Source organism: Algoriphagus ornithinivorans (assembly GCF_900115305.1).
Lineage (GTDB): Bacteria > Bacteroidota > Bacteroidia > Cytophagales > Cyclobacteriaceae > Algoriphagus > Algoriphagus ornithinivorans.
This window is the reverse complement of sequence record NZ_FOVW01000004.1, coordinates 230,687-288,357: the sequence shown is the minus strand read 5'-3', so window position 1 is coordinate 288,357 and position 57,671 is coordinate 230,687. Positions and strand designations below refer to the sequence as shown.

Annotated in this window: 50 protein-coding genes (2 of these 50 running past the window's edge); 21 read left to right on the top strand and 29 right to left on the bottom strand. The window is 40.6% G+C overall.

Annotated features, from left to right (window positions below):
- From BM073_RS07610 to BM073_RS07600, 3 genes are all read left to right on the top strand, one after another.
- Nucleotides 1-2,022, top strand: partial view of a VCBS repeat-containing protein gene (locus BM073_RS07610; RefSeq protein WP_091652763.1) — the 3' portion only. 1,257 nt of this gene lie to the left of the window's left edge; only the last 2,022 of its 3,279 coding nucleotides appear in the window; the start codon falls outside the window, past its left edge; its stop codon occupies nt 2,020-2,022.
- Nucleotides 2,023-2,151: 129 nt separating this feature from the next.
- Nucleotides 2,152-3,495: a vanadium-dependent haloperoxidase gene (locus BM073_RS07605; RefSeq protein WP_091652760.1), complete on the top strand. Its 1,344-nt coding sequence runs from the start codon at nt 2,152-2,154 to the stop codon at nt 3,493-3,495.
- A 51-nt stretch (nt 3,496-3,546) separates the two neighbouring features.
- The gene (locus BM073_RS07600; RefSeq protein WP_091652757.1) at nt 3,547-4,671 is read left to right on the top strand and encodes a sugar phosphate isomerase/epimerase family protein; all 1,125 of its coding nucleotides are present in this window, start codon (nt 3,547-3,549) and stop codon (nt 4,669-4,671) included.
- Nucleotides 4,672-4,706: 35 nt separating this feature from the next.
- Here the strand turns inward: BM073_RS07600 and rnhA are convergent, their stop codons facing one another.
- The 4 genes from rnhA to aroQ form a co-directional block, all read right to left on the bottom strand.
- Nucleotides 4,707-5,162, bottom strand: a complete 456-nt coding sequence (gene rnhA, locus BM073_RS07595; protein ID WP_091652754.1) for a ribonuclease HI — start codon at nt 5,160-5,162, stop codon at nt 4,707-4,709.
- Between the two features lie 31 nt (nt 5,163-5,193).
- Nucleotides 5,194-5,775 (bottom strand): MarC family protein, encoded by a 582-nt coding sequence (locus BM073_RS07590; RefSeq protein ID WP_091652751.1) that lies wholly within the window; start codon nt 5,773-5,775, stop codon nt 5,194-5,196.
- Nucleotides 5,776-5,875: 100 nt separating this feature from the next.
- Nucleotides 5,876-6,931, bottom strand: coding sequence for an aminotransferase class V-fold PLP-dependent enzyme (locus tag BM073_RS07585; RefSeq protein WP_091652749.1), 1,056 nt, complete (start codon nt 6,929-6,931; stop codon nt 5,876-5,878).
- Nucleotides 6,932-6,945: 14 nt separating this feature from the next.
- Nucleotides 6,946-7,359 (bottom strand): type II 3-dehydroquinate dehydratase, encoded by a 414-nt coding sequence (gene aroQ, locus BM073_RS07580; protein ID WP_091652746.1) that lies wholly within the window; start codon nt 7,357-7,359, stop codon nt 6,946-6,948.
- Between the two features lie 140 nt (nt 7,360-7,499).
- Between aroQ and rlmN the strand changes: the two genes are divergently transcribed.
- From rlmN to BM073_RS07565, 3 genes are all read left to right on the top strand, one after another.
- Nucleotides 7,500-8,567: a dual-specificity RNA methyltransferase RlmN gene (rlmN, locus tag BM073_RS07575; RefSeq protein WP_091652743.1), complete on the top strand. Its 1,068-nt coding sequence runs from the start codon at nt 7,500-7,502 to the stop codon at nt 8,565-8,567.
- A gap of 72 nt (nt 8,568-8,639) precedes the next feature.
- Complete coding sequence (locus BM073_RS07570) at nt 8,640-11,315, top strand: TonB-dependent receptor plug domain-containing protein (protein ID WP_091652740.1); 2,676 nt, start codon at nt 8,640-8,642, stop codon at nt 11,313-11,315.
- A gap of 55 nt (nt 11,316-11,370) precedes the next feature.
- Nucleotides 11,371-11,847 (top strand): outer membrane beta-barrel protein, encoded by a 477-nt coding sequence (locus BM073_RS07565; protein WP_091652738.1) that lies wholly within the window; start codon nt 11,371-11,373, stop codon nt 11,845-11,847.
- Here BM073_RS07565 and BM073_RS07560 read toward each other — a convergent pair whose 3' ends face one another.
- Genes BM073_RS07560 through BM073_RS07545 form a run of 4 tightly spaced genes read right to left on the bottom strand, consistent with a single transcriptional unit; the run spans nt 11,848 to nt 15,833 of the window.
- Nucleotides 11,848-12,783: a rhomboid family protein gene (locus BM073_RS07560; protein ID WP_091652735.1), complete on the bottom strand. Its 936-nt coding sequence runs from the start codon at nt 12,781-12,783 to the stop codon at nt 11,848-11,850.
- A gap of 2 nt (nt 12,784-12,785) precedes the next feature.
- On the bottom strand, nt 12,786-13,577 hold the full coding sequence (locus tag BM073_RS07555; protein WP_091652732.1) for a rhomboid family intramembrane serine protease: 792 nt from the start codon (nt 13,575-13,577) through the stop codon (nt 12,786-12,788).
- Nucleotides 13,570-15,432, bottom strand: coding sequence for a DNA mismatch repair endonuclease MutL (mutL, locus tag BM073_RS07550; RefSeq protein ID WP_091652730.1), 1,863 nt, complete (start codon nt 15,430-15,432; stop codon nt 13,570-13,572). Before mutL ends, BM073_RS07555 begins: the two co-directional genes overlap by 8 nt.
- Nucleotides 15,429-15,833 carry a hypothetical protein gene (locus tag BM073_RS07545; RefSeq protein ID WP_091652727.1) on the bottom strand — a complete coding sequence of 135 codons (405 nt, stop codon included), beginning with the start codon at nt 15,831-15,833 and terminating at the stop codon, nt 15,429-15,431. Before BM073_RS07545 ends, mutL begins: the two co-directional genes overlap by 4 nt.
- 374 nt (nt 15,834-16,207) lie before the next feature.
- On the opposite strand from BM073_RS07545, the gene BM073_RS07540 reads away from it, so the two are divergent.
- Nucleotides 16,208-19,162: a serine hydrolase domain-containing protein gene (locus BM073_RS07540; RefSeq protein ID WP_091652724.1), complete on the top strand. Its 2,955-nt coding sequence runs from the start codon at nt 16,208-16,210 to the stop codon at nt 19,160-19,162.
- A gap of 42 nt (nt 19,163-19,204) precedes the next feature.
- Here BM073_RS07540 and BM073_RS07535 read toward each other — a convergent pair whose 3' ends face one another.
- On the bottom strand, nt 19,205-20,524 hold the full coding sequence (locus BM073_RS07535) for a M24 family metallopeptidase (RefSeq protein ID WP_091652721.1): 1,320 nt from the start codon (nt 20,522-20,524) through the stop codon (nt 19,205-19,207).
- A gap of 337 nt (nt 20,525-20,861) precedes the next feature.
- Between BM073_RS07535 and bshA the strand changes: the two genes are divergently transcribed.
- The 5 genes from bshA to BM073_RS07510 all read left to right on the top strand — a co-directional run bounded on the left by bshA (nt 20,862) and on the right by BM073_RS07510 (nt 26,560).
- Entirely contained in the window at nt 20,862-21,998 is a 1,137-nt protein-coding gene (gene bshA, locus BM073_RS07530) for an N-acetyl-alpha-D-glucosaminyl L-malate synthase BshA (protein ID WP_091652719.1), read from the top strand.
- 103 nt (nt 21,999-22,101) lie between these two features.
- On the top strand, nt 22,102-22,725 hold the full coding sequence (locus tag BM073_RS07525; protein WP_091652716.1) for a sterol desaturase family protein: 624 nt from the start codon (nt 22,102-22,104) through the stop codon (nt 22,723-22,725).
- Nucleotides 22,726-22,769: 44 nt separating this feature from the next.
- Nucleotides 22,770-23,600, top strand: a complete 831-nt coding sequence (locus BM073_RS07520) for an NAD(P)-binding domain-containing protein (protein WP_091652714.1) — start codon at nt 22,770-22,772, stop codon at nt 23,598-23,600.
- A gap of 12 nt (nt 23,601-23,612) precedes the next feature.
- Complete coding sequence (locus tag BM073_RS07515; RefSeq protein WP_091652710.1) at nt 23,613-24,404, top strand: sterol desaturase family protein; 792 nt, start codon at nt 23,613-23,615, stop codon at nt 24,402-24,404.
- Nucleotides 24,405-24,448: 44 nt separating this feature from the next.
- On the top strand, nt 24,449-26,560 hold the full coding sequence (locus tag BM073_RS07510) for a BamB-related PQQ repeat family beta-propellar protein (RefSeq protein WP_091652704.1): 2,112 nt from the start codon (nt 24,449-24,451) through the stop codon (nt 26,558-26,560).
- Nucleotides 26,561-26,562: 2 nt separating this feature from the next.
- Here BM073_RS07510 and BM073_RS07505 read toward each other — a convergent pair whose 3' ends face one another.
- Entirely contained in the window at nt 26,563-27,057 is a 495-nt protein-coding gene (locus BM073_RS07505; RefSeq protein WP_091652697.1) for an acyl-CoA thioesterase, read from the bottom strand.
- Between the two features lie 207 nt (nt 27,058-27,264).
- Here BM073_RS07505 and BM073_RS07500 point away from each other — a divergent pair, with 207 nt between their 5' ends.
- Nucleotides 27,265-30,291, top strand: a complete 3,027-nt coding sequence (locus BM073_RS07500) for a VPS10 domain-containing protein (protein WP_245756383.1) — start codon at nt 27,265-27,267, stop codon at nt 30,289-30,291.
- A gap of 330 nt (nt 30,292-30,621) precedes the next feature.
- The gene (locus tag BM073_RS07495; RefSeq protein ID WP_091653054.1) at nt 30,622-31,767 is read left to right on the top strand and encodes an acyl-CoA dehydrogenase family protein; all 1,146 of its coding nucleotides are present in this window, start codon (nt 30,622-30,624) and stop codon (nt 31,765-31,767) included.
- 222 nt (nt 31,768-31,989) lie between these two features.
- Here BM073_RS07495 and xerD read toward each other — a convergent pair whose 3' ends face one another.
- Together xerD and BM073_RS07485 are read right to left on the bottom strand one after the other, a co-directional pair.
- Nucleotides 31,990-32,895 carry a site-specific tyrosine recombinase XerD gene (xerD, locus tag BM073_RS07490; protein ID WP_091652682.1) on the bottom strand — a complete coding sequence of 302 codons (906 nt, stop codon included), beginning with the start codon at nt 32,893-32,895 and terminating at the stop codon, nt 31,990-31,992.
- A gap of 195 nt (nt 32,896-33,090) precedes the next feature.
- Nucleotides 33,091-33,576: a peptide deformylase gene (locus BM073_RS07485; protein WP_091652677.1), complete on the bottom strand. Its 486-nt coding sequence runs from the start codon at nt 33,574-33,576 to the stop codon at nt 33,091-33,093.
- A gap of 226 nt (nt 33,577-33,802) precedes the next feature.
- Between BM073_RS07485 and BM073_RS07480 the strand changes: the two genes are divergently transcribed.
- Nucleotides 33,803-34,924, top strand: coding sequence for a DUF4221 family protein (locus BM073_RS07480; RefSeq protein ID WP_091652674.1), 1,122 nt, complete (start codon nt 33,803-33,805; stop codon nt 34,922-34,924).
- A 3-nt stretch (nt 34,925-34,927) separates the two neighbouring features.
- Here BM073_RS07480 and BM073_RS07475 read toward each other — a convergent pair whose 3' ends face one another.
- Both BM073_RS07475 and BM073_RS07470 read right to left on the bottom strand, forming a co-directional pair.
- Complete coding sequence (locus BM073_RS07475; protein WP_091652671.1) at nt 34,928-35,218, bottom strand: type II toxin-antitoxin system RelE/ParE family toxin; 291 nt, start codon at nt 35,216-35,218, stop codon at nt 34,928-34,930.
- Nucleotides 35,209-35,436, bottom strand: coding sequence for a hypothetical protein (locus tag BM073_RS07470; RefSeq protein ID WP_091652668.1), 228 nt, complete (start codon nt 35,434-35,436; stop codon nt 35,209-35,211). Before BM073_RS07470 ends, BM073_RS07475 begins: the two co-directional genes overlap by 10 nt.
- 398 nt (nt 35,437-35,834) lie before the next feature.
- Between BM073_RS07470 and BM073_RS07465 the strand changes: the two genes are divergently transcribed.
- Nucleotides 35,835-37,763: an ABC-F family ATP-binding cassette domain-containing protein gene (locus BM073_RS07465; protein WP_091652665.1), complete on the top strand. Its 1,929-nt coding sequence runs from the start codon at nt 35,835-35,837 to the stop codon at nt 37,761-37,763.
- A gap of 316 nt (nt 37,764-38,079) precedes the next feature.
- Here the strand turns inward: BM073_RS07465 and BM073_RS07460 are convergent, their stop codons facing one another.
- The gene (locus BM073_RS07460) at nt 38,080-38,796 is read right to left on the bottom strand and encodes a DNA alkylation repair protein (protein ID WP_091652662.1); all 717 of its coding nucleotides are present in this window, start codon (nt 38,794-38,796) and stop codon (nt 38,080-38,082) included.
- Nucleotides 38,797-38,880: 84 nt separating this feature from the next.
- Between BM073_RS07460 and BM073_RS07455 the strand changes: the two genes are divergently transcribed.
- From BM073_RS07455 to BM073_RS07445, 3 genes are all read left to right on the top strand, one after another.
- Nucleotides 38,881-40,881 (top strand): tetratricopeptide repeat-containing sensor histidine kinase, encoded by a 2,001-nt coding sequence (locus BM073_RS07455; protein WP_091652661.1) that lies wholly within the window; start codon nt 38,881-38,883, stop codon nt 40,879-40,881.
- Nucleotides 40,871-41,509, top strand: coding sequence for a response regulator (locus tag BM073_RS07450; RefSeq protein WP_091652660.1), 639 nt, complete (start codon nt 40,871-40,873; stop codon nt 41,507-41,509). The genes BM073_RS07455 and BM073_RS07450 overlap by 11 nt, the downstream gene beginning before the upstream one ends.
- 93 nt (nt 41,510-41,602) lie before the next feature.
- Nucleotides 41,603-41,878 (top strand): hypothetical protein, encoded by a 276-nt coding sequence (locus tag BM073_RS07445; protein WP_091652659.1) that lies wholly within the window; start codon nt 41,603-41,605, stop codon nt 41,876-41,878.
- 6 nt (nt 41,879-41,884) lie between these two features.
- Here BM073_RS07445 and BM073_RS07440 read toward each other — a convergent pair whose 3' ends face one another.
- The 7 genes from BM073_RS07440 to BM073_RS07410 form a co-directional block, all read right to left on the bottom strand.
- Entirely contained in the window at nt 41,885-42,754 is an 870-nt protein-coding gene (locus BM073_RS07440) for a nucleoside phosphorylase (RefSeq protein WP_091652658.1), read from the bottom strand.
- A complete protein-coding gene (gene trhO / locus BM073_RS07435; RefSeq protein WP_091652656.1) occupies nt 42,732-43,736 on the bottom strand; it encodes an oxygen-dependent tRNA uridine(34) hydroxylase TrhO in 1,005 nt (334 codons plus the stop codon). The genes BM073_RS07440 and trhO overlap by 23 nt, the downstream gene beginning before the upstream one ends.
- Nucleotides 43,737-43,893: 157 nt before the next feature.
- A complete protein-coding gene (locus tag BM073_RS07430; RefSeq protein WP_091652653.1) occupies nt 43,894-44,529 on the bottom strand; it encodes an acetyltransferase in 636 nt (211 codons plus the stop codon).
- A gap of 55 nt (nt 44,530-44,584) precedes the next feature.
- Nucleotides 44,585-45,880: a DUF2851 family protein gene (locus BM073_RS07425; RefSeq protein ID WP_091652650.1), complete on the bottom strand. Its 1,296-nt coding sequence runs from the start codon at nt 45,878-45,880 to the stop codon at nt 44,585-44,587.
- 81 nt (nt 45,881-45,961) lie between these two features.
- Nucleotides 45,962-46,780, bottom strand: a complete 819-nt coding sequence (gene pyrF / locus BM073_RS07420; RefSeq protein WP_091652647.1) for an orotidine-5'-phosphate decarboxylase — start codon at nt 46,778-46,780, stop codon at nt 45,962-45,964.
- Between the two features lie 57 nt (nt 46,781-46,837).
- The gene (locus tag BM073_RS07415; protein WP_091652644.1) at nt 46,838-47,728 is read right to left on the bottom strand and encodes a lysylphosphatidylglycerol synthase transmembrane domain-containing protein; all 891 of its coding nucleotides are present in this window, start codon (nt 47,726-47,728) and stop codon (nt 46,838-46,840) included.
- 167 nt (nt 47,729-47,895) lie between these two features.
- Nucleotides 47,896-48,855, bottom strand: coding sequence for a glycosyltransferase (locus BM073_RS07410; protein WP_091652643.1), 960 nt, complete (start codon nt 48,853-48,855; stop codon nt 47,896-47,898).
- Nucleotides 48,856-48,972: 117 nt separating this feature from the next.
- Here BM073_RS07410 and BM073_RS07405 point away from each other — a divergent pair, with 117 nt between their 5' ends.
- Nucleotides 48,973-50,628, top strand: coding sequence for an ArnT family glycosyltransferase (locus BM073_RS07405; RefSeq protein WP_091652640.1), 1,656 nt, complete (start codon nt 48,973-48,975; stop codon nt 50,626-50,628).
- Here BM073_RS07405 and BM073_RS07400 read toward each other — a convergent pair.
- From BM073_RS07400 to BM073_RS07370, 7 genes are all read right to left on the bottom strand, one after another.
- Nucleotides 50,622-52,130 carry an ArnT family glycosyltransferase gene (locus BM073_RS07400; protein WP_091652637.1) on the bottom strand — a complete coding sequence of 503 codons (1,509 nt, stop codon included), beginning with the start codon at nt 52,128-52,130 and terminating at the stop codon, nt 50,622-50,624. The two genes, BM073_RS07405 and BM073_RS07400, sit on opposite strands and share 7 nt — an antisense overlap.
- A gap of 66 nt (nt 52,131-52,196) precedes the next feature.
- Nucleotides 52,197-52,502 (bottom strand): ribosome hibernation-promoting factor, HPF/YfiA family, encoded by a 306-nt coding sequence (hpf, locus tag BM073_RS07395; RefSeq protein WP_091653053.1) that lies wholly within the window; start codon nt 52,500-52,502, stop codon nt 52,197-52,199.
- Between the two features lie 36 nt (nt 52,503-52,538).
- Entirely contained in the window at nt 52,539-53,423 is an 885-nt protein-coding gene (locus BM073_RS07390) for a tyrosine-type recombinase/integrase (RefSeq protein ID WP_091652635.1), read from the bottom strand.
- 137 nt (nt 53,424-53,560) lie between these two features.
- Nucleotides 53,561-53,755: a 30S ribosomal protein S21 gene (gene rpsU, locus BM073_RS07385; RefSeq protein ID WP_091652632.1), complete on the bottom strand. Its 195-nt coding sequence runs from the start codon at nt 53,753-53,755 to the stop codon at nt 53,561-53,563.
- 155 nt (nt 53,756-53,910) lie between these two features.
- Nucleotides 53,911-54,156, bottom strand: a complete 246-nt coding sequence (gene atpC, locus BM073_RS07380; protein WP_091652630.1) for an ATP synthase F1 subunit epsilon — start codon at nt 54,154-54,156, stop codon at nt 53,911-53,913.
- Between the two features lie 80 nt (nt 54,157-54,236).
- Complete coding sequence (atpD, locus tag BM073_RS07375) at nt 54,237-55,739, bottom strand: F0F1 ATP synthase subunit beta (RefSeq protein ID WP_091652627.1); 1,503 nt, start codon at nt 55,737-55,739, stop codon at nt 54,237-54,239.
- 147 nt (nt 55,740-55,886) lie between these two features.
- A complete protein-coding gene (locus tag BM073_RS07370) occupies nt 55,887-56,369 on the bottom strand; it encodes a C40 family peptidase (RefSeq protein WP_317042648.1) in 483 nt (160 codons plus the stop codon).
- A gap of 174 nt (nt 56,370-56,543) precedes the next feature.
- Here BM073_RS07370 and BM073_RS07365 point away from each other — a divergent pair, with 174 nt between their 5' ends.
- Nucleotides 56,544-57,671, top strand: the 5' portion of a protein-coding gene (locus BM073_RS07365) for an MBL fold metallo-hydrolase (protein ID WP_091652624.1). It continues 207 nt past the right edge of the window; only the first 1,128 of its 1,335 coding nucleotides appear in the window; its start codon is at nt 56,544-56,546; the stop codon falls past the right edge of the window.

Below are 57,671 nucleotides of genomic sequence, written 5' to 3'. Positions count from 1 at the left end.
GATCCAAATCTGAAAATGGACGAGCTTAGGAAGCGGCAAATTGAAATGTTACCTTCTGTCCAGCTCCCAAATTATACTTTTCATAATCAAGGTAATTTGAAATTCAAGCCTAAAGCAAAGGAATTTGGTTTGGATCAGGCCTCCTATTCCAATGGAAGCACCTATGCTGACTTGGATAATGATGGAGACTTGGATTTGATCGTCAACAACCTTAATCAACCTGCTTTTATCTACCGCAACAAGTCAGAAAGTTTCGGCCATAATTACATCAGTGTAGAATTAAAAAGTGCTGGAAATAATCCATTTGCGATCGGAGCTGAGGTAAAGGTTATTACTCCTGAAAAAAAATATCGGCAACTTTTGAGCACTTCCAGAGGGTTTCAATCAGGAACTTCTACGAATTTAATCTTTGGATTAGGCAAGGTGGACAAAATTGATGCTATCCAGGTCAGATGGCCGGACGGAACTTTTGAGCAATTCGAAGGGCTTTCTAGCAATCAGAAGCACTTACTAATCAAAGGAGGAGGAAAAGAATTTATTCCTGAGGGGAGAATATCTGAAGCCAACAACTCTAACTTTTCTATCTCCTGGAGTCATCAGGAGAAAAATGAATTGGACGAAACCAAAAGAGAATACCTAATCCCAAGAAGTTTTGCAGCTGAAGGTCCTGCATCTGCTAGCGCTGATATTAACGGAGATGGACTTACAGATATTTTTCTGGGTGGAGCCAAAGATCAGGCAGGTGCATTTTTTCTCCAAAAGGAAGATGGCAGCTTTGAACCCATTGAAAGCAAGTCATTTTCGCAGCTTGCTAAAGCCGAGGATGTGGTAGCCGCTTTTGAAGACTTCAATGGAGACGGATATTTGGATTTATATGTAGGAAGTGGGGGGAATGAATACGAAGCTGATAACCTCTTTATCTTTGACCGCATACTTTACGGGAATGGAAAAGGAAATTTTGCCTTCTTTCCAAATGCACTTCCTCCAATTGGACAAAATACCTCCTCACTGGCCATTCATGATATCAATGGAGATGGCTTTCCCGATATTTTTGTTGGCGCATCGGTTCTAACCGGAGATTATGGAGCTAGTCCATACAGCTATCTTTTGATCAACAACGGACGCGGTCAATTCCGTGACCAAACTCGAGAATGGTTTGGAGTTGGTAAAGATTTGGGAATGATTCAGGATGCTACTTGGAGTGATTTGGATGGAGATGGAGCCAAAGAGTTGATACTGTCAGGAGATTGGCAAGGAATTCGGGTTTTCAAGAATAATGGCAAGCAATTGGTAGAGATTTTTCCAGGTGGTTTAGAAAAGTCTGCTGGATGGGTCAATGAGATAATTGTGGAAGATATCAACGGAGACGGTCTCAAGGATTTATTGGTGGGCAACCTTGGACTTAATTCCAAGCTAAAAGCAAGTCATGAAAAGCCAGTTGTTTTTTATCATCATGATTTTGATGGAAATGGACAAGCAGATCCATTGATATTTCATTATATGGGAGAAAAACTGGTTCCTTTTGCTACGAGGGATGATTTGATCAAGCAAATTCCCGGGGTGAAAAGAATGCATTCTTCCTATCAAGAATATGCCAAGATTTCCAAGCCAGAAGATCTTTTTGGAAAAGATATAATTGGAAAACTCAGCCCTAAATATGCCTATGAGTTTAGATCCGGGGTTTATTTTCAAAAAGAAGATGGGACGTTTGAGTTTGAAGCCTTCCCATGGCAAGCACAACTTAGCCCCATCAAAGACATGAAATGGAATGCTGCAGCTCAAACACTTTGGATAGTTGGAAATGATTCAGGATTCAGAGTAGATCTGGGGAAAAACACCTCCAGTTCCAATTTAAAATTACAATGGACAGAGGGAGGATGGAAAGTGAGCAAAGAGGAAAACAAGGTTCCTTCTCAGGCCGAACTGAGACGAATAGAGCAAATCAAATCCCTGACTAACAGCTACATTATCGGAATCAGCAATAATGGCCCGGTATATTTTCTAGGGAATTCTGAAAATTGACAAAAATCATTTGAGAGAGCTGAATTTTAACATACTTTTGGCTTCACCCTAGCGGAGAACCAGTCCAAAAACTTGAGTCTCCCAGCACTATTCAGTAAATTTAAGATTCATTAAAAGACAGTAATTCAAATGATTAGATTAAAAGGGCTGCTCTTTTCGCTACTACTCTTGACGATTTTCTCTTGTCAGGAACCAGTGGATTACAGCGATGCAATTACCGACGGCCATTACTTAAGTGAAGCACAGGACAGGATTACGGAAGTAATTATTCATGATATATTTTCTCCTCCTGTAGCAGCACGAATTTATTCCTATTCTTCCCTTGCAGCCTATGAAGTTGCAGCGGCAGTGGATCCAGGCTATAAGTCTCTTATGGGACAATTAAACGGCTCAGAAGCTATTAATATTCAAGTTCCTGAGAACATTTACCCACCTCTTGCTTCTTTGGCAGCCTATTACAAAATGGGAACGGCTTTGATCTTTTCAGAAGAAATGGTTCAAAACCACAAGGAGAAAGCTTTTACAGAATTAAAAGAAAAAGGCATTCCGGATGATGTATTTGAAGCATCAGTGAAGTTCGGAGAAGAAATCGCTGATCATATCAAAGCCTATTCATCCAAGGATAATTATCATCAAAGTAGATCCTTCCCGAAGTATACCGTAACCGGACAACCGGGAACCTGGGAACCAACTCCACCAGCTTATATGGAAGGTATTGAGCCCCATTGGAATAAAATCAGAACGTTCGTAATTGACTCTGCTGCCCAATTTAAGGTTTCCCCTCCCCCAGCCTATTCTACAGACCCGAATTCTGAATTTTACCAATTGGCAAAAGGGGTTTATGATGCGGTAGTCAACGCTTCCAAAGAGGAATTGGACATCGCCATGTTCTGGGATTGTAATCCCTACAAGATGAATGTGAAAGGACATGTGATGTTTGCAGAGAAAAAAATCACACCTGGTGGACACTGGATGAGTATCGCTGCTATTGCGGCAAAAACTGCCAATGCAGACTGGAAAAAAACCGCTGAGGCATTAGCATTAACTGGAATTTCCCTGCACGATGCCTTTGTTGCTTGTTGGGATGAGAAGTACCGTAGCAAATTAGTAAGACCCGAAACCTACATCAATCAATTTATAGATCAGGAATGGGTTCCTTACTTACAAACGCCTCCTTTTCCTGAGCATACCAGTGGCCATAGCGTAGCATCAACCTCTGCTGCTTTTACACTAACTCAGATATTTGGTGAAGACTTCCATTTTGTGGATAGTTCAGAAGTTAACTATGGACTTCCAATAAGAGAGTTTGACTCTTTCATGGAAGCATCAGCGGAAGCGGCTATTTCAAGGTTTTATGGAGGTATCCACTACATGCCAGCCATTAATGAGGGTGTTTGGCAAGGAAGAAAAGTTGGAGAGCTCATTTGGTCCAGAATTAGTACCAAGCCTGAAAATTTGGCGGAAAACAAGTAATTTAAGCAGCCCTTAGGGGCTGTTTTTTTTTAACCCAAAACCTATTAACCCATGGCGAATCCAATTTGGATTATGACTTCAGCTTTTGATCAGCTTAACTTAGAACAGACTATAGAAAAAGCCAATGAAATTGGAGTTCAAGGACTGGACTTATGTGTTTTCAGAAGAGATGGAACCCGGGATGACTTCGTGGCTACTCATTTGGATTATGAGAATTTCGGTGTAGATGAGGCAAAAAAATTAATCGATCAATTTAATGCTGCTTCTTTAAGACTTTCCTTAGGTGCTTTTGAAAATCTAATCGGTGGAGATCCTGCGCAAAGAGTCAAAAACCAAAATCATCTTTTGAGATTGATCCGAATGGCTTATTTGCTAGGGGGAGATGAAAATGATGTCAAAGTTGGAACCTTCGTGGGCTACAACCATGAGTTGGGAAATGAAGACGGAGGATTTGAAAAAAATCTTTTGGAATACAAGCGCATTTTCAAACCCATCATCCAATATGCCGCTGATTTAGGAGTAAGTATTCTGTATGAAAACTGTCCAATGGAAGGCTGGAGAAGTTCTGGGCATTTTGGCACTTTCAATAATTTACCGGGAGTCTTAGCCGCCAGAAAACTGATGTATCAACTGATTCCGGAAAAGAATCACGGTGAGATTTACGACCCTTCCCATGATATTTGGCAACATACAGATCCTGTAGAAGTCATCAAGCATACAGATATGACTCGCCTTCAGAGAATCCATGTCAAATCGACTCGAAATAATCCAGATCCATTCTGGGGAAACATGTATCCCATGCATCAAATCCCTGCCGAATGGGCCAAATCTGCCGGAATTCCTGCAAGCACCAATCCATGGGATAGACATCATTATGAAGCCACCCTCCCGGGTTTTGGATTTGGAGATGATTTGGACTGGAGAGCATTTGTGAATATTCTAAAAGAAAAAGGATTCACAGGGCCATTTGAAATCGAAAATGAGGCAGTATTGTCCAAGCAAACAGGAAAAATGGGCGCTATCGTCCAGGGTTGCAAAGCAGCGGTGCAAAACCTAGCTCCTCTGCTTTACGAATTGACTGACGAGGGTTGGGTATACCCTGAAAGAGAGCATATCACACTAAAACAAGTTCATAGAAAGGATATTCCTTTAGTGACAATAGATCAAATATCTTAATTAAAAAGGGGCTGAAAAATTTCAGCCCCTTCTTTTTAACTCTTACTTTCTTCATATCCCACATCCACTTTCAGACCTGTTCCTTCAGCTGCAGCTACAGCCAATTGGTCGCAGCGTTCGTTTTCAGGATTACCTGCATGTCCTTTTACCCAAACGAATTTAGGCTTGTATTTTAAATGAAGTGGAATATATCTCAACCAGAGATCAGGGTTCTTTTTATCCTTGAAACCTTTTTTCTGCCAGCCCCACAACCAGCCTTTTTCAATGGCATCTACGACATATTTACTATCTGAGTAGATGGTTACAGGAATTCCTGTCAACTTTAATTCCTGCAAAGCTCTAATCACCGCTAAAAGCTCCATGCGGTTATTGGTAGTAAGACGGAATCCCTCGGAAAGTTCTTTCCTGTGTTGGTTGAATTTCAAGACTGCTCCATAGCCTCCCGGTCCAGGATTGCCCTTAGCAGCCCCATCTGTATAAATGGTAATCATGATGCAAAGAAAGTAAATTCAGCCCACTGTCTCAGACAATATCCATTGGGAATGCGTTGGACTTGAAAATCTTCACAGCTATCGACAAAAGAATAATACCGAAAATTCGTCTTAAAACATCAAGACCTGTTTTTCCGAGCTTTCTTTCTAGCCAGGTGGTACTTTTCAAAACGGCATAAACAAATACCAAGTTGAGCAAAATCCCGATGGCAATATTCACTTGGGCAAATTCTGCCTTCAAGGTTAGGATAGTTGTCAAAGTACCTGCTCCCGCGATCAAAGGAAAGGCTATAGGAACTATAGATGCTCCTGCTGTGGCATCTGGATCAGGTTTAAACAATTCAATCCCCAAGATCATTTCAGCGCCCAAAGCAAATATGATCAAGGCCCCTGCAATGGCGAAGTCCTCCACTCCTATTCCAAAAAGACCTAAAATTGACTTTCCGGCAAGGAGGAATAGAATCATCAAAACACCTGCGGCAACCGTAGCCTTCTCCGACTGGATATGGCCAACTTTTTTCCGAAGATTAATGATGATCGGAATAGAACCGAGTATATCAATGACCGAAAACAGGATCAATGACACGGAAAGGATTTGCTTGAAGTCAATCATGCTGCAAAGCTACACCAAATAAAATTTGCTTTGCAAATATGTGAGGTTAGGATTTTTTTAGCGTTCAGTTAAGTTTCCCTCCCAAACTCCTCTACCCTTTTCAATATTGGCTCAGAAAAGCAATCAGTTTTTCCATTTCAGCATCGGTAATTGCAGGGAAATTGGCAATACGAAAAGAAATAGGCTTCAATGGTCCATATCCCGAACCTAACTGCATTCCTTCTTTTTCGGCTGCTTTTTTTACTTGGGAAATCGTATCCTCCAAACCGGTTACACCAAGTACAGTAGTACTTCTGGCTTGTTGATTATCCACCAAAAGTCGAAGCGTTTTAGTCTTAGCAACACAATCCTCCAGCTGACTCATTCGACGACGAAGATTTTGATCTATATGCTGAATTTCCTGCATATCCTGCAGCACTCTATTAAGCAAGTAAATTCCCAAGACATTAGGGGTGTAATGAGTCTGATAGGAACGCGCATTTTCCAACATAAAGCTCAAACTGTTATACCTGCCTTTCTCACCTTTTCTTTCTGTTTGGGCTATAGCTCTTGGGGATAAAATCAAGACCCCTAATCCTGCTGGAAGACCAAAGCATTTTTGAACCGAAGCATACCAGATATCTCCCAAGCTAAAATCCAACTCTATTCCAGCCATACTGGAGGTGGTATCCACCGCGATTAATTTCTCCGGATATTTTTCACGGATTTCTTCCAGGTACTCCATCCTTACCTGGGATCCATTGGAAGTTTCATTTTGGGTGATTGCAATTAAATCGAACCCTTCAGAAATCGTTAAAGAAGCTGCATCAACCGTTTCATTGGCCTGGATTTTCAGCCCATCTGTTGCAGGAATAATGTGCTTGGCAAACTCTATCCACTTTTTTCCAAAAGAACCCGAATAGATATGAAAGCTGGCTCTTTCTACAATAGATTGGGAGATGATCTCCCAGTTTTCAGTGGCAGAAGAGGTAAAAATCAATTTGTAATCTTCAGGCATATGCAGTTTTTGCCGCATCAAGGATTCGGTTTCTTGATATAGCTGCATAAATGCCCCACTTCGGTGATTGGCGCTTAATATTCCTTCTTGATAAGCTTCTTGCAAATAAGTTGGCAAAGAGTCATAGACTTTGGAAGGTCCGGCTGCAAATGTGATCATAGGAATTAGAGGTATTAAAGAAAATAACGGATTCCGAGTTCATAGCCTTTTAGGCCTAAGCCTGAAATCATGCCCACACAGGATTTGGAAATGATACTCTTGTGACGAAACTCTTCCCGCTTATAAATATTCGAAATATGCACTTCCAAAACAGGAGTATTTACACCCGCTATGGCATCAGATATGGCTACAGATGTATGGGTATAGCCACCGGCATTCAATAGAATCGCATCAAAAGTGAAGTCCACTTCATGAATCTTATTGATCAGCTCTCCCTCCACATTGCTTTGAAAATAATGAATCTCCACTTGGGGGAAGGCTTTTCTCAAATTTTCCAAATATTCTTCAAAAGAGGTACTTCCATAAACTTCAGGCTCTCTTTTTCCCAAAAGATTCAAATTAGGGCCATTGATGATTTGAATTTTCAAAATTTAATTTGGTTTGAGAGTATTGACTGATTTTCACTCAAAGTTAAAAAGTACCACGATAAAACGAGTCATGATGCCCTAATCAGGACGGATTTATTTTTAAAAGGGATAAAGTCAATGCTTGTTTGTAGCTTTGCAGTATGGAAGAAATTCAAAAGCGGGACATTAGAAAACTCAGCCTGAGTGAGTTGGAAGAGTTTTTTTTGGAGCATGGAGAGAAGAAATTCCGGGCCAAACAGGTCTATGAATGGCTGTGGAATAAATCCCTGAAAAACTTCGATGACATGAGTAATATTTCTCTTTCAACCCGAGAATTACTCAAGCAGCATTTTTCTATCAATCATATTCTGGTTGATTTGATGCAGCATTCTCAAGATGGCACAATCAAGAATGCGGTGAAGCTTTATGATGAAAAAATTGTGGAGTCTGTTTTGATTCCAACCAGCAAAAGAATCACTGCCTGCGTGTCTTCTCAGGTGGGTTGCAGTTTGGATTGTAACTTCTGTGCAACTGCCCGCCTGAAACGAATGAGAAACCTAAATCCTGATGAAATTTATGACCAGGTAGTGGCCATCAAAGAAGAGGCGGAAACTTATTTCAATCGCCCATTGACCAATATTGTATTCATGGGCATGGGTGAACCCCTTTTGAATTACAATAACGTAATTGCTGCAATTGAAAAAATCACTTCCCCTGAAGGATTGGGTATGGCCTCAAGAAGGATCACCCTATCTACGGTGGGGATTCCAAAAATGATCCGAAAAATGGCGGATGATGAAGTGAAATTCAATTTGGCTATTTCCCTTCACTCAGCAATCAATGAGACTAGATCTCGATTGATGCCCATCAATGATAAAAGTCCTTTGGAAGAATTGTCGGATTCATTGAAATATTGGTACGAAAAGACCAAGCGAAAAGTAACTTATGAATATGTGATTTGGGATGGAATCAACGATGATGAAACACATGCCCGAGCGCTAGCCAAATTCTGTAAAATTATTCCTTCCAAAGTCAATATCATCCAGTACAATCCCATCGATGAGGGAGAATTTAGACAAGCAAGTCAACAAGCCGTAGAGATGTACGTTAGAATTTTAGAATCTCAAGGAATCATTGCTAAAGTCAGAAAATCCCGAGGTCAGGATATCGATGCAGCTTGTGGTCAATTGGCAAATAAAAATGAGGTCAGTCAATTAACTAATATTTAAGATTTTTTCACTTGTTTTTCATAAGGTCTTTATGTTTCTTAGTCCATTAATCTAAATCATGCGTGAGTTTATATGAAAAACATCACTTTTAAAGTCATTTTTGGCTTTTGCTTTTTTTGCCTGAACCCAGTTTTTTCTCAAAGTTTTCCGGAAAAAGTTCAGCAATTCTTCGAAGAGTATAGAAATGAAACCCCTCCTGAAAAAGTCTACTTACAACTAGATAAACACACCTATACATTAGGCGAGGATGTTTGGTTTAGTGCTTTTTTGGTTGCTGGTTCATATCAAGTTCCGTCTCCATTGAGCCAAACCTTATACGTGGATCTTTTTGATGGGGATGGCTTGCTATTAGAGCAAAAAATTATCCGACTTGATAAAGGAAGAGGAAACGGAGATTTCACTTTACCATCCTTCGGAAAACCAGGAAATTATCAGATAAAGGCATACACTGCCTGGATGAGAAATTCGGGAGAAGAGTTCTTTTTCGAAGGAGGCTTTTCAGTAATTGACGGTGCAGGAGGTAGTTTTCTACCGAAAATGACAATTAATGCAATTGAAAGCTCAGGAGAAAAGGCAACTTACAGAACTGAACTTTTGGCCATCGACAAATCCGGAAATCCCCTTGCGGGAAAAGCTCTTCAAATGAAAGTCTTTGGAGGGGATGAAGAGGTCCACAGTCAGGACTTATTATTAAATGAAGAAGGAATTGTCAGCTTTTCCTTTTCTATTCCAGAAAAGCCTTACCCATCCCAACATGTAGAGTTGATCTACTTGGAAAATGAAAATTATTCCGTTTCCCAGAAAATCAGACTTCCTTACAGCTTCAATCTGGCAGATATCCAATTTTTACCTGAAGGAGGAAATTGGGTTGTCAGCAAGAAATCCAATATAGCATTTAGGGCTATTGCTCCAGATGGTAATCCTCTTAGCATTCTGGGAACTATTGCTGAAACCGATATTTCTTTTGAAAGCAATTTTGCAGGCTTGGGGAAATTTGAAATCACCCCGGATAAGCAGGATTATCAGGCAGAAATTAGTCATCCTGCCTCTGGGCAGAAGAGAACCATAAATCTACCAAAAGCATCTACTGATGGTCTTGCATTACAGGTTATTAATAACCCTGCCGCAAGCTATCTTACAGCATTTATTCAGGGAGTTTCGGACGCCAATTCTCTCCTGCTAGTAAGCCAAACTAGAGGCTTAATCAATTATATGATTGAAGGAAAATTGACGAATGGGGTTTGGGGTGTAAGAATCCCCAAAGAAAACTTGATTTCCGGAATCAATCAGATTACAGTTTTGACTTCAGAGGGGACTCCCCTAGCTGAGCGGTTGATCTTTATCCGAAAAGAAGAGAATGAGCTAAAACTTGATGTGAATTCCAATTCATCTTTGAATCCAAGAGAAAAAATCAAATTGGAAATCACGAATCAAAGTACTGGAAACCAGACTTCTGGAAGCTTCTCTGTTTCAATTGTAGATGCAGAGCAAGTGTCAGATGAAAGTGAAGTTTACGGTACCATTTATTCACATCTTTTACTGAGTTCAGACCTAAAAGGTCAAATCCACCAACCTGGTTATTATTTCCAAAACCAGGATGAAAGTACCTTAGAGGCATTAGATCTAGTGATGCTGACCCATGGATGGAGACGATTTACTTGGGATCAAATCGCTAAAAACGAACAGGGGGAAATCAATTATTTCATTGAAAGAGGAATAAATATAGAAGGTCAGATTAGCGACCAGGAGGATACCAGAAAGGGATTATCCGGAGGTAAAATTACCGCAATGGTAGGAAATGGAATCGAGATTGTGACGACTGAATTTGGCTCTAATGGGCGATTTATCATTCGAGATTTAGATTATCAGGATTCTGCCAGTGTTACCTTGACAGCAGTGGATAATAGACTAAAGAACTTTGTGGATATCAAAGTCACCCAACCGGAGGCTGTTTTCACCGGTACTTCTGGCAACTATTCTACTGAAATAGAATGGCCTGAAAATCTAGCTGCAACCTATGAGGAAAGAGCCCTTATGAGGAGAATGAATGAGGATCCTGATATTTTGGACTTGGAAGGAGTAACTGTGGAAGCTCAGACCTTTAAAAAAGAGGACGAAGAAGTACAAAAAATTTATGGCCCAGGAGATGTCAGCATAGACCCTGAAAAAATCCCGGGTTCTGTGGGCTTTACCAATGTTTTTCAACTGATACAGGGAAGGGTTTCTGGTGTCAAAGTATTTGTATCTGGTTTGGATGTAAGTGTACAAATTCGAGGAGTTGGCTCAATCAATGCAGGCACAGGACCGCTGTATTTATTGGACAATATTCCTGTAGATGCTAATACACTACTTCAGGTGAACCCAAGGGATGTAGCTAGTGTGGATGTATTCAAGGATCCTGCAAGAGCGGCTATTTTTGGAGCTCAAGGTGCAAATGGGGTGATTGCAGTTTATACCAAAAGAGGCAGTGGCTTTACTCCGAGTGTTGGCGGAACTTTGGTTACTACCTACGGAGGTTATTCCGTTGCAAAGGAGTTTTATCAGCCTAATTATGATGAAAAAGGCACATCTACTGCTCTGAATGATAAGCGTGCTACAATTTTCTGGAAACCAATTTTAGAAATTGGGGAAGACGGAAAAGCAAATTTGGAATACTTTAATACTGATGTAGCCAAGAAGCATTTGATCCTTATAGAAGGTATAGACGAAAAGGGCAGAATTGGAAGAGTGGCACGTATTTTAGAATAATACTTGTAATGTTCACCAAAGCCTTCTAATTTTTGTAAAAATAAATTTGAATGGAATGAAAAAGGCTTTGGTGATTTTAATTTTAGGAATACTACTTCCTTTGGGGCTAGAAGCTCAATCATTGGAACAAGGAAATACTCGCTTCCACACTTATGGGACCTATGGCCTGAGATGGAAAGACTTTGGAGTAGGTGCAGGAGTGGAGTATTTTTTCCTGGACAATTTCGCCATAATGCCAAGCTTCACTTATATCATGCCGAATGTAGGGAACCGAAGTAATTTTAGCATGGATCTACGCTACTATGTTTCTGACGGTCCTTCCCAACTCTTTTTTCTAGCAGGTTATAGTCAAAATTGGGAGAATCTTCAACCGGGAGACCCAGGAGTCAGACGAACATTCAAGGGCGCCAATGTAGGCGTGGGAGCATATATAAGAATCGTGGAATGGGTAGGGCTGAACACTGAATTCAGAATACAGAGTCAAAATCCTCAAGAAGCAGGATTTAAAGTGGGTTTTGCTTTCCCACTCTGATTATTTCTTACTGAATTCAAATAGTTTCCTTTTCTCTTCTTTGGTCAGGGCTTCATAGCCTCGGTCCGCAATTTTATCCAGTATTCTATCGATTTCTTCCTGACTCGTTTCTTCAGAGGATTTGGTAGCGGTAGGTTTGGGTTTTGGGCTGGAAAAAGAGCCAAAAGATCCCGACTCAGTCTTCGCTTTTCTATAACTTACTTTCACTTTCGTTGGGCTCTTTTTGAAAAGATTCTCGAAGAAAATCCCCACTTTCTGAACAGGAACTCCCCAATCATTCCCTCTTCTGAGTTGGGTGATATACAGAAATCCCATCAATGCTCCTCCTAAGTGCGCCAGTTCCCCTCCGGCATTTGCGCCAGCAGAATTCGCAAAGGAGAGAACCACATAGAAAATCGCTATGTATTTGATTTTGACAGGCCCTAACAGGATTAGGAAGAAGGTAGTATTGGGAGTCAATGTAGCTGCACCAACCACAATTGCAAATACACCGGCACTAGCTCCAAGCATGAGAGAAGTATCTACCGAATTACTGAAGTAGGGAGCTAAATTATAGATCAACAAATAAAACAATCCCCCTGCTAAGCCTCCAAGAATATATAGATTAGCTAATTTTCGACTACCTAAGTATTGGTGGATCAACAAGCCAAACCAGTAGAGAAAAAGCATATTGAAGAGGATGTGAAAAATCCGCTCATGCAAAAACATATAGGTGAACAGGCTCCAAGGTTGAGTTGCCAACTTGGGTAGCGATGCCGGCATCATAAAATAGGAGATCAGGGAAGAGTATAATTCTCCAAAGCCTCCAATAGTCATAATGACTCTGGAAATCATAAATACCAACCAAACAAGGATATTGATAGCGATTAGTTTATAAAGGCTATTGTCACCGTGCTTGAAAGCGTTCCTAAGATTTTCCCAAAAATTGCCGTACATAATTAATAAAAACTGTTTCTATCTTTTTTCCACTTATAAACTAAAATTGCCCCTATAATTAATCCACTCAAATGGGCGAAATGGGCCACATTATCCAGCGGATTGTTTATCAATACGTTGTAAATAGTATAAAGTCCATAAAAAAGGACCAAATATTTCGCTTTGACAGGCATAGGAGGAAACAGCAAAAAGAGCTGGGTGTTTGGAAAAAGCATCGCAAAAGCAATCAATATTCCAAATAAAGCTCCCGATGCCCCTACCATAGGGATATTTCCCTGAATATCGGAAATGGCCTCTAAAGTTTGATTTGCGCGATCAATTTTAACTTGATCCTGAGGATCTCTACTGAAATCATCCACAAACTCAAATACTCTCCTGTCGAAAAAATTTCTGTTTTCTAGTACAATCTTGTTGAAGTACTCTGGGTCTGGATTTGCCTGAAATCGCTCTACTTTGGCTTCCAGATTATTCATCCGGTAAATATTATATCCTGAATAGAGAACCCCCGATCCTACTCCACAAACCATCCAAAGAATCAATAGCTTCTTCGGTCCGAGAAACTGCTCCAACAAAGGGCCAAAGATCAATAGACCAAACATGTTGCTGAATAGATGCCAAAAGTCGGCATGCATAAACATGTATGTCAGAAACTGAAAGGGCTTGAAATACTGGCTTCCAATGTAGTACAAAGCAAACCACTCATTGAGAACAGGAAAAATGAAAGAGCTGACGATAAAAAGTATAATATTTATCAGCAGTAAATTTTGTACTACAGGTGTGATATTTCTAAACATGCGATTTTCCGAAGAATGAATGTATGCTGGATAAATCCAATTTTACGAAGGTTTTGTTCCCTCCCAGTCCATAATTTGGGTTTTGGCAGGCAAAAAGCTGCCCAACCAAAGTTTCCATTTCCTGAGAATTGAGTTTTTGACCCTTTTTCAAGGAAGACTTACGGGCTAAAGACCGGGCAAGATTTTCTCGATTGTCTAATGAAAGCTCATTTTTGAAATTCTTGAATTGCTCGATCAATCCTTCAAATAATTCTTTTTCATTTTTTACCTGAATATCAGCTGGTACTCCCTGAACCAATACGGCATTATTGCCAAATTCAGAAATCATAAAGCCAAGGCTGTGCAACTCCCCCATTAATCCAACCACCAACTCATAATCTGAAGGATTTAATTGAACTACGGGAGGAAAAAGACATTGTTGCGATGGACCTTGCGCCAACTTCAATTGTCTTAAATAGCGTTCGTATAATATCCTCTCGTGTGCTGCTTGCTGATCCAAAATCAATAAGCCAGTGGACATTTGAGCTACGATATAGCTTAACTCCACCTGAAAAGTTGTACCAGTACCCTCGCCCTCTGCTGGTTTGGGAAAAGAACTGCTCTCTTCTTCTGGATTTGCCTTACTGGAAAAAGTCAAGACTTCAGAATCCTCACTTTCCTCAGAAACAGGTCTTTTTTGCTCTTGGATAAAAGTCTGATTTCCTTCAAACAGCCTTTCCCAACCACTAACACTAGATTTTTTGAATTCAGGAGTATTGAAAGTCTTATAACTATATTCCCGATCCACATCCGCCTTCTTCTGCGCGTCAGTATTCCAATTATCTTCGAAATTCACATCCACGCTAAAATCCAATGCCGGAACCACGTGATGTGCTCCCAAAGCCTGTTTGACAGCTGCCCGAATTACTGCATAAACCGTTCTCTCATCATCGAATTTGATTTCGGTCTTAGTCGGGTGTACGTTGATATCTATATGGGATGGATCTATTTCCAAAAACAACACATAAAAAGGATGCTGATCTGGCTGTATGAGGTTTTCAAAAGCATTGCTAACCGCATGATTTAGATAGCTACTTTTGATATATCTGTTGTTTACAAAGAAGAACTGCTCCCCTCTCGTTTTTTTGGCAGATTCAGGTTTACCTATATATCCTTTGACATTGACATGGGGTGTCAATTCCTCGCAAGGAACCAGCTGACTTTGGTAGTTTTTCCCAAAAATCCCCACGATTCTCTGACTGAGTTTGCCTGGGAGTAGATTATAGATCTCCATGTCATTTTGCATCAAGGAAAATCCAATTTCAGAATAGGCCAGGGCTACTCTCTGAAATTCCTCCACAATATGCCGCATTTCTACAGGATTGGATTTCAGGAAATTTCTCCTTGCTGGCACATTAAAAAAAAGATTTTTCATGGAAACAGAAGTTCCGGGAGTGGTGGCAACAGGTTCCTGTTTTTTAACCTCTGATCCTTCAATATGAATTAGCGTTCCCAGTTCATCCGCGTTTCTTCTGGTTTTTAACTCAACCTGTGCAACCGCCGCAATAGAGGCCAGCGCTTCTCCACGAAAACCAAATGTCCGGATTGAAAATAAATCCTGACTGGTGCGAATTTTAGAAGTGGCATGCCTTTCGAAACTCATCCTGGCATCGGTAGCCGACATCCCTTTACCATTATCAATGACTTGGATTAATTGCTTACCTGCTTCTTTTACAATTACCTGAACTTTAGTAGCACCTGCATCAATTGCATTTTCAAGCAATTCCTTCAGTGCGGAGGATGGTCTTTGAACCACTTCTCCAGCTGCAATCTGATTGGCTATTGCATCAGGTAATAATTGGATTAAATCGCTCATTTCCAGGCTTTAGATTTGAGCTTTGAGAAATAATAAATTGCTGCAATGAAAGCCACTAAATACAGGAGATATTCAAAAATTACCGGTCCGAAGTAAATATATCCACCCAATCCGCCGACTAAAATCAAAAAGATCAAAGATCTGATCATCGCTGTGGAAGCAAAGACACTTTTATCTCTGGGTTTGATTCCTTGATAATTAGAAAAAGCCCCTCTTAGACCAGATTCGTAATTTCTCAATCTATCTTCCTCCTTGATATCTCCTAATTTCCCTTCAGCTTCTAGCTGCTTTTTGATACGAGACTCCCGCTGATCCAATTCCTCTTTGACTGGATCATAATACCGGGGCTTGATATCAAATCGGCTTGGGCTGGCTGTTCGAAATATGGAAGGAAATTTCATCTGTTTATAATTTGTTTTTTAGAAGTCAGATGGAATCCCTGCCTGCGGCAGGCAGGTCGCACAGTTTCCCCGATATATCGGGGCATCCCAGTGTGTGTCGTTCTTGTCGTGCTGGATTTCATTTAATCAATTTTTGAATGTGGATGCTTGAACGTTCATCAAGGAACAAGTTAGGGGACTGTCCACCGACAATCAAATTTATACCATTTTTAACCCAAAAACAGGTCTAATGTTGACCTTTCTTTACTATCTTCAATCGATTAGTAAATCTAATCTTCTGCAATTTCAGGCTAAAATGTGAGACGCTACGTTGAATACTTTAGATCCTGACGTAGGAACTTCCACAAATTTAAAGATTAAAAATTAACTCAGGTATGAGGCATAAGCTGGCAGGCATCTTTCTTCTTTGCTTTGTTGCATTATCATTTACATCCGGTAAAATGGATGTAGCTGTGGTAGTGGATGACCCATTAAATGCTCCCGATAGATTTGCACAGAGAAATTGGGTAGACTCGGTATTTCAAAGTCTAAGTTCAGAGGAGCGCTTGGGGCAACTTTTTATGGTTGCCGCTTATTCCAATAAAGATCAAAAGCACATTGATGAAATCAGTCAGCTTGTAAAAGACGAGAATCTTGGAGGATTGATATTTTTTCAGGGAGGACCTGACAGACAAGCCCGATTGACCAATTACTATCAAGCCTTGGCTAAAACACCCCTTTTCATCGCAATGGATGCAGAATGGGGGATTAGCATGAGACTGGACTCAGTTCCTGATTTTCCTAGAGCTATGACTTTGGGCGCTATTCAGAATTCAGATCTGATTTATGATATGGGAGCCGAAATGGCCAGGCAATTCAAAGAATTGGGCATGCACATTAATTTTGCTCCAGTAGTGGATGTCAACTCTAACCCTGAAAATCCGGTCATTGGCTTCAGGGCTTTTGGAGAAAACAAAAAAGCAGTAGCTCAAAGAGCAGTGGCTTATATGAAAGGCCTTCAGGATAATGGTGTAATTGCCAATGCAAAGCATTTTCCCGGACATGGAGACACAGAGTCAGACAGCCATTATTCTCTTCCATTGATCAAACATGCTGAAAAGAGAATTTGGGACATAGACCTATATCCTTATCAGGAGCTATTCAGAGAAAATTTGATGTCGGTCATGGTTGCCCATCTCAATATCCCAAGTTTGGACAATAATGGACAAACACCCACCAGTCTCAGCAAAAAAGTCGTGACAGATCTGCTACAAAAGCGAATGAACTTTCAAGGTTTGATCTTTACGGATGCCTTGAACATGCGGGGGGTAACCCAATCTCACAAACCGGGTGAAGTAGATGTAGAAGCTCTTCTGGCCGGTAACGATATTCTATTGTATTCTCAGGATGTGCCGAAAGCGAAGGCTTTGATCAAGCAGGCTGTAGAAAGCGGTAAAATATCCCAAGAGGAAGTAGACCGGAGAATAAGAAAAATCCTCCGAGCCAAGTATAAAGTTGGGCTTCATGATTACAAACCCATCAAAACTCATGGCTTGGTAGAAAGACTAAACACTCCAAAAACCGAGGAGATTCGGGAAAAGTTGTATTCCGAAGCCATCACAGTTGCTTCCAATAAGGGAGAATTACTCCCTTTCAAGCAGCTGGATTTGAAAAGGTTTGCCAGTCTTACTATAGGAGGAGAGGGAAAAAACTTCCAGCAAAGCCTCAGCAAGTATAGTAAATTCGACCATTTTGAAATCGAAAAAGCAGCGAGTGAATCCGCTCATTATAATTTAATGAAGCAATTGGAGGATTATGATGTGGTCGTGGTTGGCTTGATGGGAGTGACCAACAGTCCTAAAAGAGCCTTTGGAATCGCTCCAGGAGACGTAGCACTTCTCAGAAAACTGGAACAAAGACAAAAAGTAGTCACGGTCCTTTTTGGAAATGCTTATGCTTCCCGATTTATTGAAGGATTGGGCAATGTTGTTTTTGCTTATGAGAATAATGACATGACTCAAAAACTCAGCCCTCAGGTTCTGTTTGGTGCAAGACCGGGAATGGGAATTTTACCAGTATCCGTTAGCCCTACTTTTTCATATGGAGTAGGAGGATATATGGAAGGATTGAGAAGGCTCGCTTATGGAACTCCTGAAAGTGTGGGAATGAATAGCCAAACACTGAACGAGATCGATGAGGTAGTAGAGAAAGCGATTAAAATGCAAGCCACTCCAGGCGCGAATGTGTTGGTTGTCAAAGACGGTAAAGTTGTTTTCGAAAGGTCATATGGACAACTGGAATACAAGAATAGCCCGAAAGTCAATAGTGAAACTCTTTATGACTTGGCCTCTATTACTAAAGTTTTGGCGACTACTCAAGCCGTGATGTTTTTACATAGCCGAGGAGAATTGGATATGGACAAAACTTTGGGTGATTATCTTCCGGAGCTGAAAGGCACTAATAAAGAAGATCTGGTCCTGAAAGACGTAATGGCTCATGAAGCAGGATTGAAGGCTTTCATCCCTCATTATGTTAAGACTGTTCAGTCTGGACAATGGAGACCGGAGTATTATCAGGCCTCAGCGGCTCCCGGATTTTCAAGACCTGTCTCTAATGATATGTACGCGGTAGATGGACTTCGAGACAGTATTTGGAACTGGACCGTAGAGTCGGATTTACTGCCAAAATCTGGAGGAAAAAATAGATATGTTTATTCAGATTTGACCATGTATTTCATGCAGGCAGTCGTTGAAAAAATCGTCAATCAACCCTTAGATCAATTTTTAGAGCAAAATTTCTATGCTCCTCTTGGACTTTATACCATGACTTTTAATCCATTCAATAAAATGTCTTTAGACAACATCGCTCCGACAGAAGATGATGTAGCCTTTAGAAAAAGACAGGTGAGAGGCTATGTCCACGATCCGGGAGCAGCCATGTATGGAGGAGTTGCCGGACACGCTGGGCTTTTCGGAAGAGCAAATGATTTGGCAGTAATGATGCAGATGATGCTCAATGAAGGCTATTATGGAGATGTCAGCTTACTTAAATCTGGAACAGTCTCCCAATTCACGAAGAGGCAATCCAATCAAAGTAGAAGAGGATGGGGATGGGACAAACCTGAACCAGAAGCTGGACGGGGAGGAAGTGCTGGGGATTTAGCACCAAAATCTACATTTGGGCATACGGGATTCACTGGAACTTGCGTATGGGCAGATCCAAAAAATGATCTGATTTATGTCTTTTTGAGTAATAGGGTGTATCCGGATGCTGAAAACAAAAAGTTGCTCAGTGCGAATATCAGGACAGATATTCACGATATTATTTATAAGGCAATGGCTAAAAATTAAATAAAAATGGTCCCGTTATAAGCGGGACCATTTTTTTTGTAATTATTTTATAAGGATCAAATCCTCCTGAGGCTGAATCAAATACTCCGCCCCATTCTCTGTTACCACAGCCATCTCTTCCACAGAAATTGTCTTTTCAGTTCCATCTTCTCTCTTCCAGGTATGAAAACCATCAAAGGCGAATACCATTCCTTTTTTCAATAATTTTTGCGCAGCTGGTCTGGGAGTCTCCAGTCTTGCTCCTCCCAGATTTGGTCCAACATCATGCGCTACATAACCAACCGGATGCCCAGTGCTCCAAGGAACATAAAGCGATCCATTAGCGTCCATCAAATCGCGCTGCGCTCTGTCTACATCCTCTCCTTTTACTCCTGGTTTCATGGCTGCCAGAGCAATTCTTGACCCAGCTTTCCCATTCTCCCAATATTGTTGAATATCAGCAGGAGCCTCAGTTTCCCCGTCCTTTAACACATATGCAAAACGTTGAATGTCGCTTACCCAAATTCCGTAAAGTTTCACCCCAAAATCTGTTTGAATCACATCTCCAGGCATGATCACTTTATCAGTTGCATGCGAGTGTCCTCGATCAGGACCTGAGTTGACATTAGGGTTTTGATCAGGATGCCAAGCATCTGTCACTCCGTATTCAGCCATTTTTGCTTTCAAAAATTTAGCAACCTCAGCATCTGTAGTTTTGCCAGGTACGATCATCGCATAGGCCTCATATTGAAAATCAGAAGCCATTTGAGCTGCTTTTTTTAGAATTTCAACTTCTTCTGGAAGCTTGATAGACAACCATTCGTAGACTAAATCTGTGGAAGACACCAATCTTGAAGAATAATCTCCCAAAGCCTCTTCCAAATTTCTTCTTTGCGTGTAGGAAAGTCCATCCGCCATGGTGTTACTAGAAGAAGAATTAACTGCTATGATTTTAAAACCCTTTTCTTTGATGAAATCTGCAGCAACCTGAACCGCTGAGGCTCCCCTATCTACTCGGATTACTTCATCGTGAATATTCAATTCATCCAGGGAAGTAGCCTCCCCATCCGGCGAAAAAGCCAATGAATGAAATCCTGAATCATCCAAATAAAACATAAAAACTGCGGTGCCTCCAGCGTTTTCCGCTCCGACATGTACTGCAATGGGATCATTGTGATTTTCTCTACCAATAGTAATCCAGCAGTCCACACCCGCTGCTTTCATAGCCTCAGGAAGTAATTGATTGATTCTCTTTTTTCTTATTTCCGGCCAAGGATTATCAGACCAGTCAGGTTTAACCATTTCTGTTTGTTGCGGCTGGGTAGAGCAGGCAAATAAAAAACCTACCGCGAAAAGCATAAATAAATAACTCTTATAATTCATCTGTTTATAATTTGTTTTTTAAAGGTCAGATGGAATACCCAAGATAATCATCCCCCTGTGTGAGATTTTTCCTCATGGGTATTTCATATGGATTGATTGTTGAAAATTTTGATTCAAAGAATTGGTTTGGAAATTGGGGCTTTTAAATGAAAGTTTCAATTCTTTTTATCCTGATGTAAGTGATTTTTGATCCTAAAAAACTGAAAACCAGATAATCAGTGCTCCCGATAAAATTAAGAATTCGTCGGCTTTTGGATTATTTCTTTTTAATTTGAACAAAAGTAATCCTTAAGCGTGTTTAAAGGCAGATTAGCCAAAAAGGCACCTAGAAAAAAATATGAAAATTGGCATTGTATGTTACCCTACCTTTGGGGGTAGTGGTGTAGTAGCCACAGAATTGGGAAAAGGGCTGGCAAAAGCTGGGCATGAGATTCACTTTATCACCTATCGTCAACCAACCCGCCTGGATTTTTTCAGCGAAAATCTATTTTATCACGAAGTAGATATCAAAAGCTACCCGCTTTTTGAGCATGCTCCATATGAACTTGCTTTGGCTAGTAAAATGGTCTCGGTGGTCAAATATGAAAACTTAGATCTATTGCATGTGCATTATGCAATTCCACATGCGTCTGCAGCCTATATGGCCAAGCAGATCTTGAAGGAAGAGGGAATCAGAATTCCAGTAGTCACAACCCTACACGGAACAGATATTACCTTGGTTGGAAAAGATCCAAGCTATGAACCAGTGGTTACTTTTTCCATCAATCAATCTGATGGAGTTACAGCTGTCTCTGAGGATTTGAAAAAAGAAACTTACAGCCATTTTGCTGTCAATCGAGAAATTGAGGTCATTCCAAATTTTATTGACCTAGATCGATTTAAGAAGCAGAAGAAAGAGCACTTCAAATTAGCCATCTGTCCTCACGGAGAAAAGCTGCTTGTGCACACTTCCAATTTCCGCAAGGTAAAAAGAGTGGAAGACGTAATTCGGGTGTTCTATGAAGTGCGCAAGGAAATTCCGGCAAAGCTTCTTTTGGTAGGAGATGGTCCTGAGCGGGATAAAATGGAAAGACTCTGCAGGGAATTAGGGACTTGTGATGATATTCGCTTCTTAGGCAAACTAGAGGCTGTTGAGGAAGTACTTTCTGTAGCAGATTTATTTTTAATGCCTTCAGAAAAAGAGTCATTTGGTTTGGCAGCGTTAGAGGCCATGGCTTGTGAGGTGCCTATCTTAACATCCAATGCTGGCGGTATCCCGGAGCTAAACATTGACGGCGTTACGGGGTTTGTTTCAAATGTTGGAGATATACAGGATATGAAGAAAAAAGCCCTGCAAATTCTGGATGAAAAGAATTTACCTCAGTTTAAAGCCAATGCTTTAGCCAGGGCAAAGGAGTTTGACATATCCCAAATTCTTCCACTTTACGTAAAGTATTATCAAAAAACCATAGAGGCCTCCTTAGCAAAAGTCTAATTTTTCTCCTGATTATGACGAAAATCAATGTATATTAAGGAAGTTCTGGGTTACTTTTGCACCAAGATTGCAGCCAACTATTAAGAATATAACAAGTAAATAAATGAAAAAGATTGGAAGACTGGACAGACCCGACAATTTCGGTTCGGCTCGTATGTTCGAAAACCCGATTTTGGAGAGGGTCTCTCGTACTCACATTATGATCCCAATTACCATGTTTGTGGTGTTTTCTGCTGTATCTTTTTACTATGCGCTGGAAACATCCATTTATGTGGGGACAGGCCTATTGGTGATGCTGATTGGATACATTGTCTTTACATTCGTAGAGTACATGATGCATAAGCATTTCTTTCATATGGAACCAGACACTCCAATGAAGGATAAATTGCAGTATTCAGTCCATGGAGTACATCATGATTACCCGAAAGACAAGGACAGATTGGCAATGCCTCCTTTTGTGAGCGCTGCTTATGCCGCCATCTTTTATCTGGTTTTTAAATTAATCATGGGGGATTTTGCCTACTACTTTCTTCCTGGTTTCCTTTTGGGCTATGCCAGTTATTTGGGTGTACACTATATAGTTCATGCTTTCAATCCTCCCAAAAACTTCTTGAAGATCTTGTGGGTGAATCATGCTATCCATCATTATAAGGATCCGGATTCAGCTTTTGGAGTGAGTACCCCACTATGGGATATCTTGCTGGGAACCATGCCGAAAAAAGACTAAACTCAAACCTCCTGATTTCGGGAGGTTTTTTTTAATATCAGTTCATGAATAAAATTTCAATTATAGGACTCGGATGGCTGGGACTTCCTTTGGCAAAAAACCTTCAGGAAAAAGGATATGAAGTAATTGGTAGTACTACCACCGGAGAAAAAGTGAAAAAACTTGAGTCAGAGGGAATCTCATCGGTTCAGTTTTCTTTGGAACCTTATCCCAAAGGCCTGGGGTTTCAGAAACTTTTTGAGGCCGAAATTCTAGTTATTACTATACCTCCACGCTCACGAACTCAATCTGGAGAACAGTATTTGGAAGAACTCAAATTTTTAAAAAGCATGCTACAAAATACTTCTGTCAAAAAGCTTGTATTTGTGAGTAGTACAGGAATATATCCAGAGAAAAATCAGGCTGAAAAATATACCGAAGAATCAGAACTGGATCCTTCCATCACAGGAAATAAAACTTTGTGGAAAGCAGAGCAGCTAATGAGTCAGGATAAAAGCTATGAACTGACCATTGTCCGTTTTGGAGGCTTAATGGGCGAGGAGCGAGTTCCGGGTAAATATTTTGCTGGAAAAGAAAATGTAGAAGGACATAGCAGAGTAAACTATATCCATCAAGATGATGCCGTTGGAATTATTACTTGGATCATTGAGAAAAATCTATGGAATGAAACCTTCAATGGGGTTGCACCAATTCATCCCTTGAAAAGGGAAGTCATCGAAAAGAGTGCTCAAGACACCGGTTTAGCTCCTCCCAAAAGTTTTCAAAGCTCCGCAGAAGGAGAGAACCGATTAATTTCATCCGAAAAAATAATTCAAACGGGGTATTCTTTTACCTATGCTAATCCTCTAGACTTCAGCTATAATCTCAAAAAGTAAGTATCTTTCTTTATGGATTGGGCAGAATTTGGACATCGTTGGATTCGGGTAGCTGAATTGACTACCTCCCGTTATTTTATCATAGCAGGAGGATCCTTTTTGATTTTTTATTTTTTGCTCAAAAACACCCTTTTCTCAAGGAGGATGCAGTCGAAATTTCCTCAAAGAAAAGATTATCTCAGAGACATTAGTTTCTCACTCGTAACCATATTGATCTTCGCCACAATGGCAGCTTTGGTCTTTGTGGTTCTCAGGCCTTATACTAATTTTTTTCAACCCTATGATTTGTATGGAAAGGCATATTACTTTCTGACATTTCCTCTCATGCTATTGATTCATGATGCATATTTTTATGCTATTCATAGACTGATGCATCACCCCAAATTGTTTCGATTAGTTCATCGTGTTCATCATTTCTCTACGAATCCATCGCCTTGGACTTCATACGCTTTTCATCCTTTGGAGGCTTTTCTAGAAGCAGGTATTATACCTCTGATTGCATTTACACTTCCCGTACACCCTTCCGCCTTAGGTTTATTTTTGTTATTTCAATTTTGCTACAATGTTTATGGCCATTTGGGTTTTGAGCTTTTCCCAAAAAATTTCCAAAAATCTCTGATTGGGAAATGGATTAATACAGGCACCGCTCACAATCAACATCATGAACATTTCCATGGGAATTATGGCCTTTATACCCTGATTTGGGATAGACTTTTTGGAACGTTGAGAAAAGATTACGAGCAAAAATATGAGCAAGTCACCGGGTCACATCGATTGAAAGCCCAGCCTCAGAAAAGGGTTTGAATCATTCGAGAAAACCCCGATATTCTAGCTTGTTATTTACTCTTATGAGACACAAACTAGCTGCAATCTTTCTAATTACTTGGTGCTTTTCTTGCCAAACTACTGAGGAACAAATCGACTATACAAACTGGGCCCATTACGGAGGCCCTGCTGATGCTTCCCACTATTCTTCTTTAGCCCAGATTACCAAGGAAAATGTCTCCCAACTTGTGGTGGCCTGGATTTATCATACCGGGGATGCAGGTGAAAGGTCCCAGATCCAATGTCAGCCTATTGCCATCAATGGAATTTTATACGGAACCACTCCCAAACTAAATGTCTTCGCCTTGGATGCAGCTACAGGCCAAGAAATCTGGAGGTTTGATCCATTCACAGTTTTGGGAGGAGAAAACTCCTGGGCAGGCACCAACCGTGGTGTATCCTATTGGGAAAAAGGAGACGATAAAAGAATTCTTTTCGGTGCAGGAAATTGGTTGATGGCAGTGGATGCCTTGACTGGCACGCCTAAGCTAGACTTTGGAGATGAAGGGAAAATTGATCTTAGAAAAGGACTGGACACAGAGCGGGAAGATTTTTTGATCGTGGCCAATGCTCCGGGGGTGATTTATGGGGATTTGATCATTTTAGGCATGCGCCTTTCAGAAGGACTTGATGCTGCACCAGGTCATATCAGGGCATACAACGTTCAGACAGGAAAGCAAGAATGGATTTTTCACACCATCCCACATCAGGGTGAATATGGATATGAAACTTGGGACCCCGATTACATCTCCCAAATTGGGGGTGCAAATAATTGGGCGGGGATGTCAGTGGATTATCAGCGGGGAATTGTGTTTGTACCAACAGGTTCTGCCACTTATGATTTTTGGGGTGGATTTAGAAAAGGAGATAATCTATTCTCCAACTCCCTAATAGCCCTCGATGCATCTACGGGAAAAAGACTCTGGCACTTTCAGGGAGTTCATCATGACATTTGGGATAGAGATTTCCCAGCCAATCCCAACCTAATTCGCATCCAAAAAGATGGAAAATGGATTGATGCAGTAGCTCAAATTTCCAAGCAGGGCTACACCTATGTTTTTGAAAGAGAAAATGGAGAGCCTGTTTGGCCAATTTCAGAGCAGCCTGTCACCCAATCTATTCTCCCAGGTGAATTCTCCTCTCCCACTCAGCCCATTCCGCAATTACCCAAACCATTTATGAAAATGGTTTTTGAAGAGAAGGATATATTAAATCTCCGTCCAGAATGGGAACAGGATATTCGCGCACAATTAAGCAATACATTGTATGGTGACACTTGGCTCCCCCCTCACCCTGAAAAACCAATTGTGCTCTTCCCTGGAATGGATGGAGGAGCTGAATGGGGTGGTGCGGCTTTCGACCCGGAAACACAAACTCTTTATGTGAATGCCAATCAAATTCCATGGATTATTGAAATGACTCCCAACTCCGGTTTCGAAAACGTGGGTAAAAACCTTTATACCACTTATTGCGGGAATTGCCATGGACTGGACTTAAAGGGAAACCTTCCCAGCATTCCTGGATTGGTAGATCTGAAAAATAAATATAGTGCGGACTCTTTGTCAAAACTTCTGCAGAAAGGCCGTGGAGCAATGCCATCATTCCAACATATTTCTGCAGAAAACAGAAAATTAATAGTGGACTATCTTTTGGGTCAAGAAGCCCAAAGTGATAAAAAGGAGCTAGAGTCTCAAAAAGCCAATTTAGAACCCCAATATTATATGAAAGGCTATAAAAAGCTCCTTACGAAGGAAGGACTCTATGGTTCCAATCCTCCTTGGGGATTACTAACAGCAATAGACATGAATAGCGGGCAGCACAAATGGCAGGTCACTTTGGGAGAAATTGACTCATTGAGCGCTCAGGGGTTTGCTCCCACCGGAACCGAAAATTACGGTGGCCCAGTAGTGACTGCCGGAGGACTGCTTTTTATTGCAGCGACTAAAGATGAGAAAATCAGGGCTTTTGATAAGGAAAATGGCAAGGTCCTTTGGGAGGCAAAACTTCCTGCCTCAGGTCATGCCACTCCAGCTATTTATGAAAAAAACGGAAAGCAGTTCCTAGTCATAGCCTGTGGAGGAGGAAAAGGAACCAAGAGTGGCGATGCCTATGTGGCTTTTGCTTTACCTGACTGAGCCTATTCGTTGAAAAAAGGCTTCATCTCATTGTGAATGTTTTCACGAAGTTCTTTGAGTCGCACTGCATACTCAGCCAATTTAACTTCTTGCTCAGACTGAGGAATCCAAGACTTCACGGGCTTGGGATTTCCGTTTTCATCAACCGCCACAAAGATGATGATGCAGTGCGTTTTCTTTTCAAATACTTTATCAGAAAAATCTCTTGAATACACCTCCACCATGATATGGATACTGGTTTTCCCGGTATAAATCACCGCCGCATCCACTTTGATCACTTCTCCAATATTGATGGGCTTATAAAAACGAATACCGCCCACATATACAGTCACGCAATAACTTTCAGCCCAGGTTCTCGCACAGGTATAAGCAGCTTGATCGATCCATTTCATCACCACTCCACCATGCACCTTCCCTCCATAATTGATGTCTGAAGGTTCACTGATGAATTGAAAAGAAGTCTTATGTAAGTTGGGGAGTTCGGCTACATTTTGCATATAAAAGAATGGTTTTGGTGAATTTGATTATCGAACGAGATACAAAAGTTTAGGTTCGAGCTAATCAAGACCGATATTCAAGATACAGGTTTTCTGCAGGAAAGTATAAATTCTAGAAAAAAGGGGTTTCATCCAGACCCGTTCCCATAAAATTCTTGTTATTTCAGCCAATTTCCCTATACCTTGAGAGATTCAAATTTGATGAGCATGTTAAAAAAATCAATTCTAAGCATATTCCTTTTTTCACTTTCCATGTGGACAGTGGCTCAGGATATCCAACAAATATTGAATTCCTACCAATTTAGAAATGTAGGCCCTCTTCGGGGAGGTAGAGTTACAGCTGTAGCAGGAGTGGCTTCAAAGCCTTCGGTATTTTACATGGGCGCTACTGGTGGCGGGGTTTGGAGAACAGATGATTATGGAATTAACTGGGAAAACATCTCTGACGGTTATTTCCCCACTCCTTCCATTGGAGCGATTGCGGTCTATCAGGCAAAACCAGAAATCATTTATGTGGGAACTGGCTCGGATGGACTTAGATCCAATGTGATTACAGGAAAAGGAGTTTATAAATCTACAGATGAAGGAAAAACCTGGTCATTCATAGGACTCAAAAATGCCGGACAAATCGGAGCAGTGGAGATTCATCCACAAAATCCGGATATAGTTTATGTAGCTGCAATCGGCCAACCTTTTGGAAAAAATCCGGAACGAGGAGTATTCAAAACGCTAGATGGAGGAAAGAACTGGGAAAAGGTATTTTACCATTCAGACAGTGTGGGCGTATCAGACTTGGAACTTGCTCCTGATGATCCCAACACCATCTATGCCGGAGCTTGGAGAGGGGAAAGAAAACCTTGGACCATCACATCAGGCTCCTCTGAAGGTGGGGTTTACAAATCTACCGACGGAGGAAAAACTTGGAGAAAACTAAATAACGGACTTCCTACCGGATTGACTGGGAAAATTGACTTCGCTGTTTCTCCAGCTGATCCAAATGTGGTTTATGCCAACATTGAAGCTTCAGATAATCAAGGAGGACTGTATCGATCAGAAAATAGAGGTGAAAGCTGGACTTTTGTTTCAGATAATCCAAATCTGACTAACAGACCCTTTTACTACACAAATATTTACGCAAATCCAAAGGATGCCAATACGGTTTACAATAACTCCCTCAGATTTTTGAGGTCTTTTGACGGAGGTAAAACCTGGAAATCTCTTTCAACTCCTCATGGTGACAATCACGATATCTGGATCAATCCTAACGATACCACCATTTGGATTCAAGCCAATGATGGAGGCGCAAACATTACACAAAATGGGGGCAAGAGTTGGTCAACCCAGTTCAATCAGCCTACCGCAGAACTCTATCAGGTGGAAGTCGATGATCAATATCCCTATTGGTTGTATGCGGGACAACAGGATAATTACAGCACTATAGCTGTTCCAAGCAGACCACCATTAAGTGTACAGGCGGGCAGTAATGCCTATATCATCAACACGGGTGGATGTGAAACTGGTCCAGCCGTACCCAAGCCAGGCAACCCAAACATCGTTTACACCAATTGTAAAGGGAGGTTTGGCGTATTTGATAAGAGAACTGGCCAAGAGTTACAGTATTATGTAGGAGCTAGCAATATATATGGTCACAACCCGAAAGATCTGAAGTTTCGCTTTCAGCGAGTGGCACCTATTCATGTCTCCCCTCATAATCCAGATGTAGTTTATCACACTTCTCAATATGTACACAAGACTACTGATGATGGCAAAACTTGGGAAATTATTTCTCCAGATTTGACCGCATTTGAGGCCGACAAGCAGGTGGTACCGGGCTCTCCTATCACCCGTGATGTCACTGGTGAAGAATATTACAGCACTATCTATGCGATTCGTGAGTCACCAATCCAGGAAGGCCTTATTTGGGTGGGAGCTAATGATGGACCAGTTCATGTCACAAAAGATGGAGGGAAAACTTGGAAAAATGTCACTCCAAATATGCCTCCAGGTGGCAGAGTGGATGCAGTAGAGCCATCTCCACATAATCCAGCCAAAGCTTATGTAGCAGTGCTGAGATATCAGCTGGATGACTATGCGCCATACATTTACAAAACAGAGGATTATGGACAAACCTGGACTTTAATTTCTGATGGAAAAAATGGGATTCCAGCAGATTATCCTACACGGGTAGTTCGGGAAGATCCGGATAAAAAAGGAGTATTGTACGCCGGAACTGAATTTGGGCTTTTTATCTCATTTGATGATGGAAAAAAATGGCATGCCTTCGAAAGCAATTTGCCTGTCACGCCTATAACTGACATCAAGGTTCATCAAGGTGATTTGGTGATGTCGACTATGGGTAGAGGTTTCTGGATATTGGATAATTTGATCAGCCTTCGAAACGTACCGGAAATCGGCAGTAGGAAAGTTGTATTATTTGAAACTCGTCCTGCTGTCAGAAATCAACTTTCAGGTAGAAGGGAAACCAATGGTCCAGAGTACCCAAGCTCGGGTGCCGAATTGGATTTTTTCCTTGCTGACAAAATCCAGGGATTAAGATTGGAAATTTTGGATAAAAACAAAAAGCTGGTTCGCGCTTTTGAGCCCAATATGAAAAAAGATTCAGTCAATACAGAAAGAAATATGAGTACCGAATTCTCCAATCCTCCCGCTTCACCTACCCTACCCAATCAAGCGGGTATGAATCACTTCAAGTGGAATATGAGGCATTCTGGAGGCTGGGATAAAGATCCTAATAGAGCATATACCGGCAATGGGCCTTTGGTAGCTACAGGAACTTACATTGCGAGATTAAAAGCGGGGGACGAAGTTATTGAGCAAGAATTTGAGGTAATACTTGATCCTAGAACTACCTTAGTTTCTGATGAGGATGTGGCAGAACAAGAACAACTCACTTTGGAAATTCAGGCTTTCAGGGATGAAATTGCCAAATTGATTTATGCCATGGACCAGAAAAAGAAGCAGCTGGAAACTCAAATCTCTCAAGAAAAAGGCAATCGGCAGATCGAGATTCAAAAATCAAAGCTGCAGGAACTTTACAATCAAGTTGTAACTGAAGATGGCACCTACATGCAGCCTATGCTGAGAGATCAAGCCTCTTATCTTTATTCCATGCTGGGAAGCGCTGACCAGAAACCCGGAAAGGATGCTTATGATAGATTAGAAGAATTGCAACAGACCTTCCAAAAAATTAAAAGGCAATTTGAAAGCTTATAAATAAGATTTAGAAAATGAAAGTCTCCCGAAATTCTTCTCTGATTCGGGAGACTTTTTTCTTTATTCAAATTTTAATGGCTCCACACAAGTAAAACATTGATTAGCCGATTTTTATCTCAGGAAAATTAATTTTGATTTTCCCTAAAACAATACTAAAAACTGTCTTAGCAACTTTACATGAAACAAATCAGTACTTATATCTCAAAACTTGGAAATAGAAAGCCTTTTTTTCAATAAAAATAAAATATCATTGTTTTAATGGCATTTGCTGATGCCAAACTAATTCTGAATCTTAGGGTTAGAATTACAGAGATAAACCCAAAATTTTCCATGTTAAATTTCACAATGAATGAAAATCAGCGCATGATCGCTGATATGATCCGTGATTTCGGAGCAAAAGAAATCACACCCTTCCGTAAAGAGTGGGATGACAATCAACATTTCCCTTTAGAACTTTTTAAAAAACTGGGGGAATTGGGATTAATGGGCGTATTGGTTCCTACTGAATACGGCGGATCCGGATTTACTTATTTCGAATATGTAACAGCCATTGCAGAGCTTTCCAAATTAGATCCCTCTGTTGGATTATCCATGGCTGCTCACAACTCCCTATGCACAGGACATATCATGCAGTTTGGGAATGAGGAACAGAAAAAGAAATACCTCCCAAAATTGGCTACCTGCGAGTGGTTAGGCGCTTGGGGCTTAACTGAGCCTAATACCGGTTCAGATGCCGGAAACATGCGTACTGTCGCCAAAAAAGAAGGGGAATATTACATTATCAATGGAGCGAAAAACTTCATTACCCATGGTGTTTCGGGAGATGTGGCCGTTGTCATTGCCCGAACAGGTGAAGTTGGAGATTCACATGGAATGACTGCTTTTGTGGTAGAAAAAGGTACTCCAGGATTCCGTGGTGGAAGAAAAGAAGACAAACTCGGGATGAGAGCTTCCGAAACTGCCGAAATGATTTTTGAAGATTGTAAAGTTCACGAAAGTCAGATTTTAGGTGAAGTGGGTGAAGGATTTATCCAATCCATGAAGATTCTAGATGGTGGTAGAATTTCCATCGCAGCTTTATCTTTAGGCATAGCTCAGGGAGCGCTTGAGGCTTCTATCCAATACTCCCAAGAAAGACAGCAATTCAATCAGCCAATCAGTAGATTCCAGGGCATATCATTCAAATTAGCCGATATGGCTACACAGGTAGAAGCTGCCAGCCTATTGACTTTTAAAGCTGCAGACTTGAAAAACAGGGGTGAGAAAGTAACGCTTGCCGGAGCTCAGGCTAAATATTATGCTTCTGAGGTGGCTGTATCCGTATCCAATGAGGCGGTTCAGATTTTCGGAGGCTATGGATTTACCAAGGACTATCCGGTGGAGAAATATTACCGAGACTCCAAGCTCTGTACCATTGGTGAAGGAACATCTGAAATTCAGAAGTTGGTGATTTCGAGAGAGGTGTTAAAGAAGTAAAATTTCTGAAATCACCTTTAAATTTTTGTTATTCCGAGCTTTTCTGTTTTAGTCAGTTTGAGCTTTTCTGTTTTTGTCAGTTTGGGCTTTCTATTATTGTCAGTCCGAGCGGAGTCGAGGACCCTTCGACTCCGCTCAGGGTGACTCATATAAAAAATCAGAAGTAACTTATTTTTACCTTCTTAGATTCACTTTGATGACTTAAGCGTCGAAATCTTATTTCTATTTTCTCGGATGAAAGTCCGTCAGTACCTGTCTTAGGTAATCTCTGTCTAAGTGGGTGTAAATTTCGGTGGTGGTGATACTTTCATGACCCAACATTTCCTGCACTGCACGCAGGTCAGCGCCTCCCTCGATTAGATGTGTAGCGAAGGAATGCCGAAAAGTATGAGGGCTAACATTTTTTTGGATGCCCACACGTTCCACCGCTTCCTTGATGATCATAAAAACCATCACTCTACTTAGCTTTTTACCACGACGATTGAGAAATATATATTCTTCATGACCTCTAGCTATTTCCTGATGATTCCGAACTTCTTCCTGATAAATACGGATATACTTTAAAGCTGCCTTTCCTACGGGAACCAATCGTTCCTTATTCCCTTTTCCCACTACCCGCAGGAAACCAATATCTTCAAAAATTTGACTTTTCTTCAGTCCGATTAACTCCGAAACACGTAGACCACTGCTATAAAGCAGCTCCAACATGGCTCTGTTCCGATGGCCTTGTAGCTCTCCCATAGGAATACCCTCCAAGATTTGATTAATTTCTTCAAAGCTCAAGGTATCAGGCAATTTTCTACCCAATCGCGGAGCTTCTAATAATTGAGCAGGATCTTCCTGAATCAGACCTTCATACATCAGGAACTTATAAAAAGCTTTAATCCCTGAAATGACTCTTGCCAGGGTAAAGTCGGATATTTCCAGTTTCCCCAAGGTGCCCACAAACTCTCGGAGCTGAACTTTAGTAGCAGCTTGAGGCCCGACTCCAGGATAAAAAGATTCCATAAAATCTCCCAGCTTTTTGGCATCCCTGCAATACGCTTCTATCGAGTTCTCACTGAGGGAACGCTCGATTTTAAGGTAATGATGAAACTGCTTGATGGAATTATCCCAGGGTTTGTACATGAATTAAAATTTATGAGAGAAGATCAAAAATGGAGCCATGAATTAATGAATGAAATACATGGAAATACGATGGAAATAGGCTCCGATAAATCGGAGCGAAATATCGGTCAAGGGGCTGATCAAAGTATTTCACCGAGCGAAGCGAGGTATATTTCTACTGTATTTCACGAAGTGTATTTCTATTGTATTTCTAAATTAAACCCTCCACTTAAAACTTTTCTCATCCATCGCCCGCATCGTACAGAGCACTCCGTCGAGATGATCATATTCATGCTGAATCAATTCTGAAATAGCTCCGTCCACAGTCCAGGATTTCGCTTCCCAGTTTTCATCCAGGTATTCTAGGGTCAAGCTTTGATGCCTCTTTACTTTCACAAATAGATTAGGGAAAGACATGCAATCATCCCAAAGTTCAAATTTCTCTTGGCTCAGACCTTTAAGTTCAGGATTAATCACCACATAAGGCCGGTCAAGATTGAGGTAAAACAGTCGCTTCATGATCCCCAGTTGGGGAGCAGCTATCCCTCTCCCAAAGCCATATACACGGCGGATATCCTCCATCGCCTCATGAAGTTGTTGAGTCCATTCAGCAACTTGAGGAATTTCCGAGCGGAGCACCGGTTCGCAAGTCTGATACAATCGAGGATCGCCCAGTTTGAGAATATCATGGATGGTTTTCATATGCTTTTAATTTTTTCTTGAAGGCCATATGGAATCTTTGCCTACGGCAAGCAGATTGTGTGCTTTACCATCATCCCAGTGTGTCTCGATTTCATGGGAGTAAGATAGTTCAAGCCCGACTAATTGAAAAAAATAGGCGCAAAAATTCAAATTGATTTCGTAAACTAAATTCTTTATTTAATTTTTGCGATCCTTTTAGTTTATAAATATTTTAAACTCTACTCACATGAGATTTTTCCTCATCCTACTTTGCTTCTGCTTGCTTGGCTGCTCCAAAAATCAAAGCGAAAACCAGGTATTAAAACTTCAAGCCAGCGGAGAATTCCTCCGCATCCCCATCGATAGTCTGACTGCCAATATCAGTACCGGATTGGTTCGATACGAAGACTATTTGGTCAATGTCAACTGGAACTCAAATTCTTTGCAGTTTTATGATTTGAATTCCAAAACTTTGACTAAAGAAATCACCTATCCTTCAGGTGGCCCTGATGGAGTCGCATTCATTTTGGGATTCAGCATCCAAAGTATGGATAGTATTTTCTTATTCCCCCCTGTGGAAGGGGTAATTACCTTGTCAGATGGAAATGGAAAAATCAAAAACCGTATTGAATACCAAATTCCAGAAGGTCATACTAATGCATTTGTCCACAATGCCTATTTTGGAAGTGCCCCTATTTTGCAAAACGGAAAAATGCTTGTAAAAACACATACAGAGGGGAATTACAGACAAATGACAGAAGACCGTCTCAATAAATCCTTGCTTGCTTATGGAATTAATCTTGAAGATGGATCCTATCAATCCACAGAACTAACCTACCCTGAAGGCTATTTAAATTCAGGATTGAAATTTTTCGAGCCAAGCCTCGTTTTTCATCCTGAATACACTGTTTATTCTCTCTTCGGGGACCATAGGATTTTCAAGGAAAGTAAAAATGGAATTTTTGAAACCTTCGATGGCAAAAGCCAATACTTGGATGAATCTCTCCCCTATTTTCCGATAGATAGGGAGCGCTTTGAAACCCAAAAATACCTCACCGCTTCCTCCCGCTATGAGACGCTAGTTTACGATGAATTTCGGAAGTTGTATTATCGATTTGCCTATCCCACTTTGGCCATTGAAAATGAAGAAGATTTACTCGCTTTGCGGGAAAATCCAGGACCTTTTGTGATTCAGGTGTTTAATGAGGATCTCACATTGATCACCGAAAGCTATTTTGAAGGCGGAATTTATTTCCCTAATAATCATTTTATCACCGAAAAAGGCCTTTATCTCTCTGCAAACAATCCTGAAAATCCCAAGGTAGAGGAGGATGCTTTTCGGTTTGAGTTGATAGAATTGGTTGATTGATCCTTAACTGTCTGATTCCCGGGAAGCTCTAATGGATAAAAGTTGTATTTGCTTTTTCCGAGGTAGATATCGATAGACTACCACAGTGTATTTATTGATTGGGCCTCTATAAAGATTTTTTTGTAAGGAACTTTTGGGTAGTAATTCAGGATGGGCTTTAATCATTTCAAAAAATCTAGATGCATCATTTAGAAATCGTTTCTTTTCCTTTTCTGAAAAATGGATTTCCAGATAATTGAGAATCCTTTCAAAACCCCTGATAGCTTGAGGAGTCCATAAAATTTCTAAGTCCATTTTTGATACTTACTCATAACATCTTTATGCTTGGTTAGGTCGCCTCCCTCGGCTTGATTCATTCCAATTTCAATTTCCTCCCGTTCTTCATTCGATAAATTCTCCCACCAATCCTGTCCAGAATTCTCTTTTAAGGCAATCAATTCTTTCAAAATCCTGACATCTTCAAGGCCTGCAAGCCATTCGATCAATCTTATTTTTTCCAATGCGATATCCATAGTCAAAATTATATTAATCTAAATTAGCTATTCTGGGTCACAGATTCAAGCATCGCTTTTTCCAATCAATTTAACCAAGAAATTTCGGCTCAATTCCAATCAACTTGGTGTTGATACGGCTCATCATACATAATAAATGAGCCGTATTTCCAAACTTTTTGAGCCGAATCAATTCTTTTTCCACACTATTTCACCCGACGAAGGAGGGTGTATTTCCATTTTATTTCCACAGTGTTTCAGCCTCCGGAGGGGGCTCTATTTCTACCGTATTTCCACTTTATTTCTCCCTACCTGAGAAAAACTATTTGTGTTCACATCATATTTCAACCTCCGAAGGAGGCCCTATTTCTATTGTACTTCCATCGTATTTCCACAGTATTTTCCCGTACTTTTGCGGCATGAATTACCTTTCAGTTGAGAATCTCAGTAAGGCTTTCGGCGAACGCAAGCTTTTTTCCAATATATCATTCGGCATATCACAGGGGCAAAAAATCGCCCTAGTCGGCATCAACGGCGCAGGCAAATCCACCTTAATGAAAATTATCATGGGATTGGAAATCCCAGATACCGGACAAGTGGCGCTCAATAATGCCGTGAAAATTGCCTATGTCCATCAAAACCCTGTTTTCGATTCCAACCTGAGTATTTTTCAAACGATTTTTGATCAAAGTAATTCGGAAGTTCTTCGGGTTATTGAGGAATACCACAAAGCCATGCTGGACTCAGAGCGCGGGATAGACAATTCCGATAAAATGGCTAAAATCTTCGAGCAGATGGATGCGCTACAGGCTTGGGATTTTGAATACCAAGTCAAAGAGGTGCTCGGGAAATTAGGCCTCCACGACACGGATTTGCCAGTGGGAAACCTTTCAGGAGGACAACGTAAGCGTGTAGCGCTTGCTAAAGCAATCTTAGAAAAGCCGGATTTACTTTTGCTGGACGAACCCACCAACCATCTGGACCTAGAAACCATAGAATGGTTGGAAGAGTACTTGGCCAAAGCCAATCTTTCCATCTTTATGGTGACCCACGACCGCTATTTTTTGGAAAAAGTTACCAATGAAATCCTCGAACTCGATCAAGGCAAAATCCATAGATACCAGGGCAATTATGGCTACTTTCTGGACAAGAAAGCTGAGCGGATGCAGATAGAGGACATCGAAATCGAAAAGGCAAAAAGTCTATATAAAAAGGAACTGGACTGGATTCGTCGCCAACCCAAAGCAAGGGGAACTAAGGCCAAATATAGAGTAGATGCTTTTGAAGAAACCAAGGAAAAGGCCTTCACCAAAAGGGAAGAGCGGGATATCGAACTCTCAGTATCTACACAGCGACTGGGTAATAAAATCCTCGAAATAGAAAAAATCAGCAAGTCTTATGGAGAGAAAAAACTGATCGAGGACTTCTCCTATATCTTCAAGAAAAAGGACAGAATCGGGATCGTAGGTCCAAACGGAGCAGGTAAAACCACCTTTCTGAAATTAATAACAGGACTCATTGAACCCGACCAGGGAAAAATCACTGCAGGGCAAACCACCCTTTTTGGCTATTACCGACAGGAAGAGGATCGATTTGATGAGGAAAAAAGGCTGATTGATGTCGTGAAAGAGGTGGCTGAAGTCGTTACCCTCAATAAAGGCCAGACAATCACAGTGAGTCAGTTTTTGACCCAGTTTGGTTTTCCTCCCAAGCAGCAGTTTACTCCAATTGGTAAAATGAGTGGTGGTGAAAGAAGAAGGCTTCAGCTTTTATTGGTCCTGATCAAGAACCCGAATTTTTTGATTTTGGATGAGCCAACCAATGACTTGGATCTGATGACCTTGAATATTTTGGAGGAGTTTCTGGATACTTTTCCCGGCTGTCTGATCATTGTATCCCACGATCGTTACTTTATGGATCGCTTGGTAGAGCATCTATTTGTTTTTGAGGGAGAGGGAGTAATTCGGGACTTTCCTGGGAATTATACAGATTTTAGGGAGTGGGAAAAGGAAGAGAGTACAAAGTCTCAAGTACCAAGTACCAAGACGACAGAAGCTAGAAGCGAGAGACTAGAAACGAGAAAAGACACTAAAGTTGAGGAAGCTGAGAAGTCTGTGTCAAAAATCAAGGCAAGCTACAAGCAGAAGCAGGAGTTCAAAAAGACGAATGAACAGATTGCAAAGCTAGAGAGCGAGAAGGAAAAAATCACTGCTCAAATCGCAGCCGGCATCGAAGATCATGAAGATCTTTTAAAGCTCTCCAACCGAATCGCTGAAATTGACTCCGAGTTGGAAGAATTGGAAATGACTTGGTTGGAATTGAGTGAATTGGAGGGGATAGAGGATTAATTAATTATGCTCTTTAGCAAAGAGAGGAAGAGGATTTGTCAATATCAATCCTAATTCCTTAGCGACTTAGCCTCTTTGGGAGAGATAAAAGATATAAATAAGATATTTTCAAGATATGCCTTCGGCGAGATACTGGTCAATTCCCCCTTTGGAAACGTAACCCTATTTTAGGACGAAAACTTTGGCAAAGGGGGCAAGGGGGATTTTAGGAAATACAGTGGAAATACGATAGAAATACGCCTTCGGCGAAATAAATTTCCTGCAAAAGACGCTGCTGCGCTAATATGATCAGCTTTTTAATTTTATACTTCTGATTTCAAATTCTTCCCTTCAAAAAATCCTGCCTCAATTCTTCCGGAAACTTCTCAATCGCATACCGCAATGCCGTTCTTGGCATCGTATGATAATACTTTTTTAGAAATTCAAATTCTGTTTCGAAATCACGGTTACCAATTTCTCGTAACATCCATCCAACGGCTTTGTGCATCAGATCATGGGTATGGTTTTTGAGTTTTTCGGCCAGGGCCAAGGCATCGGTAAAATCTCCTTTTTTGATCCAAAAATAGCTGCTGATCATCGCTATCCGCTGTCTCCAGAGATGGCCTGAATCTGCTAGCTCATAAAATAAGTCCTTCTCCTTTTTCCAATAATACTCCCCTAAAATAAAATGACAGCTCGTATCCACGAGGTCCCAATTGTTTACAAAGTCCAAATGAGCTAAATAAAAATCAACCAACTCCTTTCTTAAATCCTCTGTTTTGCATTTTTCATAGCGATAGACCAAAGCCAAAAGCCCTGTCAACCTCACTTCGTGATAAGGATTTCTCACCAATTCAGATAACTCATTTAGGCTGATCTCCTTATAAAACTGCATAGCTATCTTTCGCTGATCAGGCACCTTCACACCCAAAAACAGATCACCTTCCCCATATCCTCCTGGGAAAGCCTTGAAAAATTTTGGGAAAAAGGCCGCTTTTTCAGGAATAGCTTTTTCATTTAAGGCCAGGGTAATTTGTTCCGTCAACTCACTCATAACTGTAAATAATTGATTTTTCCTCAATTTCTGAAACAAAAATATTAACCCATTGAAAACTAACTGATTTATATATCTTTGGTCATGGAGATAGAAATTTTTAAAAAGTTTTTGGTATTTCTCATCAGCATTGGATTTTCTTCGATTTTACTAGAAAACTCCGCTCTTTCTCAAGAAAAGTCTCTTAATAGCATTATTGAAATTGAAAAATCCCTGGAAAAAGAGGATTTAAAAGACACTGAAAGATATCAGCTCCTACTTCAAGCTATTCAGATTTATAAAGATGAAAAAGCATATGAAAAGTTGGCGAAAAGCAGCATCCAGCTATTTCAAACCCCGGCAACAGATCCGGATGCGGACATTCAAAAGAAAGAAATCCTAAAGGAGGCTGTTCTGTATGAGTCAGAAATTCAGGATTCATTAATTAAAGGCAACCTACATTTAAAATTGGCAGCAGCTTATTTCAATGAACAAAAATTCGACTCTGCCATAGTGGAATATACCAAAGCTATCGATAGATTTTCTTCAAAGGATTCACTTTATATAGCAGATGGTTACTTTTTTCGAGGTCAGGCTGAAGACTATTATGGCAATATGCTTCAAGCCATGAAAGACTACCAAACTGCTAGAATCATTTATCAAAATCTGGAAGACTTCGAATATGTGGATTTCGTGAACGGCGGGCTTGCCATTTTATTCAGCAAATATGGTATCTATCAGGAAGCTGAGGAAATCCGGAATGAGTTGATCCAAAAATCCATTAATTCCGAGAATTTCAGCGATGCAGGAATTCAATTTTTCAATCAATCGGAAGATTATAGAAAGCAAAAGAAGTCTGAAAAACGAATAAAAGCCTTGCTTAAAGCAGACTCCTTAGAAAATATTTCCAACAGCAACCCATACTTTAAAACTGTTCTGAAGTTCAATATTTCCATCTATTATGGAGAAATGGGAGATTTGACCAAGGCAAAAGAGTATTTCAACGAAGGTGAAAAAGCAATGAGTCAAGTTCCGGAACTGGATCAAAATTCAGGATCTTATCTCATGGCTCAGACAAGGCTTCTTTTGAGTGAAGGAAAAATTTCATCAGCGATTCAATCAGGAGAAAAGCTATTGAGGATTTCCAAGGAAGCATCGAATATGGATCATTTGTCTATAGCATACCAGCTCTTGGAAGAAGCCTACAGAAAATCCGGCCAACCTGCAAAAGCTCTGGATTATCTAACTGCATTCAAGAGCTATCAGGATTCAATTTTCGAAGTTAATCAAGCAAATTCCTTTGCCTACTACCAAACATTGTATGAGACTGAGCGGAAAGAGAATGAATTGCTTTCCAAATCACTGGAAGTGGAAAATTTGAAAGAAAGCTCGAGACGAAGAAATCTGATTTTCGGGGCGACACTACTCCTGCTTTTGGGTGGATCTGGATTTGGTTTTTTGGCCTTTCAATTAAAAACCAGCAAAAAAGAAAAAGCCTTGCAGGAGAACTTTTCACGAGAGTTGCTCAAAACTCAGGAAGAAGAAAGGAAAAGAATATCGAAAGACCTGCATGATGGGTTGGGACAAAGCCTATTATTGATCAAAAATAAGGTGGCCTTAAATCAATCGGAAAATGCCGGTGATATGCTAGATACAGCCATCAATGAATTGAGATCAATCGCAAGATCCCTTCATCCAATGCAATTGGAAAAATTGGGACTTTCTAAAGCTTTGGAGCAAATGCTGGAGCAGATTGACAGGGAAACTCAGCTCTTTGTATCTTCTGAGATTGAAGAAGTAAAGGGTTTCTTGCCAAAGGAAAAAGAGCTTCAATTATATAGGATAGCACAAGAAGGAATTAATAATATTTTAAAACATAGCCAAGCAGAAGGGATGAAGCTTGAGCTCCTTAAACATAATAGCCGTGTGGAATTGATCATTGAGGATAATGGAAAAGGCTTTGATTTTTCGGAGAAATTCAATGATTTTCATAGCTTAGGATTGAAAACATTGAAAGAAAGGACTGCTGCAATTTCAGGTACAATGAAGGTGAACAGTGAAAAAGGAAAGGGTACCAAACTCAGTTTTTTAGTATATGCAAACTAAACCACCTACTCAGGTAATCATAGCAGACGATCATCCTATTCTACTCAAAGGTCTTCAGGATTTTTTGAAAGATTTGGGATTAGAAGTCGTAGGAGCTTCTCAAGATGGAATTTCAGCTTTGGAAAAAATTCGTGAACTCCAGCCTCCATTGGCAATTTTGGATTTGGATATGCCAGGCATGACCGGACTGGAAGTCGCAGCAACATGTAAGGCAGAAGATTTAAATACCAAGATAATCCTCCTCACCCTTCATAAAGAGCTTTACTTATATCATCAAGCCAAGGAATTGAATCTTTCCGGATATATTCTCAAGGATTTTGCACTGACGGACCTTTCGAAAGCTATTGATCAGGTATTAAATGGAGAAAGCTTTTTCAGTGAAAAGATATTCGAAGAATTAGAAAAGCATCAAAAAGATCAAAACAATCATTCTCTTACCCCATCAGAGAAAAAAATCTTACGCTTAATCGCGGAAGGACTGGCTACCAAGGAAATTGCGGATAAACTTTTTATTTCGGAAAGAACTGTTGACAAGCATAGGTCAAATATGATAAGCAAGCTGAACTTGGAGAAAAAACATAATTCCTTATTAATCTGGGCTCAAAAAAATAAGGAGCTGATAGGTTAAAGGTATTTTTTACAAAAAATACGTATTTCTACGTATTGCCGTAGGCCTGCTTTAGGCTTAAGTTTGAAATGTATTCAGTAAACAATTTTTTCTATGAAAATTTCAAGTGCAGTTGGCGAATTTAAAATTCTACAAACCGTGAAAAACAGAGATGAACTGTTGGTTTTGGGATCTTGGAATGATTTGGTAAGACTCTTTGATAGTAGCCGAACTTTCTTGGTTAATAGAACTGAAAACCTATTTGGCCTCTATTTGTGCAAACAAGAGTGTGCTGATTTTTTAACTAAAATATTGCAACAAATTGACAATCAGGATAGCGAGGATTTCAGAATTGAAAAAAGCTTGACTGAAAAAAGATATCTAGCGTAAGGGTGATCATTTTTTAACAGCTAATAGTTCCAAAGCTGCGTGAATCATACGATCCACGGTTTTTTCAGCTTTTTTATCAAACTCTCTATTTGGCCTATTCGCAACAATTGCATTTAAGCTGAGCATTTGATGGCCTAAAAGTTCCCCCATCGCATAGTAGCCTGCTGTCTCCATTTCAAAGTTGGTCAGACGTCTTCCATTCACTTCCAGTCCAGCCAATCTTTCAATAAATTGATCAAACCTAGGCTTTAATCTCACTTCTCTTCCTTGGGGAGCGTAGAAACCAGGGCAAGTAAGTGTTACTCCCTTTACAAACCTATCGTCCAGTCTATTCACCAACTGGAATGCTGCTCTTGCCTGATAGGGGCGGAAAGGTAAGTTCAATTCGCCCTGAATGGCCTGAGCTATTTCTTGATTTCCAGACAAGGGTGGATAGTAACTCATTAAACTATCCATTCCGATGGCAATTTCACTCGCCAAAAGAGTACCTACAGGAAGATCAGCCTGCATGGCACCTGAAGTCCCCAATCTAATTATTTGAAGGCTAGTTTTTTCTTCTTTCACCGTACGGGTTTCAAAATCCACATTCACCAAAGCATCCAGCTCTGTCATGAGGATTTCTATATTATCGGTACCCATTCCGGTACTCATCACGCTTACCCTCTGACCATTTAGCATTCCAGTGTGCGTAACAAATTCTCTTTTTTGAGTTTGGAAGTCTATGCTATCAAAATTTCTGGAAACCAAAGGAACACGCTCAGGATCCCCTACTGTAAAAATAACTGAAGCCAGATCTTCTGGCTTCAGATGCAAATGATAAATACTTCCATCAGAATTAATGATCAATTCCGACTCAGGAATGCGATGCTTCTCCATGCAATTTTTGAATTTGTTCCTTGTCTGGCTTTCTGTGTAAGCCCTTGTAAGGATTGTAACCGTTGGTGTTTTTCTGATAGTATCCGGTTCCGTCATATGGCCTCTTTTCCGGATTTCCCTTACACTCGCTTGAGCATGCCCCTTCATATTCCCAGCCACAGTTTTCACAGATCGGCACATGAATATTGCAGGTTGGATTGGCACAATTGACCATGCGGTCAGATTTGGTCCCACAAATATGACATTCAGAGACAATAGTAGGATTGACCTTATTCACGTCAACTGCGATTCTGTTGTCAAAGACATAACATTTGCCCTCGAAATCCTCTCCTCCGGCTTCCATGCCATATTTGATGATACCACCGTGTAGCTGATACACATCTTCAAATCCCTGTTCTAAAAGAAAAGCTGAGGCCTTTTCACATTTGATTCCTCCAGTACAATAGGTCAGTACTTTTTTATTTTTCAAATGCTCCAACTCTTTGACCTTTTGTGGAAAGTCCCTGAAGTTATCAATATCCAAGGTTAGGGCGTTTTTGAAACGACCCAATTCATGCTCATAATTGGAGCGAACGTCCAAAATCACCACATCTTCCTGATCTTTTAATTTCTTAAACTCCTCAGGCTCGAGATGCTTGCCAGTTTTCACATTTGGATCTAAATGACGCAATGAAGAGTGGACGATCTCAGGCTTGTAACGGACATGGATTTTGGTAAATGCATGCTTATCATGATGATCGATTTTAAATTCGGTCTTCGCAAAGCGCGGATCTGCATGGATGTAGGCCATGTACTTTTCACAGTCCTCTTTCAGGCCTGAAACTGTTCCGTTCAGGCCTTCATCAGAAATGATGATACGACCACGGATATTGTTCTCAACACAAAATAAGTGGTGTTCTTCTCTGTACTGCTCGGCATCTTCGATTTTGGCGTAGCAGTAGTATAGCAGGATGCTATAGTCTTTGTTTTTGTTCTCTTCCATAACTTGAGCCCTGTTTCGGCAGGGTGTTTGGTTTTTGTTTGATGTCCGATGCTGGATGTCCGATGATTCACTTCATTATTCGGTGTTCGACATTCAGCATTCGATATTACTTTTTCTCTTTAATTTCCTTGACAAGGGAAATGACCTAGATTCTTCCTTACTTAATTTTAGCAGCTGGATTTCCAAATACGGTTTCATTGGCTTTTACGGAGCTGATTACAACCGATCCGGCTCCAACTCTGGCATTTTTGCCGATGGTCACTCCAGAGACTATCGTTACTCCAGAACCAATAAATGCTCCTTCCTCGATTGTTACTTCAGCATTGATGATGGAACCAGCTCCAATTTGTACGAAGTCTCCAATTTTGACTTTATGATCTACAGTAGCCCCGGTATTTAAGATACAATGATGACCGATTTCAGTTCCTGCACCTACACTGACTTGAGCATTGATGAAATTACCATGCCCCAAACTTGCATCAGTGGCAATATAAGCTGTATGATGGATTGCATTGATTGGCTGTACTTTTCTTCTTTCATTGAGCAATTCCACCAAAAACTTACGGTATTTGGTGTCGTCCACTGCCACAAAAGCCTCGGTCTTTTTACCGATTAGTTTCAAGAAACCATCATCTTCCGTATGTCCCAAAATAGGCACCGTATTGATTTCTGTTCCATGCAGACTTTCATCCTCTTCCAAGAAACCATAAACGATCACCTGATTGCTGTTGAAAATCTCTAAAGCTGGGTGAGCGATTCCTTTTGCGCCCAGAATAATTACTGGTTTATCCATAATGTATTGTAATTCGGACTGCAAAATTACAGGAATTCACGGGCTTACCCAAACATCATTTGTTTTCCGAACGAATCAAACTCTGTGCAATTTTACATTGCAAACATTTTTTGGGTTCACAATAATTTCTGAATAAGCCTATCATCCCTTGGGAATCGAAGCCGCTTTCTGCCTTCCAACCGGCTTCATTAAATTGACGGATGATATAATTATTTTCTCCATTGATCTCCTGCAATAAGTCAAAACACCGCTCCTTCCAATCTGAATTTTGAAAATATCGCCCATAAGCAAACCAAAGCGGGATCACATAATTAATAATTAAAAGCTCCAATGCTGCACTGGAAATTCCTTTGGAAGCCATTCTGGATGAGGCTTTTCCAAAGGAAAAATGATACAACCAATAATCTGATGGTCGGACTTGAAGGAGTTTCTTAAACCCAGCAAAATCACGGGAATCTTCTAAAACCGCTTGCAATAAGTTGGGAGCATGGGACAATATGGCTGCCAATTGAGCAATTCTAAGAGTAGGAAAATTTCCCGGACGAACCCCCATAAAATTCCAGTGTTGTCTTTTCAGGGGAGAATTCCATTGATATTTCTGACGAAGAAAATCATACTCCTTGATTAAGTGCGATGGATAAGGTTCATCTGAGCTCTCAGGTAGCAGTCCAGCCAAACCAAAAAGCATGGACTCTATGGCGGGAAGCTGAGTTCTATGCTTCAAAATCAATTTATAAGGCAAGCTCTCTGCAAGCTCCAGCATCGCCTGACTATTGATTTTAAACCCAAAGCACTGAAAAAGCCATCGATAAGCAGTTTCCTCCCAATCCCCCCTTGTTTTATCTAATATTGCCAATATGAGTGTGGATTTCTCCTGAAGTCTCTCAACCAAAGCTTTTTCCAAGGCCGAAAAGCGAATGATCGAAGGAGTATTATCCAATCCATGCGCACAGGGAAGTTTTTGATCATAGTCCAGCATCTGCTCATATTTCCGCCAGATTTCTAAATAGATTTTCCCATCGAGCTCCAAAGTGGGCATCTGAGTCCCATCATTCCTTTTGACTTCCCGGTCATTTTTCCAGACCACATGCAGAATGACAGAATTATAAGCAGGATCTGAATTATGGGAATGTTGCTTCCACTCTGAGGCAAGCTTGTGAACCTCCACGTGACCATGTAAGATAAGACCATCTAAGGAAATAGCCGCATCTCTGAAATCAGGTCCCTCAGTCAGGTTATGAAAACCTACATTGATTACCTGAATCTCTTGCCCATCGGTAGTTTTGAGGTCTCTTCGATCAAAATATTGATACTTCCAGACCAGCTGTAAAAAGTCTTCTTTAAAGTCCATAAAAAGTCTTTGACTAAAAGTTTATGGAAATTAAAAAATATTGCTGAATCAGTCAAGCTTAGTCCAAAAGCTCGGACATAATTACTTTCTGTGCTTTTCGAGTAGGACACTCATTTCTTCCTGAAGCTTTTTGGCTTCATTTCTGGCAGCTTTCGCAAAATCTTTTCCATTGGAAGCATAAATGATACCTCGACTTGAGTTGACCAAAAGACTGCAATTAGCATTCATTCCATACCTAGCTACCTCAGCCAAACTTCCACCCTGAGCTCCAACTCCCGGTACTAGGAAAAAGTGATCCGGAGCCAATGTTCTCACCTCACCGATTAATTCTCCACGGGTTGCACCAACCACATACATCATATTTTCAGGACTCCCCCATTCCTGACTTTTTTCGATGACGGAGTGAAAAAGAGGTTTGCAATGTCCATCCTCAATCGTCTGAAAATCTTGAGATCCTGCATTCGAAGTCAAGGCTAGAAGGATCACCCACTTATTTTCAAACTCTAAGAAAGGAGTTACCGAATCTGCTCCCATATAAGGTGCCACGGTAATAGAATCGAAATCCATAGACTCAAAAAAAGCTTTTGCATAAAGCTTGGAGGTATTTCCAATATCTCCGCGCTTTGCATCTGCTATGGTGAAGATTTCTTTGGGAATAATATCCAGGACCTTTTGCAAACTCTCCCAGCCTTTGGGGCCTAATGCCTCAAAAAAAGCGATATTGGGCTTGTAGGCCACTGCATAATCAGCCGTCTCTTCTACAATTTCCTTACAAAAGGAAAAAATCGGATCCGGTTCAGATTTAAGGTGGGCAGGGATTTTATCCAGATCTGGATCAAGACCTACGCAAAGAAATGAGGACTTATATTCAATCTGGGCAATGAGTTGGGAGCGATTCATGGATTTAATTCTAAGAATTTCAAAAATACGGAATTCCTTTCAGTCCAAAAACCTCTATTAATCGCTTGGCGAATCAACTTGCTCATCTTTCAAATCCACCTTTACTAAAGCTCCCATCAAAGAAACTGCCGCCGAAATGAGAAAAAAGATTAAACTGAAAGCTACTGCAGCCATTTCCTCTATCCCTGCATATTGATGAGCATAGACAAAAACCAGTTCACGGGCACCCACTCCCCCAATAGTCAAGGGCAGTACTGCCACAATTGATGAAAGCAAAAACACTAATTGATAGGCCAAGATATTATTATGAATTCCCAAGGCCACCAAAATAAACCAAGCACAAATCAACTGCGCCAGCTGTCCTGCAATGGACCAAGCATTGGCAGACCAAAATGAAGGGAGAAAATCCTTGAAAAACAGTTTCTGAACCAACCAAAACCCCGGAATGGTCAAGATCAATCCCACGACCATCAAGCCATTCCACAGCTCACTTTCCAAAAAATCCAACTCCACCTCAACTATCAAGAAAAGTCCGAATAGCAAAAAAACAATGGCTACCAAACCGCCTAATCTGTCCAGCAAAGCAGCTTGAAGTAGTTTTTTGACAGGCAGTTTAAAGTGCTTATTGAGCAAGTATACCTTATAACCATCCCCTCCGATTCCACCTGGCAAGAATAAATTGTAAAACATTCCAATAAGGTAGAGTTTCCAGTTTTTCCATTCTGAAAGCTGAAGGCTGATGTTTTTGAAATATTGATTGAGACGAACAGCAGTAGCAACTTTACTCAATACAAAAAGTATCACCGCTGGAACCAACCAAATCCATTGAATGGTTTTCAGGATTTCAAAAAGTTGTGCTGTATCAATTTTTCGAAAAACCAGATACAAAGCCAATCCTGTTAGAATCAGTTTGAGGATAGTTTTCAGCTGGTTTTTGTATCGGGTCAAATTGGGGAATTTGTTATTGGTTATTGGTTAATCCTTATTAGTTGTTGGTTATTGAACCAAACCGTCAACTTTATTTAGGGATGCACAAGCAGACAATTTCAGACTTCACAATTTAGCCTTCATACTTTTTGAAACTGCCTCTGCCTACTTTTTTCAGCCTTCTCACTTTAAACTTCTGACTTCACTGCCTTTCCCTCAAATACTGAACGAACAGTGTAGGTTTTCTTATCCTGAGACTCGAAGTAAGTTCGTACGATGATCTCAGCAATAATGCCAGTGGTAATAAACTGAATACCTCCAAGAACTAAGATAAAACCCAATATCATGATTGGTCTACCCCAAATATCCTCTCCAATCAATTTGAGAATTAGAAGGTAAAAGTTGATCACTACCCCTACCAAAAAAGCAATCAAACCAATCCCTCCAAACAAATGGATGGGGCGCTGGAAATACTTTTGAAAGAAGAGCATCAAAATCAAATCTGCCATCACCTTGAAAGTACGGCTTAGGCCATACTTGGACTCCCCGTGAATTCTTGGATGATGCTTCACATCCATTTCGGTCATTCTAGCTCCTTGTTCCTTAGCCAAAACCGGAATAAATCTGTGCAATTCTCCATACAAGCCCATTCCTTGCGCAATTTCCGCCTTGTAAACACGAAGCGTACAGCCATAATCATTGAGATAGACTTTGGTGGTATTTCGAATTACCCAATTGGCAATTTTGGAAGGGATTTTTCTCAAGACAAATCCATCTTTTCTATTGGCTCTCCGTCCAGCTACCACGTCCCAATCCTCATCCATAGCTTTTTGGAGCATAGTGGGAATGTCGGTAGGATCATTTTGCAAATCTCCATCCATAGTGGCAATATAAGTTCCGATCGCCATATCAATCCCAGCTGCCAATGCGGTGGTTTGTCCGTAGTTTTTATTAAAAATAATCAGCTTGGTCCGCTCATTGGCATACTTCTTCACCTCTGCCACTGTTCCATCAGTGGCTCCATCCTCAACTAAAATCAACTCATAATCTATCCCCTCCAATGCTTCATAGGTAGCTTTTAATAGAGGCTGTATATTTTCTTCCTCGTTGTAAACGGTCACTACAACGGACAAAAGTGGCTTGTTCATGCTATAAAATTTCGTCAAAAATACAGCAATTTAATTCGGGGGTCAAAAATCAGCACGAATAACATCGTTTCACAAATTAAATTTGGGCTAGCCAAGGCATTTCAAATATCTTTGGGCATGCTTTTATCTCATTCAACTGAGCTTCGTATCAACCCCTGGATTTTGATGGGGATTTTTTGCCTTTTGGTTGGTCCATTTGCCTTGGATTTTCACATGCATTACCCAGATGAAATTTATTATCGGGATGCAGCAGTCAAAATGATGGAAAATGGAGACTACCTGACCACTTATTTGGGAAGTGGAGAATTGCGCTTCAAAAAGCCAATCCTGACTTATTGGGCAGTTTTAGCCGGGTTTAAGCTCTTTGGAGTCAATGCATTTGCTTCTAGAATTTTCTTTCTTTTGGCAGGAGCTGCTACGGTAGGATTGACATATAAGCTTTCCACTATTCTATTTGAAAAGAAAAAAATTGCGGGAATATCAGCCCTGATTATGGCTTCCAACCCGGTATTGATTTTGTCAGCATCCAGATCCATCCCGGATGTGCTATTGGTTTTGACAATGACCATCAGTGCCATTGGCTTTGCTGGCTATTTAAAATATGGAAATGAAGCGCCAAAATGGTCCCCATGGGCTCTGTACCTGGGTTTGGCTTTGGCTTTTGAAGTGAAAGGACTTCCGGCAGCTGCTTTAGGCGGGATCGGCATTCTTTATTTGCTAATTAATCCCTGGCAGCGTATTTCCTGGAAAAAACTACTCCATTTACCAGCCATACTGATCAGTGTTTTCATTGGCCTCTTTTGGTTTGCAGCCATGTGGAAAATCCATGGTCCTACTTACCTGGATAATTTCCTGGAAGATCAAGTTGGAATCCGAGTGGCATCAAGGATAGCTTTGATTTTAAAAAATGGATTATTGGCCAGTTTCTTACTGGTGGTAATATTCATCCCGTGGATATTTTTCATGTTCCCCAACTTGAAAAAATCGGCTCAAGCCTGCTGGAAAGAAAATCCACAATTCATCGGCTTCGCCATCCTTTGGGGCTTAGCTATATTGGGAATGGGTGCCTTGACCAGTAAATTTTACGAGCGTTATCTATTACCTGTAGTTCCAGTATTGGCAGTAGGCTTTGCCTGGTTATTGGTAGAAGCAAAATTTGAATCGCGACGGAGAGGACTCAAAGCAGGCAGTCTTGCTTTTTATTCCTTGAATCTAATTCTGTTGCTTGCAGGAGTATATCTAGCTTTTTCTGGAAAAATTCATTGGATGCATTTATCATTATTGCTCCTTGTATTACTCTATCTAGGACTATTATTATTTCGGGGGAATAAGCTTCCTAAAGTTATTGCCTTTAGTATGATGTCACTTTTTCTAGGGATTAGTATGATCACTAGTCGTATTTCTTTCCCTCATCAGGGTCAGCAATTTTCTCGAAAAATAAAAACTGAAAGTAAATCTGAAATCGGTTTTTTGGGAAACCTACATGTAGGAAGTAAAATTCGATTAATGCTTTTTCCAGAGACTCATTTGACAGATTTGAGCAGAACTAACTGGGCTGTGCAATTCGAGCAGTATGATCAGGTCATAGTAGAAGACAGCTATCTAGACTCTATTTTTTATCGATCAGGCAATTACTCAGTCAGAGATTCCTCAGTCAATTGGAATTCCAGAGCGATCCCGGAGCTTTTAAAGAATTATGGTAAACCTGAGTTTGAAGATCTTCTGCAAGAAAAGGGAAAGAAGTATTATTTATTAGAGAAAAGAAATCAATAGCGATCAGTTTGTATAGCTTGATAATACCTTAAATCCCTCCAAACCTGAATAGTCGCAGTTCTAAGCTGCTTTCCTTTGAAATATACTGGATACTTTTCCTCATAAATCAACTCCCCAAACTGAGCTACATTTTCAGGCGAAGACTCATTCCAAGAGACGAACATACCAGTTCTCTCTAAGCCGATTTCCTGGTTAAGGCTTTTCCATAAATCAAATTGATTTTTTCTGGAACCCATACCTGCTACATAAACCTGTGGTACTTCAGGAAGATAAAAAGCCAGTTCTGATGCCATATGGTAACTTTCAGAAAAGTAATAAGCCTCCTCCACTTGCAAACTGTCTTTGAGATACAGGATCCTTTTTGCAAGATCTTTATAGCCGGAAAGCCTTCTAAATGCTGCCTTTTCTGCTTGATCTAAATAGACTTTTGACTTCCAGCTTGCAACATCAGGTAAAAAGAGTACCAAAGGAATTGCAAAACTCAAGGCTACCATAGTGCTTTTTACCTTTTGCCAATCCTTATACTCTCGCTCGAGTACATAGGCGAAAATTATAGCCAATGAAGGATAAGCGTAGGCAGGCCAATTTGCCTCTACACTTGTAAACAAACTCAATCCAGCAAAAAGAAAAAAAGTAAATAAGACGGGTACAAATAAAAATCCAAGTTTGACGCCAGATCTATGGAATAAAACTTTTAAGCTCAGCAATAAGAAAGGAAGAAAGAAAACCGAAATCATGGCCAGTTGTCCGCCCAAGTAACTCAACAGCCCCCATAGACTCTCTCCTAAGTCTATTCCACTTGATTCACCCGAAACACCTCCCAGAGTTGCCAAATGCCTGAAGGTACTAAAGCCATTTTGCCAGTTCCATATTAAGCTTGGTAAGAAACCCGTTGAAAAAAGGATCAGAAAGAAGGCAAAGCCCTTTCTATTTGTGGAGAAATTCGATGTAAATAATAGGTAAATAGCCAGTATAGGTACTATGATCACCATGATACTTTTTGACATCAGCCCAAAAGCAGCTGCCACCCCTGCCAATATCCACCAAAGTGTTCTCTTTTCCACCAGCGCCCTAGCCAGCAAATACCAAGAGAGAATCCAGAAAAATGTCAACTCTGAATCGGTCATATGGAAAGTGGAAAAGAGCATCCAGAATGGCATCGCACTCAGTATCAGGCTGGCCCAAAAAGCCATTTTTCTAGAGTGAAATAAGAACTCAGTAAACTTGAATACAACCCATGCTGTACCCAAACCAAATAGTATAGCATTGATTCTAACGGCCATTTCTGTATCCCCTAAAATGGAGGTACTTATATAATTAACCGCCGCAATTAAAGGTGGCTTGGAATAATAGTGCCAGGCTAGATTCTTAGACCATAGCCAGTATTGAGCCTCTTCGGTAAAAAGATTGATTTCAGGGCGAAGTGTGAATATAATTTTGATGATCGCCAAGCTAAGTTGAACCAGCCAAAAAGCGGCGATATAGTTGAATTTGCTTTTCATGAAAAGTATTAAAAATGAAAAAACCCTCAGTCTCCTGAGGGTTTATACGTAAAAACCGTATTGGGTTTACTGTTTTGCCAGCACTACTTTTTCTTTGTACTTCTTGATTTGTCTTCTTAGACCTTCAATAGCCTCATCAGCAGCTCCTTCAAAGGAATCTGTTTGATGCTTCGCAAAAAACTGTTTTCCGGGCACATTCAATTTAATTTCCACAATTTTATTTTCATTTCGTTCATTCTTGTCCAAACGCATGAAGACCTCACCGTCTATGATTCGGTCGTAAAAGGTATCCAGCTTATCGGCTTTTTTCTGAATAAAATCGATCAATTTGCGATCGGCGTCAAAGTGGATGGAGTGCATCTGCAGTTTCATATTGATTTGCATTTAATGGTTGAACAATTGATTTATTTACGCTTTAGGATGTGCCTGTTCAAACACAGCCTTCAGTTTTTCCATGGAATTATGTGTGTATACCTGAGTGGCGGCCAGATTAGCATGGCCTAGCAGATCTTTGACAGCATTCAGGTCCGCTCCCTTATTGAGCAGGTGAGTCGCAAAAGTATGTCTCAGTATGTGAGGGCTACGCTTGGATGTCTGCGCAAACCTATCTAAATACTGTCTGACAATGCGATAAATCATCATAGGATAACTCTTGGCTCCTGAATTACTCACAATAAAATAGTGACTTTGTCCTGCTTTCGGAAATCTTTCCTCAAATACTTTTTGATAAGAAAGAATATTTTGTTTGAGGCCTTTTGTGATGGGAATTATTCGTTCTTTTTTCCTTTTCCCGAGCACCTTTACCTGCTCCTGTCCTAGATGAATATCCTCCCATTTCAAGCCTATCAATTCCGAAAGTCGAACGCCGGTGAGGTACAAAAACTCCATCACCATGCGATCTCTTTGTCCCTCAAATCCGCTTTCATAGACACTCTCTTCTAAAACGGAAGCAATGCTATTTTCCTGTACGAATTCGGGAAGTTTTTTCGGGTTTTTAAGACTCTTTAACTTATAGGTAGGATCTTGAGTAATGACCTCGGTTCGCAAGAGAAATTTGTAATAAGATCTAAGAGTAGCAATCTTTCGGTTCACAGATGTACTACTGAGGCCCTGCTCCACCAGATCTATTACCCAAGCCCTGATCTCACTGTGACTGGCTTCACTGATTTTGCTTAGCTCGAAGGAAAGCTTGACAAAGTCTTCAAACTGCCTCAGGTCCCGCTCGTAGGCCTCCACCGTATGTGGGCTACTTCGCTTCTCATATTCCAGATAATTGACAAAGGAGTTGATCATAAGCTCTAATTCAAAAGATAAGTTAAGCTAAAAAAGACAACTTTTCACTGACAAATGTCACATATGGTTTACAAAAAGGCACAAAAAAACAGCTGCTCTTTCGAACAGCTGTCTTGCTATGAATGTAATCTTAGCGCTTATTTGCTAGCCTCCTCTTGGAGTCTTTGCTTGTAAGCAGCTTTGATAACTTGATCTCTTCTTTTTACGGAAGGTTTGGTGAATGCCTGACGCGCTCTCAATTCTCTGACAGCACCTGTTTTGTCAAACTTCTTCTTAAAACGCTTAAGCGCTTTTTCGATGGATTCGTTTTCTTTTACGTTTACAATGATCATAAGTATACACCCCCTTTCGCGACTGCAAAGGTAAGAGAAATAATTCTAAATCAGAATTATATTAGAATTATAAATTATACTTCTTTTATTCAAGGATATAAACCAAAAAAGTCCAAACTCTCGTTTGGACTTTTTCCTTTAAGTTATTTCTAAGATTAGCTGACCACTTTTTCAGCCAACACCACAATCGTATTATTTTTCACTTCCACAACTCCTCCATCCACAACCATGGATTGTTTACCCTCTGCAGTGGTAAAAGAAACTGTTCCTTTGGCCAAAGCAGAAACGATAGGAGCGTGATTATTCAACACCTGAAAAGCTCCGGATGCACCCGGAAAACTTGCTTCCGACACCTCACCCTGAAAAACTTTTTTATCCGGCGTTACGATTTCTAATTGCATATTTTGATTAGTTATTGAGTTATTAGGTTAAAGTTATCAGTGGAACCCATCTAATAACTAATAACCAGTAACTAATTGTATTATTTCACTTCAGCCAACATCTTCTCACCCTTAGCGATTGCATCTTCGATGCTACCAACCAAGTTGAAAGCTGCTTCAGGAAGGTGGTCTAATTCACCATCCATGATCATGTTAAAGCCTTTGATGGTGTCTTTGATATCTACCAATACACCTTTCAGACCTGTAAACTGTTCTGCAACGTGGAATGGCTGAGACAAGAATCGCTGAACTCGACGAGCTCTGTGAACGACCATCTTATCTTCTTCAGAAAGTTCTTCCATACCCAAAATCGCAATGATATCCTGCAATTCTTTGTATCGCTGCAAGATCTCTTTCACTCGCTGCGCACATCCATAATGCTCTTCACCCAATACAGTTGGGTCCAAGATTCTGGAAGTAGAATCCAAAGGATCCACAGCAGGATAAATACCTAATTCGGCAATCTTTCTAGACAATACCGTAGTTGCATCCAAGTGAGCAAAGGTTGTCGCCGGAGCCGGGTCAGTTAAGTCATCCGCAGGTACGTAAACTGCCTGTACAGAAGTAATGGAACCATTCTTAGTGGAAGTGATTCTTTCCTGCATGGCACCCATTTCTGTAGCCAAAGTAGGCTGGTAACCTACCGCAGATGGCATACGGCCCAAAAGGGCTGACACTTCAGAACCTGCCTGAGTGAATCGGAAGATATTATCAATAAAGAATAGGATATCTTTACCAGCACCTTCTCCATCACCATCTCTATAGTATTCTGCCAAAGTCAAACCAGTCAAGGCCACTCGAGCACGCGCCCCAGGAGGCTCGTTCATCTGACCAAACACGAAGGTTGCTTTGGAGTCTTCTAATTTTTTCAAATCTACTTTAGAAAGATCCCATCCACCTTCTTCTTCCAAGCTGTGGATAAAGTCTTCACCGTAAGTTACGATACCAGACTCGATCATTTCTCTCAATAAGTCATTTCCTTCACGGGTTCTTTCACCCACACCTGCAAATACGGACAAACCAGAGTAAGCCTTTGCAATGTTGTTGATCAATTCCTGGATCAATACCGTCTTACCTACACCAGCACCACCAAACAAACCGATCTTACCACCTTTTGCATAAGGTTCGATCAAGTCAATTACTTTGATACCTGTATAAAGTACTTCGGTAGAAGTAGAAAGATCTTCGAATTTCGGCGCTGATCTGTGAATAGGTAGACGCTTTCCTGCAGGAACCTGAGGAAGACCGTCAATTGCCTCACCTACCACATTGAAAAGACGACCTTTGATCGCATCACCGGTAGGAACAGAGATAGGCTGACCCATGTCTTTTACTTCCATACCACGAACCATCCCTTCGGAAGAGTCCATTGCGATTGTCCTAACTCGGTCTTCTCCAAGGTGCTGCTGAACCTCCATCACGACCACTTGGCCGTTTTCTTTGGTTACTTCCAGCGCGTCAAGGATGTTTGGCAGCTTGCCGCCTTCGAAGGAAACGTCCACTACGGGTCCGATTACCTGCGTTATCTTTCCAATATTTGCCATTTGATTGAATGAAATGTAAAAAGGATATGCTTTTTGAATTCGACCGCAAAATTAATCAATAAAGCCTAATACCAAAGGATATTTGGAAAATAATCCGCTCCGATTCAAGCTTTTAAAAAAACCTTCTGCCTGAGGGCCTTATAAAGCCTATTCTAGCAGTCTCCTCCCAAAAAGGAATGCCTTGCTCCAATACCTATTACTGAGGAAATCCTCTGTCACTCCCAAGGAAGTGGAAGCATGAATAAAACGGACATCTCCCTTTTTTGCCTCAGTCACTATTCCCGCATGAGTTACCTGATTTCTTCTTCTTCCTGTGGCGAAAAACAAAAGATCTCCTTCCCGAAGCTCCCTCGGACTTATTTTCTTTCCCATTTTAGCCTGATCCGCTGATATCCTTGGCATATTAATTCCTACAGCATAATAGGAATGATATACTAAAGCGGAACAATCCATTCCAGCACGGGTGGTACCACCATATTTATAGGGTGTTCCGGTAAATGATTTTGCAGTGGAAATCACCTTGAAAACCGGGTCTTCCCTATTGATTTTTTTAGATTTACAGGAGGCAGTCAGTGCCGCCAGAACAATCAAAAAGAATAGACTTCGCAAATAGGTTTTGTCTAAAATCACTGGAACTCGTTTGGTTTAGTTGATCAATTTTACTTCTCTTCTGGATCAGAAGCAAGATTTAACCTATTCAAATTTTTCTCATTTTGTGTTGTTAGAAAGGGATGGTGATCTGAATCACTGAACTAGGCTGCAATAAGCTGTACTTTTGTACCATCAATTTGAACTAATCAAACTATGAATATCAAACAATTTTATGATGAAGGTCTGGCCCACGCTAGTTATGCTATTGAAAGTGAAGGCCTGATCGCTTTGGTGGACCCTGGGAGAAATCCCAACCCTTATTACGACTTTGCAGAGACCTACGGAGGCAAAATTGTCGCGGTAATTGAAACTCACCCGCATGCTGATTTTGTGAGTTCACATTTAGAATTTCATCAAAATGAGGATGCCACTATTTACGTTTCTAAACTCGTGGAAGCTGACTATCCCCACAGCTCATTTGATGAGGGGGATTCATTCAAATTGGGAAAACTAAGTTTTCATGCTTTGCATACCCCAGGACATTCTCCCGATTCTATCAGTGTTATTTTGAAAGATGAAAATGGGAAGGATTATGCGCTGTTTTCCGGGGATACTTTATTTATAGGAGATGTGGGCAGGCCTGATTTGAGAGAAAAAGCAGGAAACATGAAAGCTCAAAGGAAGGAACTTGCTCAAATGATGTATAAGACGGTTCAAACTAAGTTGAAACCACTTTCAGATGACATAATTGTATATCCTGCTCATGGAGCGGGGTCTCTTTGCGGAAAAAATCTCAGTGATGAACGCCAATCTACTATTGGAGAGCAAAGAGAAAACAATTGGGCATTTGGAGATTTGGATGAAAAAAGTTTCGTAAACTCCTTGTTGGAAGGTCAACCCTATATCCCCAAATATTTCAGCTATGATGTAGATATGAATAAGACAGGAGCTCCTGCCTATAAAAGATCTATTTCTAGAGTGGGCATTTGGTCAGAGGGCGCATCCATTTCTGAAGGATCATTGATAATAGATGCCAGAAAAAAAGAAGCCTTTGCCGAAGGGCATATTCCCGGTTCGATTAATATTATGAATGGGGCAAAATTCGAAACTTGGTTAGGCTCAATTGTATCACCGGAAGAACATTTCTTTTTAGTTTCTGACTCAATTGCAGAATTGGAAGATTTGATAAATAAAGCATCAAAAATAGGATATGAGCAATTGATCAAAGCTGCGGTAATCAACCCTAAAGGTATGAGTGCCCGGGAATCAAGCTTCAACGTGGATGAATTTAAAACTAACCCAGACAAATTTACCATTGTAGATATCCGAAGCAGAGATGAA

What these genes read in the sequence shown, in the direction of transcription:
- BM073_RS07605 (WP_091652760.1), top strand. Translation starts at nt 2,152, where the DNA reads ATGATTAGATTAAAAGGGCTGCTCTTTTCGCTACTACTCTTGACGATT.
- BM073_RS07600 (WP_091652757.1), top strand. Translation starts at nt 3,547, where the DNA reads ATGGCGAATCCAATTTGGATTATGACTTCAGCTTTTGATCAGCTTAAC.
- rnhA (WP_091652754.1), bottom strand. Translation starts at nt 5,162, where the DNA reads ATGATTACCATTTATACAGATGGGGCTGCTAAGGGCAATCCTGGACCG.
- BM073_RS07590 (WP_091652751.1), bottom strand. Translation starts at nt 5,775, where the DNA reads ATGATTGACTTCAAGCAAATCCTTTCCGTGTCATTGATCCTGTTTTCG.
- BM073_RS07585 (WP_091652749.1), bottom strand. Translation starts at nt 6,931, where the DNA reads ATGATCACATTTGCAGCCGGACCTTCCAAAGTCTATGACTCTTTGCCA.
- rlmN (WP_091652743.1), top strand. Translation starts at nt 7,500, where the DNA reads ATGGAAGAAATTCAAAAGCGGGACATTAGAAAACTCAGCCTGAGTGAG.
- BM073_RS07570 (WP_091652740.1), top strand. Translation starts at nt 8,640, where the DNA reads ATGAAAAACATCACTTTTAAAGTCATTTTTGGCTTTTGCTTTTTTTGC.
- BM073_RS07565 (WP_091652738.1), top strand. Translation starts at nt 11,371, where the DNA reads ATGAAAAAGGCTTTGGTGATTTTAATTTTAGGAATACTACTTCCTTTG.
- BM073_RS07560 (WP_091652735.1), bottom strand. Translation starts at nt 12,783, where the DNA reads ATGTACGGCAATTTTTGGGAAAATCTTAGGAACGCTTTCAAGCACGGT.
- BM073_RS07555 (WP_091652732.1), bottom strand. Translation starts at nt 13,577, where the DNA reads ATGTTTAGAAATATCACACCTGTAGTACAAAATTTACTGCTGATAAAT.
- mutL (WP_091652730.1), bottom strand. Translation starts at nt 15,432, where the DNA reads ATGAGCGATTTAATCCAATTATTACCTGATGCAATAGCCAATCAGATT.
- BM073_RS07545 (WP_091652727.1), bottom strand. Translation starts at nt 15,833, where the DNA reads ATGAAATTTCCTTCCATATTTCGAACAGCCAGCCCAAGCCGATTTGAT.
- BM073_RS07540 (WP_091652724.1), top strand. Translation starts at nt 16,208, where the DNA reads ATGAGGCATAAGCTGGCAGGCATCTTTCTTCTTTGCTTTGTTGCATTA.
- BM073_RS07535 (WP_091652721.1), bottom strand. Translation starts at nt 20,524, where the DNA reads ATGAATTATAAGAGTTATTTATTTATGCTTTTCGCGGTAGGTTTTTTA.
- bshA (WP_091652719.1), top strand. Translation starts at nt 20,862, where the DNA reads ATGAAAATTGGCATTGTATGTTACCCTACCTTTGGGGGTAGTGGTGTA.
- BM073_RS07525 (WP_091652716.1), top strand. Translation starts at nt 22,102, where the DNA reads ATGAAAAAGATTGGAAGACTGGACAGACCCGACAATTTCGGTTCGGCT.
- BM073_RS07520 (WP_091652714.1), top strand. Translation starts at nt 22,770, where the DNA reads ATGAATAAAATTTCAATTATAGGACTCGGATGGCTGGGACTTCCTTTG.
- BM073_RS07515 (WP_091652710.1), top strand. Translation starts at nt 23,613, where the DNA reads ATGGATTGGGCAGAATTTGGACATCGTTGGATTCGGGTAGCTGAATTG.
- BM073_RS07510 (WP_091652704.1), top strand. Translation starts at nt 24,449, where the DNA reads ATGAGACACAAACTAGCTGCAATCTTTCTAATTACTTGGTGCTTTTCT.
- BM073_RS07505 (WP_091652697.1), bottom strand. Translation starts at nt 27,057, where the DNA reads ATGCAAAATGTAGCCGAACTCCCCAACTTACATAAGACTTCTTTTCAA.
- BM073_RS07500 (WP_245756383.1), top strand. Translation starts at nt 27,265, where the DNA reads ATGTTAAAAAAATCAATTCTAAGCATATTCCTTTTTTCACTTTCCATG.
- BM073_RS07495 (WP_091653054.1), top strand. Translation starts at nt 30,622, where the DNA reads ATGTTAAATTTCACAATGAATGAAAATCAGCGCATGATCGCTGATATG.
- xerD (WP_091652682.1), bottom strand. Translation starts at nt 32,895, where the DNA reads ATGTACAAACCCTGGGATAATTCCATCAAGCAGTTTCATCATTACCTT.
- BM073_RS07485 (WP_091652677.1), bottom strand. Translation starts at nt 33,576, where the DNA reads ATGAAAACCATCCATGATATTCTCAAACTGGGCGATCCTCGATTGTAT.
- BM073_RS07480 (WP_091652674.1), top strand. Translation starts at nt 33,803, where the DNA reads ATGAGATTTTTCCTCATCCTACTTTGCTTCTGCTTGCTTGGCTGCTCC.
- BM073_RS07475 (WP_091652671.1), bottom strand. Translation starts at nt 35,218, where the DNA reads ATGGACTTAGAAATTTTATGGACTCCTCAAGCTATCAGGGGTTTTGAA.
- BM073_RS07470 (WP_091652668.1), bottom strand. Translation starts at nt 35,436, where the DNA reads ATGGATATCGCATTGGAAAAAATAAGATTGATCGAATGGCTTGCAGGC.
- BM073_RS07465 (WP_091652665.1), top strand. Translation starts at nt 35,835, where the DNA reads ATGAATTACCTTTCAGTTGAGAATCTCAGTAAGGCTTTCGGCGAACGC.
- BM073_RS07460 (WP_091652662.1), bottom strand. Translation starts at nt 38,796, where the DNA reads ATGAGTGAGTTGACGGAACAAATTACCCTGGCCTTAAATGAAAAAGCT.
- BM073_RS07455 (WP_091652661.1), top strand. Translation starts at nt 38,881, where the DNA reads ATGGAGATAGAAATTTTTAAAAAGTTTTTGGTATTTCTCATCAGCATT.
- BM073_RS07450 (WP_091652660.1), top strand. Translation starts at nt 40,871, where the DNA reads ATGCAAACTAAACCACCTACTCAGGTAATCATAGCAGACGATCATCCT.
- BM073_RS07445 (WP_091652659.1), top strand. Translation starts at nt 41,603, where the DNA reads ATGAAAATTTCAAGTGCAGTTGGCGAATTTAAAATTCTACAAACCGTG.
- BM073_RS07440 (WP_091652658.1), bottom strand. Translation starts at nt 42,754, where the DNA reads ATGGAGAAGCATCGCATTCCTGAGTCGGAATTGATCATTAATTCTGAT.
- trhO (WP_091652656.1), bottom strand. Translation starts at nt 43,736, where the DNA reads ATGGAAGAGAACAAAAACAAAGACTATAGCATCCTGCTATACTACTGC.
- BM073_RS07430 (WP_091652653.1), bottom strand. Translation starts at nt 44,529, where the DNA reads ATGGATAAACCAGTAATTATTCTGGGCGCAAAAGGAATCGCTCACCCA.
- BM073_RS07425 (WP_091652650.1), bottom strand. Translation starts at nt 45,880, where the DNA reads ATGGACTTTAAAGAAGACTTTTTACAGCTGGTCTGGAAGTATCAATAT.
- pyrF (WP_091652647.1), bottom strand. Translation starts at nt 46,780, where the DNA reads ATGAATCGCTCCCAACTCATTGCCCAGATTGAATATAAGTCCTCATTT.
- BM073_RS07410 (WP_091652643.1), bottom strand. Translation starts at nt 48,855, where the DNA reads ATGAACAAGCCACTTTTGTCCGTTGTAGTGACCGTTTACAACGAGGAA.
- BM073_RS07405 (WP_091652640.1), top strand. Translation starts at nt 48,973, where the DNA reads ATGCTTTTATCTCATTCAACTGAGCTTCGTATCAACCCCTGGATTTTG.
- BM073_RS07400 (WP_091652637.1), bottom strand. Translation starts at nt 52,130, where the DNA reads ATGAAAAGCAAATTCAACTATATCGCCGCTTTTTGGCTGGTTCAACTT.
- hpf (WP_091653053.1), bottom strand. Translation starts at nt 52,502, where the DNA reads ATGAAACTGCAGATGCACTCCATCCACTTTGACGCCGATCGCAAATTG.
- BM073_RS07390 (WP_091652635.1), bottom strand. Translation starts at nt 53,423, where the DNA reads ATGATCAACTCCTTTGTCAATTATCTGGAATATGAGAAGCGAAGTAGC.
- rpsU (WP_091652632.1), bottom strand. Translation starts at nt 53,755, where the DNA reads ATGATCATTGTAAACGTAAAAGAAAACGAATCCATCGAAAAAGCGCTT.
- atpC (WP_091652630.1), bottom strand. Translation starts at nt 54,156, where the DNA reads ATGCAATTAGAAATCGTAACGCCGGATAAAAAAGTTTTTCAGGGTGAG.
- atpD (WP_091652627.1), bottom strand. Translation starts at nt 55,739, where the DNA reads ATGGCAAATATTGGAAAGATAACGCAGGTAATCGGACCCGTAGTGGAC.